The sequence below is a fragment of the Morganella psychrotolerans genome (assembly GCF_965118875.1).
Taxonomy (GTDB): domain Bacteria; phylum Pseudomonadota; class Gammaproteobacteria; order Enterobacterales; family Enterobacteriaceae; genus Morganella; species Morganella psychrotolerans_C.
This window is the reverse complement of sequence record NZ_CBCPJD010000020.1, coordinates 1-57,671: the sequence shown is the minus strand read 5'-3', so window position 1 is coordinate 57,671 and position 57,671 is coordinate 1. Positions and strand designations below refer to the sequence as shown.

General features: G+C 47.9%; 53 protein-coding genes and 4 pseudogenes (1 of these 57 running past the window's edge). 9 read left to right on the top strand and 48 right to left on the bottom strand.

The window, feature by feature from the left end:
* The 13 genes from pbpC to trmJ all read right to left on the bottom strand — a co-directional run.
* Positions 1–1,824, bottom strand: partial view of a peptidoglycan glycosyltransferase PbpC gene (pbpC, locus tag ACMHKJ_RS17005; RefSeq protein ID WP_413495766.1) — the 5' portion only. 486 nt of this gene lie to the left of the window's left edge; the window shows 1,824 of its 2,310 coding nt (coding positions 1–1,824); it begins with the start codon at positions 1,822–1,824; its stop codon lies beyond the left edge, outside the window.
* 176 nt (positions 1,825–2,000) lie between these two features.
* Positions 2,001–7,031: an alpha-2-macroglobulin family protein gene (locus ACMHKJ_RS17000; protein WP_413495764.1), complete on the bottom strand. Its 5,031-nt coding sequence runs from the start codon at positions 7,029–7,031 to the stop codon at positions 2,001–2,003.
* A gap of 210 nt (positions 7,032–7,241) precedes the next feature.
* Complete coding sequence (locus ACMHKJ_RS16995; protein WP_413495762.1) at positions 7,242–7,673, bottom strand: enhanced serine sensitivity protein SseB C-terminal domain-containing protein; 432 nt, start codon at positions 7,671–7,673, stop codon at positions 7,242–7,244.
* A 111-nt stretch (positions 7,674–7,784) separates the two neighbouring features.
* A complete protein-coding gene (gene pepB / locus ACMHKJ_RS16990; RefSeq protein ID WP_413495760.1) occupies positions 7,785–9,080 on the bottom strand; it encodes an aminopeptidase PepB in 1,296 nt (431 codons plus the stop codon).
* Between the two features lie 153 nt (positions 9,081–9,233).
* The gene (gene iscX, locus ACMHKJ_RS16985; RefSeq protein ID WP_067361268.1) at positions 9,234–9,434 is read right to left on the bottom strand and encodes a Fe-S cluster assembly protein IscX; all 201 of its coding nucleotides are present in this window, start codon (positions 9,432–9,434) and stop codon (positions 9,234–9,236) included.
* Between the two features lie 12 nt (positions 9,435–9,446).
* The gene (fdx, locus tag ACMHKJ_RS16980; RefSeq protein WP_413495758.1) at positions 9,447–9,785 is read right to left on the bottom strand and encodes an ISC system 2Fe-2S type ferredoxin; all 339 of its coding nucleotides are present in this window, start codon (positions 9,783–9,785) and stop codon (positions 9,447–9,449) included.
* A gap of 10 nt (positions 9,786–9,795) precedes the next feature.
* A complete protein-coding gene (gene hscA, locus ACMHKJ_RS16975) occupies positions 9,796–11,643 on the bottom strand; it encodes a Fe-S protein assembly chaperone HscA (RefSeq protein ID WP_413495756.1) in 1,848 nt (615 codons plus the stop codon).
* A gap of 9 nt (positions 11,644–11,652) precedes the next feature.
* Complete coding sequence (gene hscB, locus ACMHKJ_RS16970; RefSeq protein ID WP_413495808.1) at positions 11,653–12,171, bottom strand: co-chaperone HscB; 519 nt, start codon at positions 12,169–12,171, stop codon at positions 11,653–11,655.
* Between the two features lie 43 nt (positions 12,172–12,214).
* Positions 12,215–12,538, bottom strand: coding sequence for an iron-sulfur cluster assembly protein IscA (gene iscA / locus ACMHKJ_RS16965; protein ID WP_413495755.1), 324 nt, complete (start codon positions 12,536–12,538; stop codon positions 12,215–12,217).
* 132 nt (positions 12,539–12,670) lie between these two features.
* Entirely contained in the window at positions 12,671–13,057 is a 387-nt protein-coding gene (iscU, locus tag ACMHKJ_RS16960) for a Fe-S cluster assembly scaffold IscU (protein ID WP_067361257.1), read from the bottom strand.
* A 25-nt stretch (positions 13,058–13,082) separates the two neighbouring features.
* Positions 13,083–14,297, bottom strand: coding sequence for an IscS subfamily cysteine desulfurase (locus tag ACMHKJ_RS16955; RefSeq protein ID WP_413495753.1), 1,215 nt, complete (start codon positions 14,295–14,297; stop codon positions 13,083–13,085).
* Between the two features lie 50 nt (positions 14,298–14,347).
* Positions 14,348–14,839: a Fe-S cluster assembly transcriptional regulator IscR gene (gene iscR / locus ACMHKJ_RS16950; protein WP_067361252.1), complete on the bottom strand. Its 492-nt coding sequence runs from the start codon at positions 14,837–14,839 to the stop codon at positions 14,348–14,350.
* A gap of 84 nt (positions 14,840–14,923) precedes the next feature.
* Positions 14,924–15,661, bottom strand: coding sequence for a tRNA (cytosine(32)/uridine(32)-2'-O)-methyltransferase TrmJ (gene trmJ / locus ACMHKJ_RS16945; protein ID WP_413495751.1), 738 nt, complete (start codon positions 15,659–15,661; stop codon positions 14,924–14,926).
* A gap of 120 nt (positions 15,662–15,781) precedes the next feature.
* On the opposite strand from trmJ, the gene suhB reads away from it, so the two are divergent.
* Both suhB and ACMHKJ_RS16935 read left to right on the top strand, forming a co-directional pair.
* Positions 15,782–16,585, top strand: coding sequence for an inositol-1-monophosphatase (gene suhB / locus ACMHKJ_RS16940; protein ID WP_413495749.1), 804 nt, complete (start codon positions 15,782–15,784; stop codon positions 16,583–16,585).
* A gap of 320 nt (positions 16,586–16,905) precedes the next feature.
* Complete coding sequence (locus ACMHKJ_RS16935) at positions 16,906–17,475, top strand: hypothetical protein (protein WP_413495747.1); 570 nt, start codon at positions 16,906–16,908, stop codon at positions 17,473–17,475.
* A gap of 82 nt (positions 17,476–17,557) precedes the next feature.
* Here ACMHKJ_RS16935 and ACMHKJ_RS16930 read toward each other — a convergent pair whose 3' ends face one another.
* Together ACMHKJ_RS16930 and glyA are read right to left on the bottom strand one after the other, a co-directional pair.
* Positions 17,558–18,697, bottom strand: coding sequence for a 3-phenylpropionate MFS transporter (locus ACMHKJ_RS16930; protein WP_413495745.1), 1,140 nt, complete (start codon positions 18,695–18,697; stop codon positions 17,558–17,560).
* 270 nt (positions 18,698–18,967) lie between these two features.
* Positions 18,968–20,221, bottom strand: a complete 1,254-nt coding sequence (gene glyA / locus ACMHKJ_RS16925; RefSeq protein ID WP_067361240.1) for a serine hydroxymethyltransferase — start codon at positions 20,219–20,221, stop codon at positions 18,968–18,970.
* Between the two features lie 369 nt (positions 20,222–20,590).
* Here glyA and hmpA point away from each other — a divergent pair, with 369 nt between their 5' ends.
* Entirely contained in the window at positions 20,591–21,772 is a 1,182-nt protein-coding gene (gene hmpA / locus ACMHKJ_RS16920; RefSeq protein ID WP_413495743.1) for an NO-inducible flavohemoprotein, read from the top strand.
* A 289-nt stretch (positions 21,773–22,061) separates the two neighbouring features.
* Here the strand turns inward: hmpA and ACMHKJ_RS16915 are convergent, their stop codons facing one another.
* From ACMHKJ_RS16915 to purL, 7 genes are all read right to left on the bottom strand, one after another.
* Complete coding sequence (locus ACMHKJ_RS16915) at positions 22,062–22,316, bottom strand: hypothetical protein (RefSeq protein ID WP_413495741.1); 255 nt, start codon at positions 22,314–22,316, stop codon at positions 22,062–22,064.
* Between the two features lie 94 nt (positions 22,317–22,410).
* Positions 22,411–22,749: a nitrogen regulatory protein P-II gene (glnB, locus tag ACMHKJ_RS16910; RefSeq protein WP_413495739.1), complete on the bottom strand. Its 339-nt coding sequence runs from the start codon at positions 22,747–22,749 to the stop codon at positions 22,411–22,413.
* 12 nt (positions 22,750–22,761) lie between these two features.
* On the bottom strand, positions 22,762–24,384 hold the full coding sequence (locus ACMHKJ_RS16905; RefSeq protein WP_413495737.1) for an NAD+ synthase: 1,623 nt from the start codon (positions 24,382–24,384) through the stop codon (positions 22,762–22,764).
* A gap of 157 nt (positions 24,385–24,541) precedes the next feature.
* Positions 24,542–25,882, bottom strand: a complete 1,341-nt coding sequence (gene glrR / locus ACMHKJ_RS16900) for a two-component system response regulator GlrR (protein WP_067361228.1) — start codon at positions 25,880–25,882, stop codon at positions 24,542–24,544.
* Between the two features lie 7 nt (positions 25,883–25,889).
* Positions 25,890–26,657 carry a two-component system QseEF-associated lipoprotein QseG gene (gene qseG / locus ACMHKJ_RS16895; RefSeq protein ID WP_413495735.1) on the bottom strand — a complete coding sequence of 256 codons (768 nt, stop codon included), beginning with the start codon at positions 26,655–26,657 and terminating at the stop codon, positions 25,890–25,892.
* 22 nt (positions 26,658–26,679) lie between these two features.
* The gene (locus tag ACMHKJ_RS16890) at positions 26,680–28,119 is read right to left on the bottom strand and encodes a sensor histidine kinase (RefSeq protein WP_067361223.1); all 1,440 of its coding nucleotides are present in this window, start codon (positions 28,117–28,119) and stop codon (positions 26,680–26,682) included.
* Positions 28,120–28,813: 694 nt separating this feature from the next.
* Entirely contained in the window at positions 28,814–32,701 is a 3,888-nt protein-coding gene (gene purL, locus ACMHKJ_RS16885; protein WP_413495806.1) for a phosphoribosylformylglycinamidine synthase, read from the bottom strand.
* A gap of 260 nt (positions 32,702–32,961) precedes the next feature.
* Here purL and mltF point away from each other — a divergent pair, with 260 nt between their 5' ends.
* Positions 32,962–34,407, top strand: coding sequence for a membrane-bound lytic murein transglycosylase MltF (mltF, locus tag ACMHKJ_RS16880; protein ID WP_413495732.1), 1,446 nt, complete (start codon positions 32,962–32,964; stop codon positions 34,405–34,407).
* Here mltF and tadA read toward each other — a convergent pair whose 3' ends face one another.
* The 3 genes from tadA to ACMHKJ_RS16865 all read right to left on the bottom strand — a co-directional run bounded on the left by tadA (position 34,408) and on the right by ACMHKJ_RS16865 (position 37,465).
* On the bottom strand, positions 34,408–34,941 hold the full coding sequence (gene tadA / locus ACMHKJ_RS16875) for a tRNA adenosine(34) deaminase TadA (RefSeq protein WP_413495730.1): 534 nt from the start codon (positions 34,939–34,941) through the stop codon (positions 34,408–34,410). It lies immediately after the preceding gene.
* 289 nt (positions 34,942–35,230) lie between these two features.
* Complete coding sequence (gene leuE, locus ACMHKJ_RS16870) at positions 35,231–35,869, bottom strand: leucine efflux protein LeuE (protein ID WP_413495728.1); 639 nt, start codon at positions 35,867–35,869, stop codon at positions 35,231–35,233.
* Positions 35,870–35,986: 117 nt separating this feature from the next.
* Positions 35,987–37,465: an MFS transporter gene (locus ACMHKJ_RS16865; RefSeq protein WP_413495727.1), complete on the bottom strand. Its 1,479-nt coding sequence runs from the start codon at positions 37,463–37,465 to the stop codon at positions 35,987–35,989.
* 144 nt (positions 37,466–37,609) lie between these two features.
* Between ACMHKJ_RS16865 and ACMHKJ_RS16860 the strand changes: the two genes are divergently transcribed.
* On the top strand, positions 37,610–38,203 hold the full coding sequence (locus ACMHKJ_RS16860; protein ID WP_413495725.1) for a TetR/AcrR family transcriptional regulator: 594 nt from the start codon (positions 37,610–37,612) through the stop codon (positions 38,201–38,203).
* 139 nt (positions 38,204–38,342) lie between these two features.
* Here the strand turns inward: ACMHKJ_RS16860 and map are convergent, their stop codons facing one another.
* The 7 genes from map to ACMHKJ_RS16825 all read right to left on the bottom strand — a co-directional run bounded on the left by map (position 38,343) and on the right by ACMHKJ_RS16825 (position 45,252).
* A complete protein-coding gene (gene map, locus ACMHKJ_RS16855) occupies positions 38,343–39,119 on the bottom strand; it encodes a type I methionyl aminopeptidase (RefSeq protein ID WP_413495723.1) in 777 nt (258 codons plus the stop codon).
* Positions 39,112–39,318, bottom strand: coding sequence for a ParD-like family protein (locus tag ACMHKJ_RS16850; protein ID WP_413495721.1), 207 nt, complete (start codon positions 39,316–39,318; stop codon positions 39,112–39,114). The genes map and ACMHKJ_RS16850 overlap by 8 nt, the downstream gene beginning before the upstream one ends.
* A 108-nt stretch (positions 39,319–39,426) precedes the next feature.
* Entirely contained in the window at positions 39,427–40,440 is a 1,014-nt protein-coding gene (gene trpS, locus ACMHKJ_RS16845; RefSeq protein ID WP_413495719.1) for a tryptophan--tRNA ligase, read from the bottom strand.
* A 1,169-nt stretch (positions 40,441–41,609) separates the two neighbouring features.
* Positions 41,610–41,855 (bottom strand): GDCCVxC domain-containing (seleno)protein, encoded by a 246-nt coding sequence (locus ACMHKJ_RS16840; RefSeq protein ID WP_413495717.1) that lies wholly within the window; start codon positions 41,853–41,855, stop codon positions 41,610–41,612.
* 314 nt (positions 41,856–42,169) lie between these two features.
* Positions 42,170–42,391, bottom strand: coding sequence for a hypothetical protein (locus ACMHKJ_RS16835; RefSeq protein WP_067361208.1), 222 nt, complete (start codon positions 42,389–42,391; stop codon positions 42,170–42,172).
* Between the two features lie 584 nt (positions 42,392–42,975).
* Entirely contained in the window at positions 42,976–44,145 is a 1,170-nt protein-coding gene (locus tag ACMHKJ_RS16830) for an iron-containing alcohol dehydrogenase (protein ID WP_413495715.1), read from the bottom strand.
* 213 nt (positions 44,146–44,358) lie between these two features.
* Complete coding sequence (locus ACMHKJ_RS16825; RefSeq protein WP_413495713.1) at positions 44,359–45,252, bottom strand: AraC family transcriptional regulator; 894 nt, start codon at positions 45,250–45,252, stop codon at positions 44,359–44,361.
* 343 nt (positions 45,253–45,595) lie between these two features.
* Between ACMHKJ_RS16825 and ACMHKJ_RS16820 the strand changes: the two genes are divergently transcribed.
* Complete coding sequence (locus tag ACMHKJ_RS16820) at positions 45,596–46,042, top strand: cupin domain-containing protein (protein WP_413495711.1); 447 nt, start codon at positions 45,596–45,598, stop codon at positions 46,040–46,042.
* A 146-nt stretch (positions 46,043–46,188) separates the two neighbouring features.
* Here ACMHKJ_RS16820 and ACMHKJ_RS16815 read toward each other — a convergent pair whose 3' ends face one another.
* The 5 genes and pseudogenes from ACMHKJ_RS16815 to ACMHKJ_RS16795 all read right to left on the bottom strand — a co-directional run bounded on the left by ACMHKJ_RS16815 (position 46,189) and on the right by ACMHKJ_RS16795 (position 50,705).
* Complete coding sequence (locus ACMHKJ_RS16815) at positions 46,189–46,743, bottom strand: TetR/AcrR family transcriptional regulator (protein WP_413495710.1); 555 nt, start codon at positions 46,741–46,743, stop codon at positions 46,189–46,191.
* Positions 46,744–46,764: 21 nt separating this feature from the next.
* Positions 46,765–47,970, bottom strand: a complete 1,206-nt coding sequence (locus ACMHKJ_RS16810) for a multidrug effflux MFS transporter (RefSeq protein ID WP_413495708.1) — start codon at positions 47,968–47,970, stop codon at positions 46,765–46,767.
* Between the two features lie 199 nt (positions 47,971–48,169).
* Positions 48,170–48,706: a GNAT family N-acetyltransferase gene (locus tag ACMHKJ_RS16805; RefSeq protein WP_413495706.1), complete on the bottom strand. Its 537-nt coding sequence runs from the start codon at positions 48,704–48,706 to the stop codon at positions 48,170–48,172.
* A 628-nt stretch (positions 48,707–49,334) separates the two neighbouring features.
* Positions 49,335–50,309: pseudogene (locus ACMHKJ_RS16800) on the bottom strand (terminase large subunit); the annotation flags it as partial.
* A gap of 45 nt (positions 50,310–50,354) precedes the next feature.
* Entirely contained in the window at positions 50,355–50,705 is a 351-nt protein-coding gene (locus ACMHKJ_RS16795; protein ID WP_413495704.1) for an HNH endonuclease, read from the bottom strand.
* Positions 50,706–50,821: 116 nt separating this feature from the next.
* On the opposite strand from ACMHKJ_RS16795, the gene ACMHKJ_RS16790 reads away from it, so the two are divergent.
* Positions 50,822–51,250, top strand: coding sequence for a hypothetical protein (locus tag ACMHKJ_RS16790; protein WP_413495702.1), 429 nt, complete (start codon positions 50,822–50,824; stop codon positions 51,248–51,250).
* Positions 51,251–51,254: 4 nt separating this feature from the next.
* Here ACMHKJ_RS16790 and ACMHKJ_RS16785 read toward each other — a convergent pair whose 3' ends face one another.
* From ACMHKJ_RS16785 to ACMHKJ_RS16770, 4 genes are read right to left on the bottom strand one after another with little or no spacing between them, the layout of a single operon-like run.
* Positions 51,255–51,707 carry a lysis protein gene (locus ACMHKJ_RS16785; protein WP_413495700.1) on the bottom strand — a complete coding sequence of 151 codons (453 nt, stop codon included), beginning with the start codon at positions 51,705–51,707 and terminating at the stop codon, positions 51,255–51,257.
* Entirely contained in the window at positions 51,704–51,862 is a 159-nt protein-coding gene (locus ACMHKJ_RS16780) for a hypothetical protein (RefSeq protein ID WP_413495698.1), read from the bottom strand. The genes ACMHKJ_RS16785 and ACMHKJ_RS16780 overlap by 4 nt, the downstream gene beginning before the upstream one ends.
* Positions 51,844–52,320 carry a lysozyme gene (locus ACMHKJ_RS16775; RefSeq protein ID WP_461435657.1) on the bottom strand — a complete coding sequence of 159 codons (477 nt, stop codon included), beginning with the start codon at positions 52,318–52,320 and terminating at the stop codon, positions 51,844–51,846. Before ACMHKJ_RS16775 ends, ACMHKJ_RS16780 begins: the two co-directional genes overlap by 19 nt.
* Positions 52,310–52,504: a phage holin family protein gene (locus tag ACMHKJ_RS16770; protein WP_413495696.1), complete on the bottom strand. Its 195-nt coding sequence runs from the start codon at positions 52,502–52,504 to the stop codon at positions 52,310–52,312. The genes ACMHKJ_RS16775 and ACMHKJ_RS16770 overlap by 11 nt, the downstream gene beginning before the upstream one ends.
* Before the next feature lie 541 nt (positions 52,505–53,045).
* On the opposite strand from ACMHKJ_RS16770, the gene ACMHKJ_RS16765 reads away from it, so the two are divergent.
* The gene (locus ACMHKJ_RS16765; RefSeq protein ID WP_413495694.1) at positions 53,046–53,318 is read left to right on the top strand and encodes a hypothetical protein; all 273 of its coding nucleotides are present in this window, start codon (positions 53,046–53,048) and stop codon (positions 53,316–53,318) included.
* Here ACMHKJ_RS16765 and ACMHKJ_RS16760 read toward each other — a convergent pair.
* The 6 genes and pseudogenes from ACMHKJ_RS16760 to ACMHKJ_RS16735 form a co-directional block, all read right to left on the bottom strand.
* The gene (locus tag ACMHKJ_RS16760) at positions 53,310–53,819 is read right to left on the bottom strand and encodes a hypothetical protein (RefSeq protein ID WP_413495693.1); all 510 of its coding nucleotides are present in this window, start codon (positions 53,817–53,819) and stop codon (positions 53,310–53,312) included. The two genes, ACMHKJ_RS16765 and ACMHKJ_RS16760, sit on opposite strands and share 9 nt — an antisense overlap.
* A gap of 331 nt (positions 53,820–54,150) precedes the next feature.
* Entirely contained in the window at positions 54,151–54,474 is a 324-nt protein-coding gene (locus tag ACMHKJ_RS16755) for a MoaF-related domain-containing protein (RefSeq protein ID WP_413495692.1), read from the bottom strand.
* Positions 54,475–54,760: 286 nt separating this feature from the next.
* Positions 54,761–55,202, bottom strand: a pseudogene (locus ACMHKJ_RS16750) (DNA methyltransferase); the annotation flags it as partial.
* Between the two features lie 234 nt (positions 55,203–55,436).
* Positions 55,437–55,574, bottom strand: coding sequence for a cold shock small protein YmcF (ymcF, locus tag ACMHKJ_RS16745; RefSeq protein WP_413495690.1), 138 nt, complete (start codon positions 55,572–55,574; stop codon positions 55,437–55,439).
* Entirely contained in the window at positions 55,574–55,786 is a 213-nt protein-coding gene (cspE, locus tag ACMHKJ_RS16740) for a transcription antiterminator/RNA stability regulator CspE (RefSeq protein ID WP_413495689.1), read from the bottom strand. The genes ymcF and cspE overlap by 1 nt, the downstream gene beginning before the upstream one ends.
* Before the next feature lie 374 nt (positions 55,787–56,160).
* Positions 56,161–56,757, bottom strand: coding sequence for a bacteriophage antitermination protein Q (locus ACMHKJ_RS16735; RefSeq protein WP_413495687.1), 597 nt, complete (start codon positions 56,755–56,757; stop codon positions 56,161–56,163).
* On the opposite strand from ACMHKJ_RS16735, the pseudogene ACMHKJ_RS16730 reads away from it, so the two are divergent.
* Positions 56,713–57,153: pseudogene (locus tag ACMHKJ_RS16730) on the top strand (tyrosine-type recombinase/integrase); the annotation flags it as partial. The gene ACMHKJ_RS16735 and the pseudogene ACMHKJ_RS16730 overlap by 45 nt on opposite strands.
* 122 nt (positions 57,154–57,275) lie before the next feature.
* On the opposite strand, the pseudogene ACMHKJ_RS16725 reads toward ACMHKJ_RS16730, so the two are convergent.
* Positions 57,276–57,443 (bottom strand): annotated as a pseudogene (locus ACMHKJ_RS16725) (isocitrate/isopropylmalate family dehydrogenase); the annotation flags it as partial.
* Between the last annotated feature and the right edge of the window lie 228 nt (positions 57,444–57,671).

Below are 57,671 nucleotides of genomic sequence, written 5' to 3'. Positions count from 1 at the left end.
ATCCAGGATCCGCGCTATGCGCTGCTGACGACAGTTCGGATCCTGTTTATCCGCAGCCAGCCCTGACGGCCAGCAAATCATTTTGCTGCTGACACTGAGCGGTTTCGGATCGGGGATTTTTTTACCGCCCCGTGCTCGCAGGTAACTGTCAATCTGATAAAGGATCGGGATTGCTGTAGCAAACCCGACCTGCCCCGCTACCGGTGTGCCGTCCGGGCGTCCGACCCAGACACCGATGGTGTAACGGTTATTCAGCCCCAGCGCCCAGGCATCACGGTAGCCGTAACTGGTGCCGGTTTTCCACGCCAGCGGGACATCCTGTGTCAGCCTGTCATCTGCCAGCGGACGGGTTTCTCCTGCCATAATGCGACGGGTTATCCAGGCAGCACCCGGTGACATCAGTTTGCGCTCTGCCAGCGGATCCTGCGGACGAAAACGTACCGGTGCCACTTTGCCCTGACGACCAAACGCACTGTATGCAGAGATTAGCTGATCCATCCGCGCGCCGGTTCCGCCGAGGATCAGAGAGAGGTTAGGATCACTGCCGAGCGGGAAGCGCAGCTCCACCCCCGCATTTCGCAGATTGGCACTGAACCGTTTTGGTCCGTAAACATCCAGTAACTGAACAACCGGCAGATTCAGCGAGCGCCGCAGCGCCTCACTGACACTCACCGGACCATTGAAACCGGTATCAAAGTTACCGGGGCGGTAGTCATTAAAACGGCGCGGCACATCCTGTAACAGCGATTCGCTGTGGATAAGACCATCGTCCAGCGCCAGCGCGTACAAAAAGGGTTTCAGGGTAGAGCCGGGGGAGCGCCAGGCGCTGTTCACATCCACATGACCAAAGCGTTTGTCATCAGAAAAATCTATCGAGCCGACATAGCCCTTCACACTCATATCGAGGTTATCCACTACCATAATGCCAAGTGAGGTTTTCTCCGGCAGCTGGTATTTCCAGTTACGTGCCATTTCCTCAAGCTGTCGCTGAATGCCCGGATTGATAGTGGTGCGTATAACCGGTTCTTTTACACCGAGTGCCACCCGGCGTGCCAGCAGTGGTGCGGAATGCGGCACCTGGCGCGGAGCCAGCCAGATACTTTCCTGTTTTAAATCATCCACTTTTGCCTGTGGCCACACCTGAAATTCAGCCAGTCTGTCCAGCACTTTATTACGTGCTGCTTCTGCCCGCTGCGGATAGCGATCCGGACGCAGGCGGCTCGGCGCCTGCGGAAGAACGGCCAGCATTGCCGATTCCCCCGACGTCAGTTCTGACGGCGGTTTGCCGAGATACATCCAGCTTGCCGCGCCAATCCCTTCCACCGTGCCGCCGTATGGCGCCCGGTTCAGATACATCTCCAGAATCTCATCTTTGGAATAGTGCCATTCCAGCTGAACAGTGCGGAAAACTTGTTTCAGTTTCCCGCTCAGCGTGCGGTCATGGGGATCAATCAGCCGGGCAACCTGCATGGAAAGCGTGCTGCCGCCGGAGACAATTTTTCCGGAGGAAAGATCCTGCAACGCCGCCCGCCCGATGGCGAGCGGATTAATACCAGGGTGCTGATAAAAATAGCGATCTTCGTATGTCAGAAGCGCTTCAATAAATTCCGGTGATACGTCTTTCAGTGTGACGGGATAGCGCCAGACGCCGTTACTGTCAGCAAAACGCCAGAGCGGCGAGCCGTCTTCTGCGGTCACTGTGCGCGCCATCACCAATTCTTCCAGCGGCAGCGGCCAGAGTTTATCCGCCAGCCAGAGCAATGGCGGGGTTATTACAATTATAATCAGGCCGGAGAGCGCAAGGCGCTTAAACCACACTTTCATCAATCAGTCCGCAATGAATCATCATCTGTCAGTATTGAAATGGCGGAAAAACACATTATTGGTTTCCGGCACAGAATGCAAAAGGGGGAAAAATATATTCCCCCTTTTATTTATTATTTCAGCCCCTGTATTTACCTATAAAATGGCATAAGGGGCTGAGGGTAACCATATGTTATTTAACGGACAACTTCCAGCATTGACGGTGTCGTACCGACTGCGCGCCAGGACGGAATATACATGGATTCCACATGTGGTGCAGGCACGCTGTATTTACCCGGCGTCACCGCACGTGCCAGATAGACCAGGGTTACCGGGCGGTACTCTTCAACCACCACCTGAGACACAAAGCGGTCATCACGATATTCTGTGTGACGGATTGTCGCCTGCTGCATATCCTGAATCGCTTCTGCCAGGTTTGGTGCGCTGTCACTCAGACTGGCGCTGCTTGCCGCCAGATTCTGATTTTCCAACTCCAGACCGGCCGGTAACAAGTCAACCACCAGCGCATCCGGCACATTGCGATCCGCCTGAATATCCAGACGTACCACGACCATATCACCGCTGCGCAAACGATCAATACTGATTGGATTACCATTAAGATCCAGATACGTCCGTTTAATCTTCAGCACTTCAGACTCCGGTTTTGGTGCCTGAACAGGATAACCCACAATATTGACGCGCCCGTACAGTTCACTGTCACCTCTGTTCGCTACACTGATCCCTTTCTGCAACTGACGTGCGGTCAGGTTTTCACGCAGCGCACTGTCGCGGCTGACGGCAGGAGCTTCACCGTTCAGTACGGCAGACCACGGCACTTCGCTCTGATTGAGATAATGACGACCGGCAAGATACAGAGCGTTGCTTTCCTGAGTGGAGAAATAGCGCTGGTTCTGTATCTCATTGGACAGCGACTGCAATTTCACAAAACGCTGCTCTGCATCGGAATCTGACTCACTGAGCAGCGCAATAATCATTGCATCATCACGGATATTGCTGCCGTAATCGCCGGTATAGGTGCTGTTGCGATTTTTCATCACGCCGAGACGGATAGCTTCATTACCACGGTCTGCATCACCCATTTTCTTCAGGGCGATACCGAGCTGAACCAATGCCAGTCCGCTGCTTGCATCATCACGGCGCTGATACACCTGACGAAGCGCACCCAGCGGAGCTTTCTGCTGTTGTGCCAGCACATAACCGGCATACGCCTGAACTGCAAAGCGCATCTGATCACTTGATCCGTAGTAGCTGCTGCTGATAACTGAGCGATCCTGCAAATAGCGCAGCAAACGGTTGTTGGCGTTAGTCAGTGCAGCAGCCGGAACATCAAACCCGCGCTGCCCGGCACGGAACAGGAAGTCTGTTGCGTACGCAGTCAGCCACGGCTCTTCCGACCCGGTGTTGTCCCACAGAGAGAAACTGCCGTCACTGCGCTGCATTCCCAGCAAATGCGGAATACCGGTCATAATAGCCTGGCGGCGCCCGGCATCGGTCTGGGTTTTGATTCCCAGTTTTTTCAGCTCGGCTTCCGACGAATAAAGCGACGGATACAGCCCGCTGACTGTCTGCTCCAGACAACCGTACGGATACGCATACAGTTCGCGGATAAAGCGCGAGATATCCAGTGGCGGACGGCTGGTCAGTAACAGTTCACCGGACACTGTCGAGCTTTCCAGACCACTGAGCTGATCAGCCGGTAATGCCCACTCAGCGGCGTTGCCGAGCGACATGGAATAAGAAACGGTTTCTGCCGGATACGCCGGACGTACACCGATTTTCCAGCTGTTTTTGTAGACGTCACTGCCGTTATCAGGCAGTTTCAGCCCTTTGACGGTCATAAAGACTTCGCCCTGACCAAAGCCGTTAACGGCTTCCACCGGGACATTGACGGATGTGCGCTGACCTTTGGTCAGTGTCACGTCCTTCACAGCAGCACCTTTCAGGTTGATCATGCCTTCTGCGCTGAAATTAACCGTCAGGTTCTGTGTTTCATCCGTCAGATTAGTCAGGTCTAATGTCAGCTGTGAATTATCACCGCCCGCCATAAAGCGCGGTAACGCCATCTGGCTGATAACCGGTGCCGCAACAATCACTTTGTTCTGTGCGTTACCAAAATCTTCATCTGTCCACGCCTGCGCCATCAGGCGCAATTCGCCGTTGAAATCAGGAATTGATAAAGTTACCGTGCCTTCACCCTGTTCATTAAGAACAACCGGCTCTGCCTGCTGTGCAATAATCTGCACATCATTGAGCGGCTTCAGACCACCGCGATCCAGTTCATCACCGCCATCACCCCCGAAACGCAGCGTACCGAGACGCCCTTCACCCTCAATCAACTGACCATAGACATCATACTGATCCACACTGTAGCGCTTGCGCCCGAAGAACGCGTCATACGGATCCGGCGTTTTGTAGTCAGTAATATTGAGCACGCCGGTATCCACGGCAGAGATAAGCACATTCACTTTCTGCGGCATGGCTTTGCCGTCCTGTGCATTCGCTTTGACTTTAACCGTCAGATCCTGATTAGGACGAATGCGGGACGGTGAATCCAGTGTGACGGCAATTTTACGACCCGGATCGGCCATCGGAATATGCAGAATACCGACCGCACGTTTGACGGTCGCCTGGCGGGAACTATCACCCGGACGGATGATTACCGCTGTCGCATACAGGTCATGGCGGGTCCACTCTTTGTTCAGCGGAATGTCGACATCCAACCCGCCTTCCGGCACATCCACTTCCTGCCACCACAACGGACCATCACTTGATTCAAGTAATACATAGCCTTTACCCGCCTGCGGCGCGGCGATATTAAGTTTTACTTTGTCGCCTGCGCGGTAATCCGGTTTGTCGAGTTTCAGTTTTACCTGATCCGGACGCACAGCACCGGTGCCGCCGGTGTTATCCTGCCAGGAATAACCAGCCCAGAAGCGCACGCTGCTGGTCAGCCCGGTAGACGGGTCCAGAATTTCCAGGCGATACGCGCCCCATGACACCGGAACCGTCACTTTTGCCGTACCGTCTTTCGCGATGGAAATCGGGTCACCGGTCATCACCAAATCTTTCTGGTCATAATTAGATGACCAGCCTTCAGAATCTGACCAGCGCCAGTAATAGTCGCGGCGCTCATAAATCAGACGGGCGGTCAGATTATCGGCTTTTAATTTATTACCCTGTTTGTCTGCATAAACAATTTCAAACTCCGCCAGGGAGTCCTGATCCAGACTGAACTGAGAAACATATTTGTCAGTACGGTAGTCGTAAATTTCTTTTTTCGCAAAAACCGGGCGGATCCCCGCCATTCTTTCTGCCGGCCAGACCGCAAGATCTGCGCGGCGGGTGACAGGACGACCACCGGTTTCCATCAGGCTTGCCTGAAGAATTAATTTGAACGGCGATTTCACTTCCTTCCAGTAATCATTACTGACAGTGAATGCTGCTTCGCCGTTATCACTCATGGTTTCATCGAATTCATCCAGGGTACGGGTCAGGTTACCCTCCTGAATGTCACCGAATTCAAAACCCGGCAATTTAGCGACAGCTTCGCGATCAGGGCGCATAAAGAGCTGCCCGGTCAGTTGATTACCGGCCGCCGGTGCGCCGTAAAGATAATGGCCTTCAAGTTCAAAATCTGCGGTTTGTCCTGCGGTGATTGGCTGCTTTTCGGTCTTGATTTCAAGCGCCATGCGCTCAGGCATGAAATCTTCCACATTGACACTGTAGAAGCGCGGCGTGTTATCACCGAGATCAAAACGCAGCGTCAGTTTGCCGGTTTCAATATTTTCAGGGATCGCATATTTATATTGATACAGCCCGTTTTCCGGCTGCCAGACAAAGGTGGATGCCACTTGTCCGTCATTTTTCAGCACATCGACTTTCACCGGCTGATCTTTCACCGGATGCCCGTCACCATCACGCAGCAAGCCGTTGATGATTAATGTTTCACCAGGGCGGTAAAGGTCACGCGGGCCGAAAACGAAAAATTGTTTTGCATAGCCCTGCGGACCGGCGATATCAAACTCAGCCAAATCCAGAGCCGGGTTTTTCAGATCAATCATACTGGTCTGCCCGTTATGGATAGCCAGTAACAGCGCCGCGTCATTGCCGCGATCCAGTTTTGCATGCCCGCTGCCGTCAGTTTCCCCTTTGCTGAGTAACTGACCTTTGCTGTCGAGCAGACGGATTTCCACGCCTTTGATTGCACTGCCTTTTGCCAGCGACTGGGTAAAGACATCCAGTTCATTGAGATAGCTGTGCATCGACACGCCGACATCACTCAGGGTAAAGAGCGTGGCGGGCATGGTGTAACTGTAGCGCCCGGCCTGCTGCATCACTGCCAGATACACACCTTCATCCTGCAACGGCTTGATGTCTTTAAGCGGGATAAGCATATTTTCACGGGTGTTTTTCTGCGGATTGAGATCAAAACGCCCGGTATAAACGAGATCCGTATTATTGAGGAGCTCATCAGAATTCCAGTACTGGAGATTGTTTCCGTATTGCCAGCTTGCGAGAAACGCCGCCAGGGAGTCCGGTTTGATGCGGTAGAAATTGACATCAATACTGTCTACATTCAGAGCGAAAACCGGCAGCCCTTTAATTACATCACCCGGGAACAGTGAACCACGGCTGGCAAAACCGATACTCGGCGTCACTTCAGCCGTGGTCAGTTTTGCGTCATAGCCGTTAACCAGTGTGCGTTCATTAATACCGCGCACACCGCGGTCAATGCTTAATTGCAACTCGCGGGAGGGCGGAAGATGGCGCATTCTCAGCTCCATCAGGTTATCGGACAGCTCCCACGCGCCTTCCAGTTTACCGTTTTTAACATCCACCAGACGGGCAAACTGACCGAAATCCTGATTCGGGTCCAACGGAATGGAGAATGTGACCACCATAGCATTCGCGCCATCAAGCTGAATTTCTGAGGTGTCAATAATCGTCACATCTTTACCGGCGTAGCGTTTCGCCATCTCTGCCAGAGACGCTGCATCGTGTGTTTTTTTAGTTTCTTTGGATGACGCGGAGGATGATGAAGATGATGAAGTGGTGCCACTTTTATTGGCAGATGCGGAATCATCTGCGCCCGCCGCCGTTGTTTTACTGCCGGTGTCATCACAACCCATGAGCGCCAGCGCTGAAGCAAGCAGCACTGCCAGGCAGCGCTTCTTACCGAGACCCTGTCCTGCTATCGGAAAACTCATAATCAATCCTTTCTGGTGGAGCCCGTAATCCGGGCGCATGTTGGGTATTATTCCACGAAGTGTAAACAAAGCCTAAATAAGCGTATAGCGTATTATTCCGAATATTAGCTCAGTGGGTATTCATCCGTAAAATATACCCAACGTCATTCAAGATGCAGGCTGAGCGTAGCCAACGAACCTGCAGTTTGAATGAATAAGGGTATAAATTGGTTATGGCATTTCCGTTACCGGAATCGCATTGCGCAACCAGCCACCAAGGCGGCGCTGATAAAATGCGCTGGTATGCTGTGTCAGAAAATGGGTCAGCCCGTCATTTTCATCCGGATTTAACAGACAAAAATCAATATGTTCGCCGTCTCCCAGGTGCGCCATCGCAGCCTGTGCCGCATCGCTGATAATTGCATCAATCCCGGATTCTTCACTGAATTCAAGGGCTATCAGCAATACCTGTCCGTCCGCGCTTTTATTTTCTTTTTCCTGTGCCATTACCCAGAATGCACGGCGTACCGGTTTATGCTGTTTAAAAACACCGGACAGTGCGCCAAGCACGTCTTCCGGTGTTTTATCCGGAACACTCAGGAGCAATGCCGTGCCCTGCTCAATCATTACTTCCTGAGGTTCAGCCGGGAGGGTATCTGTCATAATAAAGCTCCGTATTTCAGATTCAGTGTTTCAGGTTCAGACAGAAAAACGGTCACGAAAACCGTGACCGTCAGATTACTGATAAAGATAACTAAATTACCGTAATGCGTGTTACTTTCCGGCTTTTTTCAGCAGCAGTGTCGCTACAGAGCGGACACCGTAACCGGTCGCACCCGCCGCCCACATGTCTGACGGCGCTTTGCGGTAGGTCGCAGAGCAGTCAATATGCAGCCAGTTTTTGCGGTAGTTTTCCACAAAGTGTGACAGGAATGCCGCCGCAGTACTTGCACCCGCCGTATTCGGTGCACCGGTGTTGCTCAGATCCGCAAATGATGACGGCGTCTGCTGACGATGAAATTCTGCCAGCGGCAGACGCCAGAACAGCTCTTTTTCCTGATCGGCTGCTGCCATCAGGTCGTTATATAATGCATCATCGAAACTCATGACTGAGTGGTAATCATTACCGACGGCTGTTTTGGCCGCCCCGGTCAGCGTCGCTGCATCAATAATAAACCCGGCATTATCTTTACCGGCTTCGATCAGACCATCCGCCAATACCAGACGCCCTTCCGCATCGGTATTGAGGATCTCAACAGATTTACCATTGCTGTAACGGATAATATCGCCCAGTTTGAATGCGTTGCCGCTGATCAGGTTGTCCGCGATGCACAGATACAGTTTGACGCGTTTTTGCAGACCACGGCAGATTGCCATTGCCAGTGCGCCGGTCAGTGTTGCCGCACCACCCATATCCGATTTCATGGATTCCATGCCGGAGGACGGTTTCAGGCTGTAGCCGCCTGAATCAAAGGTGATCCCTTTACCGACCAGGCTGGCGAAGACCGGGGTGTTATCCTGCTTGCCCGGATTGTAATCCAGCGCTAACAGAACCGGCGAACGCGAAGATCCGCGACCCACAGTGTGGATACCCATATAGCCCTGCTCGCGTAAATCTTCACCTTTAATAATACGGTAGCCGACTGATCCGCAGGAAACGCTGCACAGTAAATCAACTGCGCGCTGTGCCAGTTGTTCCGGCCCGAGCTCTTCTGCGGGGGTATTGATGACATCACGCACCCAGTCAATGATACGGATACGGTGCTCTAATTCGGCTTTATCCGCTTCCGGTAACTCCGGCCACTCAATGGAGCGGGCACCTTTCGGCGCACGGAAACCCTGCCAGAATGCCCAGCTTGTTTCCAAATCCCAGTTACTGCCGCTCAGGATCACATTGCGGATACCCTGACCGTCAATTTTACGCCCGGCGCGCTGGACCGCACACAGCATCCCTTTCTGACTTAAATGAATAGTCATTCCGTTATCAGTGGCGCTGACAAGGGCTTTTTCTCCCCATGCCGGAGAGGCGGGTTCGTATGACAGGGTTACGGGCATGATTAATTGCGTCATTATATTCTCTCTTTTGATTTTATGATTGTGAGTCACAATCCGATTTTATCTGAGGAATGCACGGGGTGCCGGTCTGCACAAGAGGACAGCATACGCGCATCAGAGGCCGCACGGTAACATAATTGTGCGGCCTGACATGCGTAACAAAAGGTGTCATTCACATTCGTCGAGCCAGACTAACAAAATTGCCTCTAATACTTTTTCGTTAGATTTTTCAGGCTCATCATCAAAATCGTCCAGCGCACAGATCCATTGATGCATATCGGTAAAACGCACCGTTTTCGGATCGGTATCCGGATATAAATCATACAGTGCTTCGCCGATTTCCCGGGTGTCCTGCCATTTCAGTCCCATCGCTATGCTCCTTTATCCGTGCTCACGCGCATGGTTAACCGTGTACTTCGGCATTTCCACGACCAGGTCTTCATCCGCCACTTTTGCCTGGCAGCTCAGACGGCTTTCCGGCTCCAGTCCCCAGGCTTTGTCCAGCATATCATCTTCCAGCTCAGTGCTTTCGTCGAGGGAATCAAAGCCCTCGCGGACGATGCAGTGGCAGGTGGTGCAGGCACATGATTTCTCACAGGCATGTTCAATTTCGATACCATTACGCAAGGCAACATCCAGAATCGACTCACCTTCATTTGCGTCGAATACCGCGCCTTCAGGGCATAAATACTCATGCGGTAAAAAAACAATCTTAGGCATAATCTTCCCGTTATATCTCATCCACAGAGTGACCCGCGAGTGCCTTACGGACAGAATTGTCCATCCGGCGGGCTGCGAATACCTGTGTTTGCTTGTCCAGTTGTTTAATTGCGCGTTCAATCGCGACCGGTGAGTCGCCTTCCGCGCTTTGAATAAGAGCATCAACTGCCGCATCAATGGCGGCATTTTCGTCGGCACTCAGTAAATCGCCATCCTCTGACAGAGCCTGTGTCAGGCTCTCCAGCAGGCGGGCAGCGTCCACTTTTTGTTCCGCCAGGCGGCGGGTGGATACATCATTATCTGCGTTTTCGAGTGAATCTTTTATCATGCCGGCAATATCGGTATCGCTCAGACCATAAGACGGTTTGATCTGTACTGACGCCTGCACACCGGTGGATTTTTCCAGTGCGCTGACACTCAGCAGACCATCCGCATCCACCTGAAAGGTGACACGGATATGCGCGTTACCCGCTGCCATCGGCGGAATGCCGCGCAGTGTGAAACGCGCAAGCGAGCGGCAGTCACTGACCATTTCCCGCTCGCCCTGTAAGACATGAATGCTCATGGCCGTCTGACCATCTTTGAATGTGGTGAATTCCTGGGCGCGGGCAACCGGGATGGTCGTATTGCGTGGAATGACTTTCTCCACCAGTCCGCCCATGGTTTCCAGCCCGAGTGACAGCGGGATAACATCCAGCAGCAGCATGTCACTGTCCGGCTTGTTACCGGCAAGAATATCGGCCTGGATTGCAGCACCGAGTGCGACCACTTTGTCCGGGTCAATAGAGGTGAGCGGCTGACGGGCAAAGAATTCGCCGGCGGATTCGCGCACCAGCGGAACACGGGTGGAGCCGCCGACCATCACAACTTCACACACTTCATCCTGAGTGATGCCCGCATCTTTCAGTGCGCGGCGGCAGGTCATCAGTGTTTTTCTGACCAGCGGACGGATGAGTTCTTCAAATGTTTCGCGGGTCAGTACGCCCTGCCAGTCATCAACAGAAATGTGTGTTTCCTGTGTATCTGAGAGCGCAATTTTTGCAGCGGATGCCGCATTTAATATTATGCGGTGGTGTGAATGATCACGCGCCTGCATGCCGCTGCTCTGATAAATCCAGTCAGCTATCAGGGCGTCGAAATCATCACCACCGAGCGCAGTATCACCGCCGGTCGCCAGCACTTCAAACACACCACGGCTCAGGCGAAGAACTGAAATATCAAACGTGCCACCGCCAAGGTCATACACAGCGATAACGCCTTCCTGCCCGGAATCCAGCCCGTAGGCAATAGCCGCAGCTGTCGGTTCATTCAGCAGACGCAGCACATGCAATCCGGCAAGCCGTGCGGCATCTTTGGTACCCTGACGCTGTGCATCATCAAAATAGGCGGGAACGGTGATCACCACGCCGTCCAGTTCTCCGCCGAGGGTTTCCTGCGCACGCTGTGCCAGCACAGACAGGATATCGGCAGAAACACGGACGGGATCAACCAGACCGGCAGCCGTACGGATCAGTGGCAGTCCATTTTCACTTGCCTGTAGCTGGTACGGCAGCCCGGGATAGCGTTGGGTAATATCATTGAGAGATCGCCCCATCATCCGTTTAACGGAAATAATGGTATTTTGCGGGTCAGCAGCAGCATTTGCGAGGGCTTCGCGCCCGACAATACGGTTGTCAGCGCAATAGCGTACCACAGAGGGCAGCAGAAAGTGCCCGGCGCTATCTGCCAGCACATCAGCCTCTGCGCTGCGCACAGTGGCAACAAGTGAATGCGTGGTGCCTAAATCAATACCCGCAGCAAGGCGGCGCTGGTGAGGAGCCGGAGCCTGCCCCGGTTCGCTGATTTGTAACAGTGCCATATTTTTCCCTTAAAAACTGTCTGACAAACGTTCTTCAATATTGTCAATCTGTTGCGCCAATTTACTCAAAAACCGTAACTTGCGCACACTGTCTGCGGCGACCAGCCAGTCTTCATCATCAAGCTGCCGGATCATCTCTGCCATGCGGGTTTTTGTCATTTTATCCGTTTTGGCAGCAAAACCGGCCAGTGCATCGCTGTCCTGATTTTGCTCAATAATATCAAGAGACTCACGCAGATCCATCTGTTCCATCAGAAACGCCGTATCATGCATAGTGTGCTGTTCATTATTGATATCAATATCATGTAACAGCAGCATATATTCTGCGCGTTTCAGGGGATGTTTCAGTGAGTGGTAAGCTTCATTGATGGTCGCGGCCATAGTCAGCGCCTGCGCCTGTTCCCGCTCGTCATGGCTGGCGAAGCGGTCGGGATGATACTGACGCTGTAAATCCTGGTAACGTCCGGCAAGAACCTGAGTGTCCAGCTCGTAACTCTCAGTCAGGCTGAACAGGGAAAAATAGTTCATATCGTACTCTTTACGGCGCACATTGCGCGGATAGATGGAAAGATTAAACGTGAAAACTTTCGCCGCAGCCGCATTCGCTGTCAACATTCGGGTTATTGAATTTAAACCCTTCGTTTAACCCTTCCTTCACGAAATCCACTTCCGTGCCGTCAAGATACACAATACTTTTGCCATCAATAATGACTTTAACGCCTTTGTCTTCAAACACGATATCATCATCATTGAGAACATCAGCAAACTCCAGCACATAGGCCATACCAGAGCAACCAGAGGTTCTTACACCTAACCGCAGGCCTAATCCTTTACCCCGGTTTTCCAAAAAACCGGAGACCCGGTTTGCCGCACTTTCTGTAAGGGAAATGGACATTACACACCTCGCTCTATAAACCAGTATGGCGGATCACTGAAATGCTCAGTATCCGCCATTAATTTTTTTATTACTCGTTCCCATCTGAACAGCAGGAATTTACATCCCTTAGCTCAGTGATAACGGGGGCTATTATTTGCCCTGGCGCTTACTTTTGTAATCCGCAATCGCTGCTTTAATCGCATCTTCAGCCAGAATTGAGCAGTGAATTTTCACCGGCGGCAACTCTAACTCTTCTGCAATAGCAGTATTTTTGATGGACTCAGCTTCATCCAGGGTTTTCCCTTTCATCCACTCTGTCACCAGCGAGCTGGAGGCAATCGCAGAACCGCAGCCGTAGGTTTTGAAGCGCGCATCTTCAATTACGCCGTTATCATCAACTTTGATCTGCAGTTTCATGACGTCACCACAGGCTGGTGCACCCACCATGCCGCTGCCGACTGTCGGATCTTCGTTATCAAAAGAGCCCACGTTGCGCGGATTTTCGTAGTGATCGATTACTTTTTCGCTATAAGCCATTGTTTATGCTCCTGAAACCGTCTGATTAATGGTGTGACCATTCAATACTGTTAATATCAACACCTTGCTTGTGCATATCCCACAGAGGGGAAAGATCGCGCAGGCGGCCAATTGCGTTATGGATAAGCGTGATTGCGTAGTCAATCTCTTCTTCAGTGGTAAAACGCCCCATTGAGAAACGGATTGAGCTGTGCGCCAGTTCATCAGTCATACCCAGTGCGCGCAGAACGTAAGAAGGCTCCAGGCTGGCAGACGTACAGGCAGAGCCGGATGAGACAGCCAGGTCTTTCAGCGCCATCATCAGTGATTCACCTTCAACATAGTTGAAACTGACGTTAAGAATATTCGGTGCCGTATGTTCCGGGCAGCCGTTAAGGTAGGTTTCTTCGATATCTTTGATACCGTTCCACAGACGCAGACGCAGTGCAGACAGGCGCTCAGATTCCGCCGCCATTTCTTCTTTTGCAATGCGGTACGCTTCGCCCATGCCGACAATCTGGTGTACAGGCAATGTACCTGAACGCATACCGCGCTCATGACCACCGCCGTGCATCTGTGCTTCGATACGGATGCGTGGTTTACGGCGGACATAGAGTGCCCCGATCCCCATCGGCCCGTAAATTTTGTGACCTGAGAAAGACATCAGATCTACTTTCAGTTTGCTTAAATCCACCGGGATTTTACCGACGCTCTGAGTCGCATCCACATGGAAAATAATACCTTTGCTGCGACACAGTTCACCGATAGCTTCGATATCCTGAATCACACCAATTTCGTTATTCACATGCATGATTGACACCAGGATGGTGTCTTCACGCATTGCCGCTTCTAATTGCTCAAGGGTGATAATCCCGTTGCGCTGTGGCGCTAACGTGGTAACTTCAAACCCTTCACGCTCTAACTGACGGCAGGTATCCAGCACCGCTTTATGCTCGGTTTTACTGGTAATAATGTGCTTGCCTTTTTTGCCGTAGAAATTCGCGGCACCTTTAATAGCAAGGTTGTCTGACTCAGTTGCACCCGATGTGAACACAATTTCACGCGGGTCCGCACCGACCAGTTCTGCTATCTGGTTACGGGCGATATCAACCGCCTCTTCAGCCTGCCAGCCAAAGCGGTGTGAACGTGACGCCGGGTTGCCGAAAACGCCGTCCATTGTCATGTATTGCATCATTTTTTCAGCAACACGCGGATCAACCGGTGTCGTTGCTGAATAATCTAAGTAGATCGGTAATTTCATCGCTCAATTGCTCCATGAACTACGGTTGCGTTGTTAACGCAGGTTTCTGCTTATGCTTGCAGATTGATAATCGTTTCGTTAATAGCTAAACTATGTGCCCGGCGTTTATCATCCTGGCGATCAGCAACATCAATCACTTCTTTATGATTTACCAGCTCTTCAAGGCTGATACTGCTTAAAAAATCAGTAATACGGTCACTCAGGTCACGCCATAATGCGTGGGTCAGACAGCGGTCACCGCCCTGACAGCCTTCCTGAGTTCCCTGGCAACGCGTTGCATCAACGGACTCATCAACAGCTGAGATGACCTGAGCAATAAAAATTTCTCCCGGCGCACGTGCCAGACGATAACCACCGCCCGGACCACGGACGCTGGAAACCAGTTCGTTTTTACGCAAACGCGAAAAGAGTTGCTCAAGATAGGAGAGGGAAATACCCTGGCGCTCGGAAATTTCAGCCAGCGGTACAGGCCCCCCTTGGGAGTGCAGTGCTACGTCGAGCATAGCTGTCACTGCATAGCGCCCTTTTGATGTCAGTCTCATAACCGGATCCCCGTGATAAATGGTGACGAAATTGTGTCATTCCTGAGTAATTTAGTCAACTATTTAACCCAGTAAATTACTCAACTATTTTTTTGCCCATTTTTCAACAGAAGTCAGTATACCGCGCAGGATATTAAGCTCCTGCACTTCCGGGTGCGCGCGGGTAAATAAGCGGCGCAGGCGGTTCATAATCTGACCGGGATGTGCTTTGCGGATGAAACCGGATTCATTTAATACCGATTCAAGATGCGTATAAAACCGCTCCATATCATCAGCCGGCGGATAGTGTACCTCATCCTCTTCTTCATGATGTGCCGGTTGGCTCTCATTCTGAGAGGCCAGAAATGCCATACGGATCTCATAACTGACCAGCTGTACCGCCATCGCCAGATTCAGTGAACCGTACTCCGGATTAGTCGGAATATAAAGATGATAATTACATTTTTGCAGTTCATCGTTGGTCAGCCCGACACGCTCGCGACCAAAAATAATGGCGACGGGCGCGGTCAGTGCAGCTTTGACACTTTTTTCACCGCATTCACGCGGTTCAACCATCGGCCAGGGCAATGTGCGGGAGCGCGCACTGGTGCCAATCACCAGTTCACATCCTGCGATTGCTTCATCCAGCGAGCTGACAATTTTTGCATTGCCGATAACATCGCTGGCACCCGCTGAGAGTGCAATGGAGTGGGAATCAGGCTGAACCTGCGGATTAACCAGATAAAGGTTAGATAACCCCATAGTTTTCATGGCCCGCGCAGCGGAGCCCATGTTGCCGGTGTGGGAGGTTTCGACCAGAACAATTCGGATGTTTTCAGACATAACAAGCTATATTTGAGAAATTATCGCATTATCTTAACACAAGAATAGTCAGAAAGACGATCACCTGTTATAATCCGCGGCGATTATTTTCGTTCTTTAACATCCCGGTGGACAACCCCCATGCATCCGATGCTTACCATCGCCATACGTGCTGCACGTAAGGCCGGCAACCTGATTGCCAAACACTATGAAATGCCTGACAGCGTTGAGACTTCTCAGAAAGGCGCTAATGACTTTGTCACTAACGTTGATCGTGAAGCTGAACAGATGATTATTGAAATCATCCGTAAGTCATATCCTAAGCACACCATTATCTCTGAAGAGTGCGGTGAATTAATCGGCGAAGAACATGATATGCAATGGGTTGTTGATCCCCTGGATGGCACAACCAACTTCGTTAAACGTCTCCCGCATTTTGCTGTATCCATCGCTTTTCGTATCAAAGGCCGCACTGAAGTGGCTGTGGTATACGATCCTATGCGTAACGAATTATTCTCCGCCGTCCGTGGTCAGGGCGCACAGTTAAACGGCTACCGCCTGCGCGGTGCATCCGGTCGTGAACTTGACGGTGCAATTCTGGCGACCGGTTTCCCGTTCAAAGCCAAACACCACGCTGATACTTATATCAAAATCCTGGGTAAACTGTTCAACCGTTGCGCGGACTTCCGTCGTAGTGGTTCTGCTGCACTGGATCTGGCGTATCTGGCTGCCGGTCGTGTTGATGGTTTCTTTGAAATCGGTCTGAAACCGTGGGATTTCCTCGGCGGCGAGCTGCTGGTCCGTGAAGCGGGCGGCATTGTCTCTGACTTCACCGGCGATCATAACTATATGACCAGTGGTAACATTGTGGCAGGCAGCCCGCGCGTTGTGCGCGAACTTCTGTCAGAAATGCGTGACGAACTGACTGAATCACTGAAACGCTGATTCTGTTTTATCTGCCGGATAATCAGTACTCTGCTGTTTATCCGGCAAGTTTGTTTACCGGCGATCAGCCACAAATTATAGTTCCCTCTCCTATATAATTATCAATCCCTTTATTTTTTATAATATTGTCCTTCTTTTATATTTAAATAGTATATGCACTGTTCCTGCCACAAAAAATACTATTTTATTATAAAGGAAACTATATGGTTCAGGCTGAAATTATAAAATACTCAGATTTAGTTTCATTATCCGTCGAGATAAATAACGACCATAAAAATATCACTGAAATACCCTTTTCCGAGCAGTACAGTAGTATATCCGTGCACTTTTCACGGGTTCTTAACGCACTCGATATGGAAATAGAACTTATTGATTCATACCAGCATTACCTGGATTCAGATAATAACGTCACCTATCTTAACGATATCAAAAATGACATCAACAATCTGAGCACTACTGTTCATGGTTATACTGATATGATGAACACATCAGAACTCATAGATAAAGCTGAAAAACACGGACATAATTTATCTGAATTAGTTAATAGCTATTATGACCATGTTGAACAACTGAAAAAAATAAAATTCCCTAATCTGCCTGTTAAATTTGATTTTCCACAGAAAGATACACTGATTCTCAGTATTGATGACCTGATAAAAAAACTCTGTGAAGAAATTAAATATCTGAAACTGCAAATAGAGGATACCGTTAAATTCTCGGCACTTCTGCAAAAAATAAACTGGCTGACAGATATGTCTCTGGCTGTTATCCGCTTCTGGGTGATGAATGTTTCCCGCTATGATGCGTATTTTGCAGAAGGGGCTTCTGTGGAAGGGCTTAATGACATAGTCAGCGGTCACATTAACGCGCTGAAGTATTACAAAAGTTAACTCTCCGCCGATTGCGTATACTACCGGCAGTTGTCAGACATGAGCGGCGGATATTACCGCCGCTCTCACCTGTTACTTTATTTTATATCTGAGCACGGACTTTCGGGCGCAGGAACAGCGCAGGAATTGCCGTCAGCGCCATCAGATAAAAAATACCACCGTGGATATCTTCATAGAGATAACCGGCCACCAATGTCATTACCGCAATAGCCCCGCCCATCGCCAGTGCCGAATAAGCGGCCTGCAACGGAATAATTTCAGCCGATTTTCGTGCCCCGATAAATTTCATGGCAGCAAGATGGCACACTGTATAGGTTCCGCTGTGCAGGATTTGAGCTATAATCAGAACCGGCAACGCAGCAGACATTCCCATCAGTGACCAGCGCAGAATACCGCAGATACCGGAAAGTAATAACAGGTTTGCCGCACTCCAGCGGCGGAATAATTTATTACTGAAGCTAAACACAATTACCTCAGCAACAACCCCCAGCGACCATAAATAGCCAATGGTCGCATCGGAATATCCCACCAACTGCCAGTAAATCACACTGAATCCGTAATATGCCGCGTGCGCGCCCTGCAAAAGGCTGACACAAATCAGGAAGCGGACAACGGCGTTATCTTTCAGTAAGGTACGGAACGCCACCTGTGGTCCGCGCTGTTTTTGCTCACCAACAGGCATAATGCGAGGGCGCAAGAAGGAGGTCAGCAAAAGGGATGCCGTACTGACAATTAACGCGACTAAAATAACATCATGTTTCCAGACATCCATCAGCAGCCCGGTCACGGAGGTCGCGATAATAAAAGCAACCGAGCCCCAGACACGGATAGTGCCGTAATCCATCGGGAACTGTTTCTGCCAGGTGGCAGCGAGAGAATCCCCCAGCGGGATCATCGGGGAGAAAAAGAGATTAAACCCGGCCATCACAAAAAACAGCCAAATCCAGTGCGATCCAAACCAGAATGCCACTGCAAAGATAAATGAACACAGTGCCATCAGTCGTAATGCAAAAATCAGACGGGAAGGATCTTTAAACAGTGGAGTGATAAACAGACTGCCGATAAACCGGGCCACCAGCCCCACACTCAGTAACAACCCGACGGTCGCCACATCATGCCCCTCACCTTTCAGCCAGGCTCCCCAATAGGGAAGAAATATCCCGTAAGAAAAGAAATACGTGAAATAATCAAGCGCCAGCCAAAGCGATGATGGAACAAACATCTGTTTCTCCTTTAATACCCTTATTCATTCCAATTACAGGTTCGTTGGCTGCATCCTGAATGACGTTGGGTATACATGAAAATAAAAAACCCGCTCGTACGGAGTTACGAAGCGGGTTCATAAATATATACCCTTATTCATTCAAACTACAGGTTCGTTGGCCGCACTCAGCTAGCCGGGTCACATACTAATGTATGCTCCCCGCCTATCTTCCCTTGCCGCCTGCCTGAATCTTGAATGACGTTGGGTATACTCAAACAGTATAACGGACTATGCGTAAACAGGGTATTTCGCGCAGATAGCCAGAACTTTTTGTTTCACAGCTTCAATGGTCGCTTCATCATTGAGGTTATCTAACACGTCACACATCCAGCCTGCCAGCTCACGCGCTTCGGCTTCTTTAAAGCCACGGCGGGTAATTGCAGGTGACCCGAGACGGATACCGGATGTGACAAACGGGCTTTTCGGATCGTTCGGCACACTGTTTTTGTTCACAGTGATATTCGCACGACCGAGTGCTGCATCCGCTTCTTTACCGGTGATGTCTTTATCAACCAGGTCCACCAGGAACAGATGGTTTTCAGTTCCGCCGGACACTACTTTATAACCACGGTTTAAGAAGACTTCAACCATTGCTTTGGCATTTTTCACAACAAGAACCTGATTTGCTTTAAATTCAGGCTCCATTGCTTCTTTTAATGCCACGGCTTTACCGGCAATGACATGCATCAGCGGGCCGCCCTGGTTGCCCGGGAATACGGACGAATTCAGTTTCTTGTACAGCTCTTCACTGCCGCCATTCGCCAGGATCATTCCGCCGCGCGGACCTGCGAGAGTTTTATGCGTGGTGGTGGTCACAACGTGCGCATGAGGAACCGGGTTCGGATAAACACCAGCAGCAACCAGACCGGCAACGTGTGCCATGTCAACGAACAGGTAAGCGCCGATGCTGTCTGCGATTTCGCGCAGTTTTGCCCAGTCAACCACACCTGAGTAGGCAGAGAAGCCACCGATGATCATTTTTGGCTGATGTTTTTTAGCTTGTTCAGCAACATCGTTATAATCAATTTTACCTGCGGCATCAATACCATAAGGAACGATGTTATACAGTTTACCGGAGAAGTTTACCGGAGAGCCGTGAGTCAGGTGACCGCCTTCCGCTAAGTTCATCCCTAAAACAGTGTCACCCGGCGATAACAGCGCGGAATACACCGCTACGTTAGCCTGTGAACCGGAGTGCGGCTGTACGTTGGCGTAATCTGCACCAAACAGCTCTTTTGCACGGTCAATCGCTAACTGTTCAACGATATCCACATACTCACAACCGCCGTAATAGCGCTTACCCGGATAGCCTTCAGCATATTTATTAGTAAGCTGTGAGCCTTGGGCTTCCATAACGCGCGGGCTGGTATAGTTTTCTGAAGCAATTAATTCAATGTGCTCTTCCTGACGACGATCTTCATCTTTCATTGCCTGCCAAAGTTGAGGGTCGTAATCTGCAATATTCATTTCACGCTTTAACATTCGCTTCTCCTGACTCACTGACGCCGATAAAAAACCACCCCCTTCAGGGGACGAATGGCATACAGTGTAAACTCTTTTTCAGGATTGAGATAGCCCCGGAAATAAAAAATACGCAAACGATTGCATGCTGATAAAATCAGGTAGTTAGCGGTCTTAAAATTTCATCAGAATATCCTGTTCATCGGACTCAATGCCGGATTTGTGATCCCTCTCCTCCCCCTCTCATTGGTCAATTTCGCTATTTTTAGCCGATTTTCTGACACAGCACTAAAATTTACCCTTTACAAATTTTGCCCTATATTATAAGTTGCATTGAAAATACATGTTATAAAATTCACATTGAAGTGATGTTTTTTCAGGAGCCCTGCCATGCCCGATGCTCAAACTATCGCCATTATAAAATCTACCGCACCGCTGATCGCTGCGACCGGACCAAAACTTACCGCTCACTTTTATGACCGCATGTTTCGTCAGCATCCGGAGTTAAAAGATATCTTCACCATGAGCCACCAGCAGAGCGGCGCACAACGTGAAGCCTTATTTAATGCAATCTGCGCGTATGCGATGAATATTGATAATCCCGGCATACTGAGCGCTGCGATTGAAAAAATAGCCAATAAGCATGTTAGTTTGCTGATTAAACCGGAGCATTACCCGATTGTTGGTGAAAATTTACTGGCAACCATTGAAGAGTTGCTCAATCCGGGTGAGGAAGTCCTGGCGGCCTGGGGGAAAGCATATGCTGTGCTGGCAGATATCTTTATTCAGCACGAAGCCGGATTATATAAAGAGAGAGCCTCATCTGCCGGTGGCTGGGAAGGGTTAAGAGATTTTCGTATTACCCGCAAACTGGCGCAGAGTGAATTTATTACCAGTTTTGAACTGACGCCGGTTGATGCCCGGCCGGTAGCGGATTTCCGTCCGGGGCAATATATCAGCCTCTATATTAATGATCAGTCACTTGAAAATCAGGAAATTCGTCAGTATTCACTGACACAGGCACCGAACGGTAAAACATACCGGATTGCCGTAAAACGGGAAAATAAGGGAATGATTTCCGGCTGGCTGCACACCAATATTGAGGAAGGAGACATTGTTAAGCTGACGCCGCCTTCCGGTGACTTTTTCCTGAATACCGGAACTGAGACACCGGTTGTACTGATTTCCGCCGGTGTCGGGCTGACACCGATGATGGCGATGCTGCAAACCCTGTCAGAGCAGCAACATGCGGGGGATGTTACCTGGCTGCATGCCGCAGATCACGGTGGCGTTCATGCATTTGCAGAGGATGTTGATGCTTTTGGTGCTGTGCTGCCCGTATTCAGCCGGACAGTGTGGTATCGCGAACCGCGCGCCGGGGAGGCATATCCGCACCTGACCGGACTGATGGATTTACATCCGCAACAACATGTCCTGCTCAGTAAAATACGCCACTATTATCTCTGCGGCCCGATTATTTTTATGCAGCACGTAGCACGTCAATTGACAGAAATGGGAGTGAATACAGACCAGATCCATTATGAATGTTTTGGTCCGCACAAAATTTTATAATCACGACAGAATAACAATAAGACACATGCGGATCACTTCAGTCCGCAATGCGCTAAATCATTCAGTTCACAGGAAGGCGGCAAGCGAAGACCGGCGGGGAGCAGACACTAGTATGTGACCCGCCGGGACGAGTGAAGCCAACGTACCTGCGGGCTGAAGGATGACGCGCGTTTGAGTAACAACAAAAAAACCTCCGGATAATCTATCCCATCCTTTCGCTGGTTTGTTGTTACTCTTTTTTTTGCCTGTCAGATAACTCTTTCAATAGCCGCATCCGACAGGAATAAGATCAATTTTTATATCTGGCGCGGTTAACACATTTTTTTACGGCCTGTGAGAAATACATCACTTTTGCCGAATTAATGCATGATTCCAGCTCTTCACTTTCTTCTTTATTTAAATTCATTCCGGACACCTGTGCAAAAAGCGCCGGTAATTCAGTCTGAGCGGGATCTTTCAATGCTGATTGCAACATAATAAAACCGGCCATGACCAGGATGATCACCACCGCACAGACAGGGAATATCCATTTTTTTATCTGCACGGTATTCTCCTTTGACTTACAGATAAAACAATCCGGCAGTGTCAGAAATAACAGCTGCCGGATAAGTAAGATTTACAGATATACTCAGAAAAAATCAGATAGCTTCTTCATCCTGCTCGCCGGTCCGGATACGGACAACCTGTACGACATCAAACACAAAGATTTTACCGTCACCGATTTTTCCGGTTTGTGCCGTTTTCATAATCGTTTCCACACAGCTTTCAAGAATGTCATCGGCGACAACAATCTCAATTCTCACCTTCGGGAGAAAATCCACCATATATTCTGCACCACGGTACAGTTCTGTATGACCTTTCTGACGCCCGAAACCTTTCACTTCAGTGACTGTCATACCTGTGATCCCGACCTCGGCCAATGCTTCACGGACATCATCGAGTTTAAACGGCTTAATAATTGCTTCAATTTTTTTCATTATCAGATCCTGCTACCAATTTTTATGGCCAAACCCGGATGTGATCGGGTAACGGCGATCTTTGCCAAAGTTGCGGGCCGTAATACGCGGCCCTACCGGTGACTGACGGCGTTTATATTCATTAATATCAACCAGCCGGATAACCTTACGGACAACCGCTTCATCAAAACCGGCGGCAATCAGCTCTTCCGGGGACAAGTCGCGTTCAACATAGCCTTCCAGCAACGCATCAAGAATGTCATACGGCGGCAGACTGTCCTGATCCAGTTGACCCGGCGCCAGCTCAGCTGACGGCGGACGGGTTATCACCCGCTCAGGGATCGCCGGTGACAAGGTGTTACGGTATCTTGCCAACTCAAAAACCATTGTTTTCGGCACATCTTTCAGTACATTAAACCCGCCGGCCATGTCACCGTACAGTGTGGAATAGCCCACGGCGGACTCACTTTTATTACTGGTGGTCAGTACAATGCGGCGGCGCTTATTTGACATCGCCATCAGGATCACTGCCCGGCAGCGCGCCTGTAAATTTTCTTCTGTGGTGTCCACTGCTGTACCGGCAAATTTCGGTGCCAGTTCGTGCATAAAAGCATCAAACATCGGCTCAATCGGAACAATATCAAACTCTACACCAAGCAGTTCTGCCTGCTCGCGGGCATCATGGATACTGATTTCTGCCGTGTAGCGAAACGGCATCATCACGGCCTGTACTTTGTCGTTACCCAGCGCATCTGCGGCAATAGCGACCGTCAGACCGGAATCAATACCGCCGGATAGGCCCAGTAATGCACCCTGAAAACCATTTTTAGTCACATAGTCACGGGTCGCCAGCACCAATCCCTGATACACCTGTGCCAGAACGGACAGTGTCGGTGCGGGAGAATCCATCGGCGTAATAGTCAGAGAGTCAAACCGGCACTGTACTGTCTGCTCAGAAAATGCGGCAAGACGATGCGTTATGTTGCCATCTGCACCGAAAACGGCTGAATCACCATCAAAAATAAGCTCATCCTGACCACCAACCTGATTGAGATAAATCAGCGGCAGCCCGGTACGGCGGCAGTGTGACTGAATAAGGACATCGCGCGTATCAATTTTATCGGTGGAATACGGTGAGGCATTCAGCGTCAGGATAATCTCAGCTCCGGCAGCTTTTAGTGCATCAACAGGTCCGTCAGTCCAGATATCTTCACAAATCAGCAGCCCCAGTCGGTAGCCTTTGAAATCAACAGCACAGGTTTGCGTTCCGGCGGTAAACCAGCGTTTTTCATCAAATACGCCATAATTCGGCAGCTGCTGTTTGAAATAACGGGCGCGGAGTTTGCCCTGTTCAAAGAAAGAGAGCGCATTATATATGTGCCCGTTTTCATGCCACGTATGACCCAGGAGGATCGCACAGTCATGGCTCGCCTGCTCAATCCTTGTTAATACCAGCTCTGTCCGCTGATGAAAATCAGGACGAAAAACCAAGTCTTCCGGCGAATATCCGGATAATGCCAGTTCAGAAAACATCACAAGATCAGCGCCTTTTTGCTGCTGCTCTGCGACCGTTTTCAGGATACGTTCACCATTGCCTTCAATGTCTCCGACCAGAAAGTTCAGCTGAGCTAAGGCGATATTGAGTGTACGACGCATAAAATCCGGGTCTCCGTCTCTCTCATGTATACCCGTATTCATTCAAACTGCAGGTTCGTTGGCGGCATCCTGAATGACGTTGGGTATATAAAATAATAATAAAACAGCTAATAATAAAGATGATAGCAAAATGTGCCTGCGACTGCGTATTCTTTATTTATTCTTTAAAGTCAGCCGCATCCAGCTCATGACGGGAGAGAAGTTTATAAAATTCCGTCCGGTTACGCCCCGCTAAACGGGCAGCATTGGTCACATTGCCTTTGGTCATCTGCAATAGTTTTCGTAAATAATTGAGTTCAAACTGATTTCTGGCTTCCACAAAGGTCGGCAGCGCCGTATTTTCGCCTTCCAGCGCCTGAGTCACCAGTGCTTCACTGATCACCGGTACCGTCGAAAGTGCCACGCACTGCTCAATAACATTGAGTAACTGGCGGACATTTCCCGGCCAGCTTGCGCCCATCAGACACTTCATGGCATCAGTGGAAAAGCTGCGGACAAAGGGTTTATGTTTTTTTGCCGCTTCGCGCAGGATATGGTTTGCCAGCAACGGAATATCTTCCGCGCGCTCATGCAGGGTCGGAATTTTCAAATTAACGACATTGAGGCGATAATAGAGATCTTCGCGGAATTCGTGTTTTTCCATCGCTTTGGGTAAATCGCGGTGGGTTGCGGAAATAATGCGGACATCAATATCAATATCGCGGTTACTGCCCAGCGGGCGGACTTTCCGCTCCTGCAATACCCGCAGAAGTTTGACCTGCAATGCTATCGGCATATCGCCGATTTCATCAAGGAAAAGTGTTCCGCTTCCCGCCGCCTGGAACAATCCTTCACGGCTGCTGACAGCCCCGGTAAATGCGCCTTTGGCGTGACCGAACAGCTCGGATTCCAGCAGTTGCTCCGGCAGTGCGCCACAGTTAATTGCAATAAACGGTTTTTTGGCGCGTGGGCTGGCTTTATGGATAGCCTGAGCCAGAACCTCTTTCCCGGTACCACTTTGTCCGTTGATAAGCACACTGACATCAGATTGTGCTACCATTTTTGCCTGCTCCAGCAGGCGGATCATCAGCGGGCTGCGGGTAACTATACCGTCACTCCAGGACTCATCACTGACGGTGGTGGTCGAGAGCGCCAGGGCATCATCAATAGCTTTATATAATGCATCGCGATCGACCGGTTTGGTCAGGAAGCTGAATACCCCCTGCTGGGTGGCGGCAACCGCATCCGGAATAGAGCCGTGAGCGGTCAGGATAATCACCGGCATTCCCTGATGGGTTTTCTGGATCTCGGCAAACAGTGCCATACCGTCCATTTCATCCATCCGCAAATCACTGACGACTAAATCAATTTTTTCTTTTCCGAGTACTTTCAGTGCTTCAGGGCCGCTTTCTGCTGTTGTGACCCGGAAGCCTTCACTGCTCAGGCGCATTCCCAGTAATTTTAATAATCCGGGATCGTCATCAACTAATAATAAATTTGCGCTGCGGCGTGCTGTCATGCCTGAGTTACTCCTTTTTATTCTGTGCCGGTTTACTTTCTGCCGGTGTTGACTCAGCAGCAGGTTTCGCTTTTACCGGCGGCGCTGCGGCTTCATCAGTAACGGCAGCCTCTTTTAATGCTTCGCTTCGCTCTTCCTGAGCACTTTCAGGCTCTGCATCGGCTTTTGCCGGCTGTTTACGTCCGGCAAGCTGGCGTTCGATATTACTCAGATTGTCCAGTTTGCGGGTCGTGGTCTGCAATTCGTATTGCAGGCGGGAATTCACTGCGCGTAACTGATCAATTTTCCCGTCGGTTTCACTCTGGAGACGGCGGTAGCGCTGGCGCTCGTCACTCAGCGTAATCGTCAGTTTTAATTGTTCGCGCCACAGTTTCATTAACGGGCGCAATGAAACCGGAAAGCCTGCACTGAAGGTATTGAGTGTATCGAGCACTTTGCGTTTGTCATTGGCAGAGCTGCCGGTGTTATCCAGCAAAATACTCTGACGGAATGCGGTATCCCAACTGTCCGCTGTGATTTTCCCCGCCATTATCCGTGCGGTATCACTGTTGAGCAAATCAGCGCAGTCCATCATCCGCAACCAGTAAAGTCCGTTTTCTGTTGCGGCCGCAGAATCAAGCTCCCAGAGCGTATGACAGTCCGCTATCCGGTAATCGACAGTGCGCTCATGTGGCAATACCGCAGCCGCCAGCGACGAAAGAACCGGCGGGGTTGACGTTTTTACACAGCCGGTCAGTAACAGCGGCACGACGGCAATCAGGGACTTAAATATCATGTTCAAATTAATAGCTGACCTGTTATTCCAGTAAAGTGTGGAACGGAAGCTGGATACGGAAGCAGACATCCGCACCTTCAGAACCGACTAATATCAGTTCGCCGCCCATCCGGTTAATACAATCCCGCGCTATACTCAGCCCCAGTCCGCTGCCTTTTACGGCACCTTTGCGCTGAAGTGAGCCCTGGTAGAAAGGTTCAAAGATCATTCCCTGCTCCTCTTCCGGGATTGGTGTACCGGTATTGGCGACATCAATCTGTATGTGCTGACCTGCCTTGTGGCTGGTTATCCGGATATTACCCGATTCAGCACCATAGTGTACCGCATTTGAGTATAGATTATCGAGTACACGCGTTAATAACACAGGCTCAGCCCAGACACTTGTCTCGTCCAGCTCTACTCCTGTGGTGATCCCTTTGCTTCTCGCCGGTAAACTGTGCGCGCTGACAACCTCCTGCACTACCGTATCCAGGTTAACCCATTTGGCTTCTGTCGGGCTGTCCACCAGTGTCCGGTTGTACTCCAGCAGCTGTTCAATCAGTGTTTGTAAATGACGGCTGCAATCACTGAGAATAGTCACCACTTCTTTCTGATCCGCAGTCAGCGGACCGGCAACTTCATCTGCCAGCAATTCAGTTCCTTCGCGCATGCTCGCCAGCGGTGTTTTCAGTTCATGGGAGATGTGGCGTAAAAATTCATGCCGCTGGGATTCCAGCCAGGCGAGGCGCTCACTCAGCCAGATAATCCGCTGCGCCAGTGAGCGCAGTTCGCGGGGACCTTTAAAGTGATCAAGACGCTGCACCAGATTGCGCCCTTCACCCAGGCGGTTAACCATCCGGTCAATCACTTTCACCGGACCGATAATCATCCGGGTAAACAGGATAATCAGCCCGGTGCTAAGAACAAAAACCAGCAGGCTCTGCCAGCCGAAAGATTGTCCTTTCTGTGCAATGGCATTTTGCAGCTCTTCGCCGCGCCGGAAATTAATTTCACGGACAGCCTGAACCAAATCAGCATTACCTTTGGCAAACGCTTCCAGGTGGGTTGTCATTGCCGCAACCGGTTCGCCGTTTTCACATTTCAGTACAGATAATTGCCCGAGGCTGGCGGAGATAACATCAGTATAGCGCGGATCCTGATCAGACTGCTTCCGGCGGCTGAGATATTCTTCATAGCGGGCATATTGTTTGTTCCAGACATTTTTCAGTGTTTCGTTACCCAGCACACAATACTGACGGTAACTGCGCTCCATTTCCAGCGCAAGACCCGACATCTCTTCACTTTGCCGGGCATCCTGAACTGTCGCAATACTGATTTGTGCCGCCTGATTACTCAGATCATCAAAACTCTGATACGCCTGCCAGGCCAGCCCCAGCAAGGGCAGCAGTACCAGACAGAATGCAACCACCACGAGTTGGCGCAAAGAGCGCGGAAATAATCGCCATTTTTTCAAGATTGTCATCTCTTAACCTGTTGTCATGTGCTGATGCTAACTGAGTCTGCGCTAAGAGAAAAGGATCAGAGAGTATCTGTGCGCAGAATGCTGTATTTTTAGCCGGAAAGGCAGAGGTAACGGGGGATAATGCAGGGGAAGGTGAGATAAAATGATGACGGGACGACAGTTTTCCTGCCGTCCCGTCAGTGAGATTATGGTGGTGCCTCACTCAACGTGTCGCCCTGTGTTTGATAAAGCTTACGCAATTATCGGTGTTAGCGGACGGTAGGCACCTTACTCTGGCATCATTCCCGGTATTATGTGGCATATCTCCACTTGTTCTGCGGGCCGACATAAAGAATTGAATGAGCAACTGAACAAACTACTGCAACCGTCGTGCCAACTTATAAATAAATTTTATAACTCATTATTATATAACAAATAATATATTTTAATTCGTCCTGAATTGCCTTTAGCACTTATCTGTACATCAATAATCCGCGGTTTTCCGGCAATTTTCGTTAAAAACGTCGCTGATATGCGACAATCTTTATCCCTCATTTTTGCTTCTTTATAATTCAGTGTGTTACGTGTCTCTTTTTCGCGACAGACAAACCCCACTATGTCGCTATTCTGTGACACCTATCTGTTTTTACACCTGCCAGGCAAAAAAAATGCGGCAGGGATAACCCCGCCGCATAGAGTATAATTTTATGGTTAATCAGCCTAACTGCTTGCGTGCATTACGGAAAATCCGCATCCACGGACCATCTTCGCCCCAATTTTCCGGATGCCAGGAGTTACTGACCGTACGGAATACCCGCTCAGGGTGCGGCATCATAATAGTGGCGCGTCCGTCATCTGTTGTGACAGCAGTGATCCCGTCCGGTGAACCGTTCGGGTTCGCCGGATAGCGCTCTGTCACCTGACCGTAGTTATCCACATACTGTAACGCCACCAGACCGCGCTGCATCAGCGCCTGCTGATGTGCCGCATCACGGAACTCCGCCAGCCCTTCGCCGTGGGAAACTGCAATCGGAATACGTGAGCCTGCCATGCCATCCAGCAGCAATGACGGACTTTGTGCGACCTCAACCAGGCTGAAACGTGCTTCAAAGCGCTCTGAACGGTTACGGGTAAAACGCGGCCATAAATCTGCGCCCGGGATAAGATCCCGCAGGTTTGACATCATCTGACAACCGTTACACACGCCGAGAGATAATGTGTCCGGACGTGCAAAGAATTGTGCAAATTCATCGCGCACCTGATTATTGAACAGTACCGATTTCGCCCAGCCCTCTCCGGCACCCAGCACATCGCCGTAAGAGAACCCGCCGCATGCTACCAGTGACTGAAAACCACTCAGGGAAAGATTGCCACTCAGTAAATCACTCATGTGAACATCAATGGCATCAAACCCTGCGCGATGAAACGCCGCCGCCATTTCCACATGGGAATTCACACCCTGCTCACGCAGCACTGCAATACGCGGGCGCACCTGCCGGGCAATATATGGCGCGGCAATATCATCATTCTGATCAAAGGTCAGCACCACATTCAGACCGGGATCGGCGATGTCCTGTTTTGCTTCGTGCTCTTCATCAGCACAGGCCGGGTTATCCCGCTGACGCTGCATCTGCCAGGTCGTTTCCGCCCACCACAAACGTAATTCACGGCATGAATTATGATACACCTCCGTATTATGGCTGCGGATGATAAAATCATCCCCCGGAGCGGCTTCGCCCAGGACGTGCAGAGCATCTGCCAACCCGGCATCCGTAAAGCACTGCACAACCGCATCCAGATCCGCTTCACGGATTTGCAGCACCGCGCCCAGTTCTTCTGTAAACAGTGCGCCGGGGATATCCTGATCAAACGCGCTGATATCCGCACTCACCCCACAGTGACCGGCAAACGCCATTTCAGCCAGGGTGACAAGCAACCCGCCATCTGAACGGTCGTGATACGCCAGCAGTTTTTCATCACGTACAAGTGTCTGCATGGCGTCAAAAAAGGCGCGTAATGCCTGCGGATTGCGGACATCGGCGGCTTTATTACCGAGCTGACGGTACACCTGAGCCAGCGCAGTCGCACCCAGTGTTGTGTGCCCTTCTCCCAGATCCACCAGCAGCAGACGGTTCGGCACATCACTGCGCAGTTGCGGTGTAACTGTCCTGCGGACATCATCCACGCGCGCAAACGCCGTGATCACCAGCGAAAGCGGCGAGGTCATTTCGCGCTCTTCACCCTGCTCATTCCAGCAGGTTTTCATCGACATAGAATCTTTACCGACAGGGATTGTCAGACCGAGCGCAGGACATAACTCCTCGCCCACGGCTTTCACCGCTGCATAGAGCCCGGCATCTTCTCCCGGGTGTCCGGCTGCCGCCATCCAATTTGCGGATAATTTAATATTTTTTAAATCACCGATCTGCACACCGGCAATATTAAGCAGTGCTTCACCGACCGCCATCCGCGCAGACGCGGCGTAATCCAGCAGAGCAACCGGCGCGCGCTCGCCGAGAGACATCGCTTCACCGTAATAGCTGTCAAGAGTCGCGGTAGTCACCGCGCAGTCAGCCACAGGTATCTGCCACGGACCGACCATCTGGTCACGGGCAACCATACCCGTCACCGAGCGATCGCCGATAGTAATAAGAAAGGTTTTTTCAGCGACTGCCGGTAAATGCAGCACGCGTTTTACCGCTTCCTGCAAATCAATATCACGGCGATCAATCGGCGTACCTTCTGCGGTCAAAGTAGTGACATCGCGGCGCATTTTCGGGGTTTTACCCAGTAAAATATCCAGCGGCATATCAATCGGCTGATTATCAAAGTGGCGATCGTTAAGGATAAGTTCCCGCGCCTCTGTTGCTTCACCAATCACCGCATACGGTGCGCGCTCCCGCTGACAAATCGCTTCAAACAGCGCAAGCTGCTCCGGTTCGATCGCCATCACATAGCGCTCCTGAGATTCATTACACCAGATCTCAAGCGGACTCATACCCGGCTCGTCATTGAGAATATCGCGCAGTTCAAAACGCCCGCCGCGCCCGCCGTCACTCACCAGCTCCGGCATCGCATTAGACAAACCACCCGCGCCCACATCATGAATAAACAGAATCGGGTTGTTATCGCCCAGTTGCCAGCAGGCGTCGATCACTTCCTGGCAACGGCGCTCCATTTCCGGGTTATCGCGCTGTACTGAGGCAAAATCCAGATCCGCATCAGACTGCCCGGAGGTCATGGACGACGCAGCCCCTCCGCCAAGTCCGATATTCATTGACGGGCCGCCCAGTACAACCAGTTTTGCCCCGACGACAATTTCATCTTTTTGTACATGGTCAGCCCGGATATTCCCGATACCGCCCGCCAGCATAATGGGCTTATGATAACCACGTAATTCATTACCATTGTGGCTGCTGACCTGCTCTTCATAAGTCCGGAAGTAACCAAGCAGCGCCGGACGTCCGAATTCATTATTAAATGCCGCGCCGCCCAGCGGACCGTCCATCATGATGTCATAGGCGCTGACGATGCGATCCGGCTTGCCGAAATCCTGCTCCCACGGCTGGACAAAGCCCGGGATGCGCAGGTTTGAAACCGAAAACCCGGTCAGCCCGGCTTTCGGCTTGGCACCACGCCCGGTAGCACCCTCATCACGGATCTCACCACCGGAGCCGGTTGCCGCTCCCGGCCACGGCGAAATCGCCGTCGGGTGGTTATGGGTTTCCACTTTCATCAGAATATGCACCGGTTCCTGATGATACTGATAGCTGCGCGTATCTCCCTGCGGGAAAAAGCGCCCGGCAGACGAGCCTTCCATCACTGCGGCATTGTCTTTATAAGCGGATAAAACATGATCCGGTGTTTTTTCAAACGTATTTTTAATCATTTTAAACAGGGATTTCGGCTGCTCTTCGCCGTCAATAACCCAGTCTGCATTAAAAATCTTGTGGCGGCAGTGCTCTGAGTTTGCCTGAGCAAACATGTACAGTTCCACATCTGACGGATTTCGTTTCAGAGAGGTAAATGCCTGTGCCAGATAATCAATTTCATCTTCTGCCAGTGCCAGCCCCAGCTCTGTATTCGCCGTTTCCAGCGCGCCGCGTCCCTGCCCCAGCAGGTCAATCATCGTCAGCGGAGCAGGCTCCTGATGCGTAAACAGCGCCTGCGCCTGTGATATATCACTGAAAACCGTTTCCATCATACGGTCATGCAACAGCGCACTCAGTTGCTGATGTTCATTCTCTGTCAGTCCTGTGGTAGAAATATAGTAGGCGATTCCCCGCTCAAGCCGGGTGATTTTGGACAGACCGCAGTTATGTGCGATATCCGTGGCCTTTGATGACCAGGGCGATAATGTTCCCGGACGCGGTGTGACAAGCAACAGAACCCCTTCCGGCGCATGTTCCGCCAGTGACGGACCGTAACAGAGCAATTGTTGTAATTTAGTGTGCTCGTCATCGGTCAGGGGCGCAGAAATATCAGCGAAATGCACATATTCTGCATAAATGTTGGTCACCGGCAGGTGGTGTTCAGTGAACGCGCTGATAAATTTTGTTACGCGAAACGCAGATAACACAGGTGAGCCACGCAAAATTTCCATAGTTGTCAGTTCTCTCATTTTAACACGCTGAGCCATCGGCCCGGAGGGGAAACGGGCACAGTATAGAGCAATACTGACGCCGACGAAACCGTTTGCGTGACGTTTTTTCATCCCGTTATTTTTTCTTAATCTCAGCCCCCGGGAGCGGAATAAAGTTGCACACTGACAAAATCTTGAGCAAAATGTCCGATTACTGGAAATATAACCATGGTAATTTATGCACGTATATACCCGTTTTGTGTAACCGGTGAGAAACGCCTTTGGTACATAAAAAAATAAACTATGTTGTTATCGTCATCGTCGCGCTCTTTTCTGCGGCGCTGATTGCCATCAATATCAGCTGGCCGACGCAGCAGCAGCAGCTCAACCGGATACTTGCCCGGGGAGAACTGCGGGTCAGCGCGGTCGCCTCACCGCTTATTACCTTTAATAAGCAGGGACAGCCCAGCGGGTTTGATTATGAACTGGCACAGCGCTTTGCGGACTATCTCGGCGTAAAGCTGGTGATTCAGGAACGCGATGGCGTCAATGATCTGTTTGATGACCTGAATAACAATGATGCGGATCTGCTGGCGGCAGGTCTGATTTACAATGAAGATCGCCTGAGTTCCGCCATGAGCGGCCCGGCGTATTACACCGTCGCACAGCAACTCCTGTACCGCATGGGAAATAAGCGCCCGCGTGATTTGGGGGATCTCGGCTCGCCGGTCTATGTCACAACCGGCAGCGCGCACGCACGGCTGTTGCAAAAGCTGAAAAATGAAAAATATCCTGATCTGGATATCCGCGAAGTTGATGACATAAACAGCAACCGCCTGCTGCAACAGCTGGCGAAAGGCGATATTGATTATGTGGTCAGTGACTCAGTCAGTGTGGCGCAGGAGCAGCATATTCATCCGAATGTGGCGGTCGCTTTTGAAGTCACCGAAAATCAGCCAATGACCTGGTATCTTAAACGCAGTGAGGACAGCAGTCTGAATGCCGCCCTGCTTGATTTTTTCAATCAGACCAGCGAAGGCGATACCCTGGCGCGTCTGGAAGAAAAATATTTCAGCCACATGAACCAGTTCAATTATGTGGATACCAAAACCTTTATCACCGCGATCAACACACAGTTAGCCACATACCGCCCGCTGTTTGAGAAATACGCCGGAAAGATGGACTGGCAGGTGCTCGCGGCTATCGCATGGCAGGAATCTCACTGGAACCCGACTGCCACTTCCCCGACCGGTGTGCGCGGTATTATGATGCTGACACGCCCGACTGCCTCTTTTTTTGGTATTGAGGATCGCCTTGATCCTGAGCAGAGCATCAAAGGCGGCGGCACTTATATTAATTATCTGATGGATAAATTACCGGACTCCATCGCCGAAGATGAAAAAATCTGGTTTGCCCTGGCGGCATATAATATGGGATACGGGCACATGCTGGATGTGCGCAGGCTGACAGAAATGCAGGGTGCTGACCCGGACAGTTGGCTGGATGTGAAATCCCGCCTGCCGCTGCTGAGCAAAAAAGCCTATTATCAGAATCTGCCTTATGGCTACGCGCGGGGACACGAAGCTTACCGCTATGTGGAAGGCGTGCGCCGTTATCAGCTCAGTTTGCAGGGTTATCTGGATTTACATAATGAAGAGTTGTTGTTAAATCAAAATCCTGAAGATGAACCGGCAAAAACCACGCTGACCTCTGCCGGTAATCCCTGATCAGGACACACTGCCACTCTCTGCACTCTGACGTTTCAGGGCTTTTTTTTCTGCGCGGCGGCGGCGGAAAAAATCGCTCAGCAATGCAGAGCACTCTTCCCCGAGCACCCCGCCGGTAACATCCATATAGTGATTAAGGCGCGGAAGTGTCAGTAAATCAATAAACGACCCGGCGGCGCCTGTTTTCGGCTCCGCTGCGCCGAAGACCAGCCTTTTTATCCGGCTGTGGATCAGCGCACCGGCACACATCATGCACGGCTCAAGGGTGACATACAGTGTGGTATCAATCAGACGGTAATTGCCCAGCGCAGCACCGGCTTCGCGCAGTGTGAGAATTTCAGCGTGTGCGGCGGGGTCGTGACTGCGGATCGGCTGGTTAAAACCGCCGCCAACCTGCTGATTATCTTTTACCAGCACGGCACCGACCGGGATCTCCCCCGCCTCACCGGCTTCTTTTGCCAGTGCAAGCGCCCGGCGCATCCAATATTCGTCGTTATTATATTGCGTTGAACTATCAGTTACGTTATCAGTCACATTAACACCTGGTTGCTTACTATCGCGCCGTATACTTGTTATCGCGCTGCATACTTGTTATCGCGCTGCATACTTGTTATCGCGCATAGTATAGCGGGATTTTCTGCAAAGTTCCGGGTCTGCTGATAACGGGCAAAACGAAAAGACGCTGTAAACACATCCGTATGCGCCCGGAAAGCGCCTTCCGTGGCGCTTACGTTTTCGTTCGACTGCCCGTTATCACGCCTGTACCTGACCTTAAATCAACACCATCCGTACTTTGTTACCTGTATTATCTGTTATCTTTATCTCACGCCGTAAATAACGCCAGTTTGGCGGCAAATCCCATAAAAAATAGCCCGATAGTACTGTTACCGGCTTTCGCCACCTGTTTTTTATGGCGGAAAAATTGGGATAATTTGGCACCGCTGTAAATTAAAAAGGAGAGATAAATAAAGCTTATTGCTTCCAGAAGCAGTGCCAGAACCGCATAACTTATCCCGGGATGGGCATAGTTAAAATCGATAAACTGTATAAAAAAAGAGACATAAAACAGAATGGCTTTCGGATTTGTCAGGCTCAGTATCAGCGCTTTATTAAAGGCATTCTCAGCCCGCAGGGGCTTATCGTCATGATCGCCCTGTTTTTGAATAAAGGTGGCATAGAGAATTTTTAATCCCAGATAAAGCAGATATGCCGCTCCGAGATAACGCACTGCCGTAAATAATACCGGTGATGCTTTAATAACCGACGCCACGCCCAGGAATGACAAAAACACCAGAACTGCGTCCCCGACAAATACACCGAATGCGGCCTGATAGCCTTTTTTATAACCGAATGTTGCGCTGGATTTCAGGACATACAGTGAATTCGGACCGGGGACCAGGATAATAAAAATGGCGCCGATTAAATATGTCCCGATATTCAGTATGCCCAGTTGTTCGAACATGATTTCTCCGAGTGTCAGCACGATACCGGCTTTACCCGCACGCTATCTGCTTTGTAATGTTATTTTGATTACTGACTAATTAATCACAAAACAACCGTCCCGGATAGCCCTTCTCTGTTATGAGGTTATTTTCCCGTTTTCCTGCCGGATTTTGTGGTGACGGGGATAAAAAATCAGGATAAATACCCATGCCGCCGACAATGCTGCGCCCGCCATCGCCAGACTGAAGCCCCCGGCAAATGCCTCATAAATACTATTTTGTACCGTCGCCGTCAGCCCCTGCCCCTGAGTACCGGTAATAAGCTGTTCCGCATCCGCCAGATTACTTCCCCGGGCAAGTGTTACCGCGCGCTGTGTCATCAGTGTGCCGAGAAGCGCTATCCCCAGCGTCATCCCGGTCTGACGCATCATATTCAGCGTGGCAGAGGCAACACCTGAACGTGCAGGATCGGCCGTATGCATAATCAGCGCACCCACCGCCGGAATCGACAGTCCCATCCCTGTGCCGAGCATAAACAGCATCAGACCTGTTGCAACATAAAGTGTGTGCGGTGTCAGCGTAGTCATCAGGGCACATGCGCCCGCCATCAGCACCAGACCGGTGCCGAGGATCTGCTTAATACTGAATGTACGGGAGATCTGACCAAACGAAAATGAAAACAGTGCCATCGCAATAAATTCCGGCGACATACGCAATCCCGCTTCCAACGCATTCCAGCCCTGTGCTTTTTGTAAAAACAGCGCAATAAAAAAGACATTGGTATAGGCGGAAAAACCAATCACAAATGAAGCCAGGTTGTAATGACGATAGTCCCGCTGTTTAAAATCTGCCAGCGGCAAAAGCGGACGCGCCACCCGGCTTTCCGTCACTAAAAAGACTAAAAATAAAATAATACCGCCGATAACTGCTGATAATGTCACCGGATGCAGCCAGCCCGCACTTCCCGCTTCAATCAGCCCGTAAGTCACCGCACCAAGTGCGGCAATACTCAGCAGTTGTCCTGCCGGGTCAAACGCGGCTTTCTCAGGATCTGAACTTTCACTGATACCATACAGACCCAGCAGAAAAGTGATAATGCCTATCGGGATATTGATAAGAAAAATACCTTCCCGGCCGGTGGTGTGCACCAGCACCCCACCGAGTATCGGCCCCACAATCAGTGACAACGCACTGACAGATGACCAGACACCTATCACGCGGATCCGCTGCTGACTATCTGCAAAGGTGTGAGTTATCAGCGACAGCGCCCCGGGGATAAGTAATGCCGCCGCTATCCCCTGCACAATCCGCCCCGCCAGTAATAATGTCAGTGATCCGGCGAGTGCGCAGAGTAATGAGCCGAGAGTGAAAATCACCACTCCGGTCAGCCACATTTTTTTCCGCCCCCACCGGTCACTGAGCGGTCCCGCAGAGAGAATAAGGGCAGATAAACACAACGCATAAGCATCGATCAACCATTGTAATGACACCATTGACGTATTCAGCTCGTGCTGAATAGCAGGGAGTGCCACATTGACAATACTGATGTCCAGGGTTGCCATGAACGTACCCAGACAGATAGCCGTAATGACGGCGAAATAACGCATTCGGTTCATATTGTTCTCCTTTCTCTGATGCAGAATATACATCGACCGACCGACGGTCAATCGAAATGAGAACGATTTTTATTTGTCTGTTTTTTTCGCGTTAGTCTGCCGGGAATGGCATAATCCCTGTTTTCCGTTATATAAGGCGCGTTTATGACTCAGTCAGCGGAATACAAACCCCGCTTTAAGCCTGCCGACGTCCGGATCAATGAACTGATGGGTGCCGCCGAAGCACTGTTCCTGGAAAAAGGGTTTGATGCGACTACTGTCAGCGATATTGTGGCGCGCGCCGGTGTTGCCAAAGGTACGTATTATCATTACTTTGCCGCCAAGCCGGATATTTATGAGGCGCTGCGTCAGCGCTATATGGCGTGGTTTTTATCACAAACTCAGCAGGCAACAGATTCCTGTGCTGCCGGTGATGTGAATGCAAAACTGGCTGCCTGGTGTCAACGCTCCGTCACGGCGTATGCCGAAAAGCAGACGCTGCATGATGTTTTGTTTCATCAGGGCTTTCATCAGCAGGGAAATGAGCATGAAAATGCAATACTGAAGCAATTAATTACGCTGATTGCCGAAGGTGAGCAACTCGGGGTATGGCAGGTCGCACATCCGGATATCACTGCCATGATTATTTATCACGGCATGCATGCCGCCGTCGACACTCTGCCGCACTCCTGCAATTATGATGTGAATACTCTCGGACCGGTATTATACGAACAGTTTCTGCGTTTTTTACGCGCCTGACATTAAATATAAAAAAACCCGGTCGCAGCCGGGTCTTCTCACTAACACTCTCTATACCCTTATTCATTCAAACTACAGGTTCGTTGGCTGCATCCTGAATGACGTTGGGTATATAGTGGATAATCTGCCTGAATTAGGATCAGCGCAGTGTTTCATCCGCACGCAGCGTCAGCACTTCATAACCGGTTGCCGTCACCACAATCGTGTGCTCGGATTGCGCAGATAATTTTTTATCCCGCGTAACAACTGTCCAGCCATCTTTTTTGGTTTTGATCTTCGCGCCGCCCTGGTTGATCATCGGTTCAATCGTGAAGGTCATCCCCTCTTTGAGTTCAGTACCCTGACCACGGACACCATAGTGCAGCACCTGCGGTGATTCATGCATTTCACGTCCGATCCCGTGTCCGCAATACTCGCGCACCACACTGTAGCCGCGTGACTCAGCATAGTGCTGAATAGCAGAGCCGATATCACCGAGTGTCGCGCCCGGTTTTACCTGCTGAATACCTTCCCACATAGCGTCATAGGTCGCTTTCACCAGTTTTTTTGCCAGCGGAGAAGCATCCGGCATCACATACATTTTACTGGAATCAGCAATAAAGCCGTTTTTTTCCAGGGTGATGTCCACATTGATAATATCTTTGTCTTTTACCAGCTCATCGGCTTTCGGCACACCGTGGCACACCACTTCATTCAGTGAGGTATTCAGCACATACTCAAACCCGTACTGACCTTTACTGGCAGGACGGGACTCAAGTGTATTAACAATATAATCTTCAACTTTGTCATTGATCGCCAGAGTGGACACACCCGGCTTAATGAAATCATCCAGCATGGCAAAAACCTGTGCCAGCAAACGACCTGACTCCCGCATCAGTTCGATTTCCGCGGCTGTTTTAATAACGATACTACTCATGCTGCTCTCCTTTCCGGCTCAGTGACTCTTTTTCCAGCATCTCACTGATAAGCATTGTGAAGGTTTTATCGGGATTCATTTCAGCCTGCATGCCGATTTTTATCCAGAATTCTGCCTGTGCATTAATTGAGCGCGACATTACATTGCTCGCACGGCGCAGATATTCATGTAATTCATCGGAGATTTTAACAATACCCACGTGAAATCCTTTACTGATAAACCATATATGAAACAGATATGGTTCATATAGTAAACCTCCCGGAAACGGGAATCAATCGCATCCGGTTAAATCCGCATGATCCGTCAATCAGATAACAAACAGCCCCATCCCCCGCTTTACCTGATCCAGCGTTTGTTGTGTCACTTCCCGCGCTTTTTCCGTGCCGCTGCGGATAACGGAAAGCAGATAGGGTTTATCCGCCATCAGACGAGCCCGCGCCTCACGAACCGGTGCCAGTAATGACTGCAAGCAGTCATTCAATACGACTTTACACTGCCGGTCACCCAATCCGCCGGTCTGATACTGTACTTTCATGTCAGAAATCAGGGCAGTATCCGGATGAAACGCATCAAGATACGTAAACACGACATTCCCTTCAATCTGTCCCGGATCAGACACTCTAAGGTGCTGCGGATCAGTAAACATCGCATTCACCGCGCGGGTTAACGCATCCTCACTGACCGAAAGATTGATCACATTTCCGAGGGATTTCGACATTTTTCCGTTGCCGTCAATGCCGGGCAACCGCCCTGCTTTACCGACCTGCGCGCGGCAATGCACCAGCAGCGGCTCACCGGTAATGCTGTTTACTTTACTGACGATTTCATTGGTTTGTTCAATCATCGGCAACTGGTCTTCCCCGACAGGCACCAGTTCTGCTTTGAATGCTGAAATATCAGCCGCCTGGCTTACCGGATAGATAAGAAACCCTGCGGGTAATGCGCGGGTAAATTGCTTCTGAATGATTTCATGCTTAACTGTCGGATTGCGCTCAAGGCGGGAAACCGTCACCAGATTGAGATACAGCAGTGTCAGTTCCGCCAGCGCAGGCAGCGCGGATTGCAGACAAATCACAGAGCGGGCGGGGTCGATTCCGACCGCCAGATAATCCGCAACCACATCATACAGATAGCGGTTAACTTTTTCCGGATGCGCGCCGTTATCAGTCAGACCTTGTAAATCTGCCATTAACACATATTGAGTGGATGAATGTTGCAATAAAACGCGCTGTTGCAGGGAGCCGATATAATGACCAAGATGCAATGGCCCGGTAATACGGTCGCCGGTCAGGATAATCGGGTTGGTTTGATGAGCAGGCATATTATTTCCTCTTGAATACTATCAGAGGCCGCCAGAGTGAAGATATATCTTAAATGAAATCGCCGCACTCCGGCGGCGATTTGTTAAAATTAAAATGACATAACAAAACCGGCGCCGCACGTTGTGCGCCACCAAAAAACATTGAGTGATAACTGAGCTGTAATTTTATTATTCATCATTCAATCAATTTACAACTTTTTTAATTTATTGCCACTACTTTCTCAGGCGGTAAGAAAAGACAGACAGGGAGCATACACAAGTATGTGACTGGCGGGACTCATGCCGCCAACGAACTCACAGTTTGAATAAATAAGATATATTTACATTTATTATTCTTTGTCAGTACAACATCATCAACAATGACAAATCATGACAATAAAATACCTTACTTTCATTGTGTTACGCCATTACTCAGGTAAGATTAATTACTGACAGCACATCAGGTTTATATATTCAGCGGAGTATTTTTATCAGGCTAACTTAACGCAGTATTGAGGAGAGTATATGTTTTTACTGACACTGGGGTTAATTATCACATCCTGTCTGTTTGCTACAATAATGAGCCCTAAATGGGATGATTAAATGAACGCAGGTATATTATCTGATTAAACGCCTTTCAGTTTCCGCCATAAACTGAAAGGCGTTTTCGTTTATCCGGCTGATTAAATACTATTTCGCCATAAAACAGCGATAAAAAACACATATTCTGACAAATCATTTTTTGACTGATTCATATATCTTAACTATATTTAAATTGTTACCAAGCTGAAAGTAACACCTGATGCCTCTGAACTTGTTTTGTTTGTTCAGAGGCTTTTTTTGACACCCATACAAAAAAATACATTTAATATAATAATTAATTAGTTACAGCCAGCACCAAACACCTGTCCGGAATAAATTCAAAATACCATCAAAATAAGTATAAATACCAAAAACCGGAAATGATCTTTTTCTGACCTGTACATCTCCGACATACCGGCTATATTGATAAGTGTTTTTAATTAATTGATATTCGCTTTATTTCACGGATTGTATGCCCAACGTCATTCAGGATGCAGACTGACCACAACCAGCGAACCTGCAGTTTGAATGAATCAGAGTATATAATGATCCGGTTTTATTACTGATGTACTCTGCCCGCATTATTATTCTGCGGGCATTTTTTATCTTTATTTTTCGTCCTGTGACGGGCAGCAACATCCCGGTTTGCCCGTAAGTGCCGCTTCCTGTATTGGCGGGCAGGCAAGCGTACCAAAAGAACAAAATACACAGCAATCACCCGGCAATGGTTTTAATAATGTATGGCAATGTTCACACTCATAAAACCACTGGCACGCATCCTCCGGCATTGTCTCTGTTTTTTTATAACCACAAACCGGACAGGTTAATTCAGACTGTAATTCAATATTATTCATGCTCATTCTGCTCCTGTAAAACCACTGATAATCAAAATATTATCTGAATACTATCAGCTCAGAGACATTACAGATAATGATGCACTGCATACTAATTTTAAATTTTGACCAACTTTGTTGGTGCTTTATTTAAGTTAAACCCATTACCATGCGTGCATGAACTGTTTATATCTGCCGTTCATGATTTTCATACCTATATCTTTTTCTGCCCGGTGCCCATAACACCGGGCATTTTTTTATCCGGAAAACAGAACGTAAAAAGGCCACCTAAGTGACCTTGATATGATTCATACTCTGAAAGCACTTACCACATATTACAAATTAAATGATCTGATAAAACCAATCATTGGTCCGATAAAGAACGGAAAAATACCAATCCCAAACCCGATCCCGCCACCAATAATTAATTTACCGCCACCAGTACATTCAGTTGGCGGTGTTACAGGAGGAGAAACATTTCCTGTGCCTGGTCTCAGAAAATCAAATAATCCACTTCCGCTGACAATTTCACGCTCACTAACAGATAATTCTTTCATAATGATTTCCTTATCAACAAGTAAATAATGCAACCATACATGTTATATGTTTATAATTTTAAAAATAAAAAAATAATTACATGCACTTATTCCATGATCGGTTTTTTTTAAAGTTAAATCAAGACATTATTGCGTTGTTAATTAAAAATAAGACATTATCAAATTCACCATGATATTAATATTTATTCCCCACATAATATCATGCCGAAACAAAATTCATCACGAGTGTATTGTGAAATTGCCATAGTAAAAAGTACCATGGTAAACATTATTACTACAATAGCAAGGTAGCATAATGTATTCCGACCATCTTGTTATTGTATTCCCGCATAATTAGTACGTGATTCGGTAAAAAATATTCCCGGGAAAATAAAGAGATTAGTTGTATTATAAAATACAACATGAATACGGCTGTACCAGCAGTGCTAATTCGCTCAGCTTTAATGAAATGACTATACTCTGAATAATTCAGGATGCAGGCAGGTGGCTAGCTCCGCCCGTCGGGAATCATAGATAAACTATGTGCCCAGACAGGGCTTTGCGTAGTCAGGACCCGGACATCCTGAAGTATGACGGGTATATAATCAGAAACACGTTTCCAAAATATTAAGAATCTCTTCCGATGTTAATTTTTTATAGCCTTTACCTATAATAGTGGTTGATTCTGCAATTTTTGGCAGCATCTCTTTTGTTGCACCCAACTCTTTGAGTGATGTCACGATGCCACATTCTTTAGTAAAATGCGCCAGTGCATCAATTCCTTCGAGTGCGATTTGGTCCTGAGTTTTACCCTCACAGGAAATACCCCATACCTGAGTTGCAAAACGCACAAATTTCTCAATACCAAATTTATAAATCAGACGATAATAAGGCAACGATATTGCGGCCAATCCCATTCCATGAGCGCAATCAGTATAAGCACCCAATTGATGTTCAATCATATGGACTTGCCAGTCTTGTGTTTTTGATAAACCCGTAATGGTATTTAGTGCCAATGTTGCATTCCACATCAAATTACTTCTGGCTTCGTAATCATCCGGATTTTTCAACGCAACACGCAGGTTATCAATGGAAGACTTCAACAAACTTTCTATCAAATAATCACTGGTATTCGCACCCTGATCAGAAAAATACTGTTCCATCAGGTGAGACATCGTATCAAATACACCGCTGACCATCTGATATTGAGAAACCGTGAATGTATACTCCGGATTTAGAATTGAAAATCCAGGGTAAACATTCGCCGGAAAAACCCGCCCTGCTTTATATTTTGTGGCTTCATGTGTTATTACTGAACCACCATTCATTTCAGAACCGGTTCCGACCATAGTAAGAACTGACGCGACAGGAACAACTTTATTATCGACTTCACTGAATTCAATCCAATATTTCTGAAATGGATCTTCATTTTCACAATAGGCTGATACGGATATGCCTTTTGCACAATCTATGACTGAACCGCCACCAACTGCCAGAATAAGACTGACATTATGTTCCCGGACCAGCGCGGCACCTTCCATCATTTTGTTATATGTCGGATTCGGCATTACGCCGGACAACTCAATAACTTTTTTCCCCGCAGCGGCAAGAATTGTCATGATATCATCATAAAGCCCATTAGATTTAATCGCATTACGACCATATACTAGCATCACAGTATCACCATACTGTGTTAATTCATCATTTAATTTAGTGAGAGAATTTTTACCAAAATGGATTTTTGTCGGATTGTAATAAGTAAAGTCCAGTTGCATTTTTCTATCCTTATTATGAATTAACCTTGACACAGGGCTGCTGTACAATTTTTGTATAGCCGGGGATGAATAGGGTAACGCTGTGATATCAGGATAAACACTACTGCTTTATATCCCGGAAATGAATGTCTGATACTCTCTGTCTATTGCCTGTTTTTCCGGAATATAAAAATAAAGAAAAAATAATCGTACGCATATTTACCTGTACCGGTGTCAGACTGACCTCGTTTCTCTCAGCGCTTTAATATCGGTTAAAGGTGGTGCGCCAAACAAGCGGCTGTATTCCCGGCTAAATTGTGACGGGCTTTCGTAACCCACCCTGAATGTGGTGGTAGCCGCATCCAGATGTTCAGTCAGCATTAAACGGCGGGCTTCACTCAGACGAAGTTTTTTCTGAAATTGCAGCGGGGTCATTGATGTCATTATACGAAAATGTGTATAAAACGCAGATTTACTCATGCCGGTATAGGCAGCAAGTTCATTAATACTTAACGACCTCACAAAGTTATTTTTCAGCCAGTCGATGGCCTTAGATATTTGGTGGCTATGACTACCGGCAGTCACTATCTGATTTAAACGGGCACCCTGTCCGGTAGCCAGCATACGGTAAAAAATTTCACGTTTAATAACCGGTGCGAGGATTTTAATACTTTCAGGATGTTCAAGCAGCGCCATCAGACGAATAAAAGCATCCAGTAACGGCTCTGATAACTCACCGACCGCAATTCCTTTTTGTGCGCCGGTGCTCTGATTAAATGATAAGCCACTTTCTGCAATCAATTGTGATATTTCATGCAGATCTAACTCCAGGGTAAGTGCCAGATAGGGTTTATCTTCGCTGGCTTCAATAATATTAGCAATAATGGGCAGATCAACGGATGAAATAAGAAAGTGATTCGCATCATAAGTAAAACTGTCTTCGCCGAGCAAAACACGTTTCTTTCCCTGAGCAATCAAACAAATACTCGATATATGTGTATAACCTGCAGGTGATGTCGGAGATACCCAATGGCTGAGACTCAACCCGGGAATATCAGTATCAGACTGATTCGTATTATGTGTCAGTTTTTCAATTTGTCCGGCGAGTTTTTTTGTTGCTCTATCCATGTGTTCCTGGCTGTTCATGTCGCCTCCATCGGTAACCGGGGAATTATTCTTCCAGCTTTGATGCTATATTCCAGTATAACGGTGGCTTCACTGATGTAAAGAATATCAGGCAATAATTCTGTTTGTTTATTTTTAACCAGTGAGTAACATAATTTTCTGAATATATATTTTTGGAAGATTGAGCAAGTATCAGAACGGAACAGGATACCGATGACCACCTGAGTACGTATAGATTACAGGTATCGTTTAACAAACGATCTGGTAACACAAAGCAATATGTATTAATACCAACATACTTACCCTGTTCACCCGTCAATTAAACCAGCATTTACCGGAGATTATTATGCATAAAGAATCAAATACATTGATCCCTGAAGAATTGAAAGCAGGTATATTTAATGGAAAAGGTATTTTCCCTTTTGGTGAAAAAAACGTAGCGTATGCCGATTATTTTACCGGAACCAGCTATCTGTCATTACTAAATAAAGAAAACCCGGTTATCGCTAACGTTACCTTTGAACCGGGCTGTCGTAACTTCTGGCATATTCACCATAAGAGCGGACAAATTTTGTTAGTCACCGGCGGCCGGGGCTGGTATCAGGAAGCAGGAAAACCCGCTCAGACATTAAATCCGGGTGATGTCGTTCATATTGCTCCGGGTATAAAACACTGGCATGGTGCAGCCGCAGATAGCTGGTTTGCTCATGTCGCAGTCGAAATACCGGCAGAAGGTGCTACCAACGAATGGTTAGAACCTGTTTCAGATAAAGAGTATAAGCATCTGGAATAATTTTATCACCTTATTATGCATTATGATTTTATATATATATTGTGAAATATGTGACTTATCAGCAGTGTTATTTTCGGATACTGATATCCGGTATCCGAAAAATAATTAATATGACCTTTTAATACGTGTATATCCCGGAGTACGGGTCACTGTTGCATGGCACTGACTAAAAGTTGCCACAGTGCTTTACGACGTTTATCCGCGGCCTCCGGCGTTGCATACAATAACTCAACGTGAACACTGTCAATAATACCCAGATAAGCATCGCCCAGCGCAATCTCACCGGTCGTCAACAAATGATTAAACCCGTCATTGAAGCGTGATTTAATTCCTGCAAGAAAAAACTCATATCCTTTCGCAACCTGTGGTTGTAATCCTGCGGGCGGAATAAACGCTGTGCGTATCAGCAGCCGGAGATAAGCAGACTGCTGATAACGCCCGGATACACATGCAAGATAGCATTCACCGCAGGTTGTATCTGAATCAAAACATTCATTCACAAAAGCACTTTCACTTGTTATTGCTTCATTGAAAACGTGTATAAAGAGTTCTTCTTTATTCTTGAAATGGGAATAAATTGTTGCCTTTTTAATCCCCGCTGCTTCAGCCACGGTATTTAATGAGCCCGCATCAAATCCTTTATCTGCAAAATGCTGCACCGCAGCATCGGATATTTTTTGCGCGGCAGGTGAAATAGCCATAAATAAAAGTGCCCCATGAATTTAATGAACGGAAACGTATTCTACATCATTTCTGGTCCGCCGAATGCTGAGAACGGTGAGCAATACAACAACAATCCCGAAGAAAACAAGAAAACCAAGCCAGTAACCTGTTCCACGGCCGGATAAGTACCCTGCCACCGGCGTTGCTGCAGCAGAGAGAACCAGTTGCAGAGCACCCAAAACAGCAGCAGCCGAACCCAGTGCCGTTTTCTGCGTAGACATCGTCATCGACATCAGCGTAGCTTCTGCAATACCCAGACCAAACATAGCCAGGAACATTCCTGCAACAACACCCGGTAAACCGATACCTCCCGCTCCCGATAAACCTGCGATTACCGCACCCGCAGCCATTGCCATGACGCCCCGCAATGCAACAGATGGCACGCTGAGGTGCGTAACCCAACGACCTGCACTGACTGCGCCAATTAACACCGCAATACCGGTACCACCGAATACCAGACCAAACGAATCAGGCGAAAGTGCATAATACGTCTGATAAACAAACGATGCGCCACCGATGTAAATAAACAGGAAAAAGAAAGCAGCGGAGAGCGACATAGCAGGCAACATAAAATCGCGATCAGTGATCAGTCGGTAATATGTTTTGAGTATGAGAGTTGGTTTGAGAGGCTGGCGCAGTTGTGCCGGTAAACTCTCGGGAAGTAAAAACCAACTGTTGATAAAAGCGATAAGCCCCATCAGTGCCAGCATGAGCATAACCGCTTTCCAGCCTGCATACGCGTCAATATATCCCCCCAGAGCCGGTGCAAGTACCGGGGCCAGACCTTCAATCGTCATCAGAAGAGCAAACAGTTTTGCCGCCTCAGTACCTGACGCGAGATCACGTACCATGCTGATTGCTACCACAAGAGTCATTGACGCCGCCAGTCCCTGAAAGAACCGGGCATAAAGCAAGGTGTTAAAAGTGTCAGCCCGCGATGCCCAGAGAGAGCAAATTATAAATAGCAGAACAGCTGATAACAGTGGCTTACGCCGGCCGATTGCATCAATAACAGGACCGGCGACCAATTGACCCAGCCCCATAGCCATAAGAAATACGGTAAGGGTAAGTTGAATTTGAGTAGCCGAGGCTTCCAGCTCTTTTGCCATATCCGGTAACGAGGCCAGATACATATCGATCGCTGAAGGTCCCAGTACAGTGATCATGGCAAGCGATACCGAAAGCCGGAAAAATGAATGTTGCATAATGATTTCCACAATAATAAAAACGCGATATTACTACTACCTACCGGTCGGTAGCAAGAGGAGATCATATACTCTTACCGGTGTTAGTTCTGTTTGAGCTAATACCTATAAAGCATATGCATTTTTGGAAAAACATTTGCTGGTCAATAAAAAAGCCCTGCTATTCAGCATGGCTGATTACCGTTTGTAACGACTTACATTAAAAGGACCATTCGTTCTTCAGGACAGCAAAAATTAAAGTATTCTCAAACTGTTTACTGCCATCAGTTTGCATAAATTCAACGTGTTCTTTAAGACACCCCTCGGCACGCATCCCTAAACGGTTACATAAATTTTTAGAAGGCTGATTATAATCAGCGACATACGCATAAATTCGTCTGGCACACTTTTGATTAAAGAGGTATTCGATAAAGGCTTTGGCAGCCTCTGTCGCATATCCGTTTCCCCCGTATTTTTTATTCAGATGCCAACCAATACACCAGGTTTCACTATCCGGCTCATTTTTGTTATCTGCAAACACATTCCCGATTATGGAATCAGACCCCTTTAAACAGATAGCCAACTGAGTTGGATCCTGACTTCTCTTTTTTATTTCATGCTGTGCATCAGTCAGTGAATTTAATTTTTCATCTGCAAAACATGGCGCCCCGGGCTCGGCTAAATAGTCAAAAAGGCCTTCGGCATCAGCATCACAAAAAGGTCTGATAATCAAACGGCTGGTCATTATGATATTCATCTGCACTCTCATGTAGTTAACTGTTTGTTATTCTGTTTCATAACACTATGGTAATTCACTAATTTTAAACCCTGTTTTTCAGTGAAATGATGTCAGACGGGTACGTTCTGTATTAACGTTATACCATCTGAACCCGATCCGGACGCCGGTAATTATAGTGCCACAACTATTTTTTACGACTTCCGTCGATTCACAAATATGGCTTAATCACGATTAAAATCATCAATCCGACCGTAAACTTCACGACAATATCCGGAAGAATGTACGTATCGGTTAAGAACCTGATGCTTCAGTATCTGCGTCCGGAGGTAAAAAACGGGGATAACAAAAAATGAAGTAAATATTGGCTACATTGTTTTTCAATCACATAGCTTTACCCTTTTATTGTTATTTTTACTATTTCATTGAATTAGTGATATTAATCATAATATTTATTGTTTATTTTCAAACAATTAAAAATTCAGGCAGAGCGACTGGCTGATGATGATATAAAGCAGAACACCTTTAAACAAAAACAGAAACCGGTTGCACTGATGCGTCATGCGCTGTCACAAAAACCACTGCCGGCTGTCGATGCCAGAGATATTGCCGATATTCTGGATCCGTATAAAACCAGCGGACAGCACCGGATGGCGCAAGTTATCTGCTCTTTGGCTTTTTTCGCCAGGCGGCGCATATCATCAAACCGTTTACAGATGCCCAATCCGGGATTGGCTTTTATCCAGATGCTTTCATCAAAAGGATCATCATCTTTGTCCGGTGTATAAACAGCGGCGAAAAACGTGTCATCCTCGACAACACCGCGCAGCACCTTGATCGCGTAATCCCGCAGCTCGTAACAAATCCCTTCCCGGTTAAAACCGGCGGTCGTAATGGCAAATAACAGTGACTGAAGACGCGCACCTGTCGCAGTTTCCAGCACATCCCATACATCGCGGGTTCGGTGTGCGTGAAGCTCATCCACAATGCCGCAGTGAATATTCAGACCATCGAGGTTATTCGCATCACTGGAAAGTGGCTCAAACTTGGATGCTGATCGCTCCTGGTAAATCGCCAGTTTATTGAATTCAAACAGGCGTCCGAGTGATGATTTCGCCTTTTTGACCATGTTTTTAGCATCTTCAAAGACGATCCGCGCCTGGTCGCGGGTTGTGGCGGCGGAGTAAACCTCTGCGCCGCCCTCACCATCAGCACCGGTCATGTACAGCCCGATACCGGAAGAGAGTGTGGATTTCGCATTTTTACGCGCGACTTCGTTATATGCTGTACGGAACCGGCGAACCATGATGGGATCGCCGTCATCATCACATTTTTGCTCACCGCTGAGCTCGTCAATCAGCGGGATAACAAAGCCGAAAATGTTAATCAGGATAAAAACGTGCCATGGCATTAAATCAATCGGCTTGCCTGCCAGCGCCCCTTTTACGTGCGGAACAAACTGATAAAAATCCAGAATATGCTGGGCGCGTTCTTCCATGAAATAGATGCCGCGCTCAGGGCCGAGCTCTATATCATCAAGAAACCGCTGACACGCCAGGTGGATCAATTCGCCCGCAACTATTTCCCCGGCAATCACCTGTTCGGCGTAGCGGATACCCAACAAATCGCCCGCCCTTAAACAGTCTGGATAACTTAACCTGTTTCTCTTTCATCGCGTTCTCTCCGTTGCTGTCTTGCGGTAGTGACAAGGCCAGCAGAGGCTTTGCAGGTTGCTCTCTGCATCAGTTCCCCCATGTGCTTTCGGGGTGATGTGGTCCACAGTCCTGGCTTCAGTCGCACGGCTGTTACGCAGGCACTCTTGGCACAGATGTTTATCTCTGCTCAGTATCACCGCACGCAGCCTGTCCCACTTGGTACCGTACCCGCGTTCATGGCGGCTCTTGCCCTGTTGGTGGTTCTCCCACCCTGTATTGATATGATCATCGCAGTAACCACTGCGATCAGTTGTTGTCTTTGCGCAGCCACGTTTACGGCAGGCGCGGGGTATGCGTGGTGGCATATCTGTCTCCTTAACCAATTAAAAAAACAACTTTCAGTTATCTACTGAACCTGTAGTTAATGAGCTTTGCGATGAGTTATATTAGTTTCTTTGAAATTTAAGAATAGGATATATAAATGGAAGTTCGAAAAATACTTACAGCATTAAATACACTCACTAATAACCTAGGTAAACTCACTAATGAACTGCCATCTGTAAGTAAAAAAGTCAGTGCTATTGCATCTAATTTAGCAGGGTATTCCGTAGTAAATGGTTTGATTTGTCTTATAGCGGTAAAGGCATCATGTAAATACCCAGAGTTCTATAACCTTTTCTACAATAGTAGTGGCGTTTTCATCGCTATATTATTTTTCTTCTTTATTAATGATGTCTTTAATAACTACTTTACAATAAAATCAATAAAGAATAAAAAACTGAACGCTATGACATTCGTTATATATATCTGTATTATTTTTGGCTCTATATTTATAACATGGCTATATGTAGCTGCAATTTATCTGCCGTTATTTACAATGCCTAGTATTATTCTTGAATGTAAACTATAACCCTTTATTGGGAATAACACTCTATTCTCACATAATCCTGCAACCCCTTAATCATCTGCTTTGACTCTGCAATTCGCTCTCTGAGTAACCAATAATTTCGGATAGCGGAGTCATCAGGTCGGGCGGTGGCTGCATCATCCATGCCGGTGGCGGTATTGTTGCCGGTCTTTGGACAACTGGCTTTGATGTACACCCGCTCAGGATTACGGTCAGCAGCAATACGCAGCCGCCCAATTTCAGTTTTTGCATTTGCCAACTCCTGTGTATGTCTGGTATCCAGTTCGTGAAGTTTCCGCGCACGTTCCTGATAGTCTTTATTGATTTCGACCTGCTCTGCGAGCTGACTACTCAGTACCGTATTATCTGATTTCAGTCGTTGATTATCATGATAAGTGTCATATACCCACCAGATAGCGGTAAGGATCAGTACGACAATCACCGCTTCTTTCCAGTTCATGGCGCTTCACACTGATAATGAATCACAGCCGCCTGCGGATATCCCGGCTGCGGTTTACAGTAATTAGGGAGTGAATACAGATAACAGCCAGCCAGCAGGCAAGCCGTCAGTAAGATGATGGCGAGGATAATCAGTGCTACGGGGTTCCGAGGCATACCGCATTCTCCGTTTCCCCCCGGTTAATCAGACCCTGCCATTTTTTACCGCCGGCAAATGTCCAGCGCTTCATTTCGTCACAGGCTCCGGCAATATCACCGGTATTCAGTTTGCGCAGCATCGTGGAGCGGGAAAAAGCACCGGGCCCGACGTTGTATACAAATGAATAGATAGCTGCGCGGGTGTTGCTGTCTATCGAAACCTTAATCATCGGGTCAACGGCGCGCCGAACTTTACTTAGATCGTCATGCAACAGCACCTTACATTCCGCATCGGTATAAATTTTTCCGGGCTGAATATCGCTACCTGTATGGCCATAACAAACGGTAAGAACATCGCCAACATCCGGATAAGGTTCGTATCTCACACCCTCATAGGCAGGGATTAGCACCAGCGCAGCCGCAATCGCACCACCGGCACAGGCTGCCATTACCTTTTTAATCAGATTATTGTTCACTCTGCCCTCCGGATTTAAGCTGGAATTCTTTTCGTTTGTAGTGCCAATTCACGGCGAATGTCCCGATGGTGCAGATGATGCCGATAAAGACAGCCCACTGATCGAGTGACATGACACCGAAAATGGTAGCAATAAGCCCCCACGCATAAGCAAAGGGGCTGGAGTATTTTTCAGGCATACGCATATCCCCCCCTGCGGAGTGTTCCGTTATTGATTGAATGGGAAACGCCGCAACCGGTTTATACGTTCCAAACAGATTAATGTGAGGTGGTTGCGGCATTATTCGGGTAATCCCACCAGCGGCGGGAAAGCAATAAAAAGAGCGTTGAGGCTGAATACGAGCCGGGGAATGAGCCTGTTATATTCCAGCGCTCTTATTGTTGCTGTAGTGGTGGGCGCAACTCCACCTTATGCGCGCCACTGGTTTCTCTGTATGAGGATTTACGGCAATTTAACGAAATATGGCATACCAGTATGCTTTTGGCTTTGACCTGGTGATGAAATAATAAAATGCACACGCTAATGCTAATTGCGCCTGCGTATTACCCGATATTTTCATACACAGCTTGATGAACAGGTTTTTCATAACGTCTCCATTAAAAAAGGTCGCCGGAGCGACCTGTGATTCAGTTAAACGTAATTAATGCTTGTCCGGGGTACGGTGATCGGTTCAGCCCAGTGAGATTAACCGGAGTGATGGCTGATTAGCTTCGGGTGGAATTTTTATGCACGACGATAAAGATCAAATAAACGAAGTGTTGAATGACTATCAGGTAATGCTCAAGGGGGATTTAACAGCCCTGATATTAATCAAAGAAATACTATCCACTTTAGATGTCATACATAAGGATCATGTGGTTTCAACACATGTAGCCAATCAGCTACGAATTGTGCTTGATAATATTCAGGAAACAAATTTCCATCACGACCCAAGCATTGTTGGCGCGTATAAAGATGCCTTGAAGTTAGCTGATTCAGTCCGCAAAAAATCACGGTAGTTTCGATAATTCAGCTTCAACTGAAACCAAAACGGAGTAAGCATCTTTTTTATCTCCAATGCCACAGCTTGTTGATTTCATCATATCTGCAAGCTGTTTTTCCAGATCAGAAATACGTTGCTCTGTTGTTTTTGGTGTCACACCATCAAGCCATGCTTTGTCGATAAACACCTCACGCATGAAAATTTGGTTACCTTTGATATCTAATATCCCTTTAAATACAGCAGAATTAAATACAGCGAAATCGTTGGTGTCTGTCATTTCAGCATCAGACAGTTCTGCACTCACACCAACAGAGCACCCCTCCGGCGCGTTACTCTCGATGCGTAGTGGCTCACCCTGGATATAATCGACATCATACTCACGATGGAATACACCGGAATGTTTGCCTGTCATTTGATCGCTGAGCAACAGGTGCTTACCCTGCCAGATATTAAAGCTGACATAATCTGCGGCTCCTGCATTTCCCAGATTACCGGTGGATACAGTTATTTTTCTCATCTCGATACCTTTCTGCGGATACGAAAAAGGTCGCACATGGCGACCTATAGGAACAAATTATTGAACATCAGATGCTTTACATAAGCCGAATTACTCTTTATATTTGTAATTGACATAACTTAGTATGTCATATACTTGATATTCACAATATTTCGCCGGTTACTTCAACCGGCTTTTTTGTGCCTGTAGTTTGAGTTGTTCGGAATAACCGAACATGTGAGCTGTCAACTATGAATTGACTACTGAATGTGAACCATCCGGAAATTCAGGAAAGTTGAAATAGAAAAGCCCCGCACTTGGCGAGGCTCATTAATCTGGTTAATTATTTGAATTATACTTGGATAGAGGTAATAGTACCTTCCATTACAAAAAAATCTCCATCCATAGTTGTATAGTAAGCATATGATTTTTTATTTTCAAAATTATCACAATGAACGACAGTGGCTTTAGTTGATTCTTGCCAGCTGATTAAGAAGTTATTGTCTGGTAATTGTCTCCATGTAAAAGGTACTTCCATTGTGGTACCTTTTAAATCACCATTTAAAAATTCAATCTCTATGGTTTTACCATCATTAGAATAATTATTAATAATAGATAATGAATTATCCATCGTTAGTTTGAATTTTCTTCCTGAATAAGGGAATTTAAGTGACATAAAATTATCCTTTTTTTAATTAATTGCCCACTAGTTATGCATCGTTCATCTGATATTTTTCAAAAAAATTAACTCAAATGGTAATAAATTTAACCAGCGCCATGCATTAAATAATGATTTGTATTGGATTATTATATATCACAAATAATGCTTTCATGTGACTTACCTCACATAAATTATTTTATAGCAGTTATCGAGGCAGGTGCTATTTTTAACAAATATTTTAGTTCTATTAGATTAGCAATACTCGGTGATAATAAGGCGGAACCCATCTCCCTGCGCTGATGATATTCGCTGCCTTTACCTTTTACCGGACCCCGGTAATGTTCAGCGAACAAAATTCTTTTCGTTGCAGGATGAAAACTACGCAAGCCTTCTTTATTTTGCCGCCACCACAGACCGAAGGGCTTTGCCCATACAATATGGCTCAGGATACTGAACCTCTCCCGCATCAGTATTTCTGTATCTGATGCCAGACGTGACCCGCAAAATAGATACAGGCTGCCGTTCGGCTTTAATACCCGCCAGAACTCAGCCAGTATTTCATCCAGCCATGATAAATATGCGCCGACATTTTCCCACTGGTTATCCCAGCTACAGCTCTTAACCTGAAAATATGGCGGGTCAGTTGCAATCAGGTCAATGCAATTGTCCGGAAGGGTTTTAATATAGCGGAGCGAGTCGTCATTGACTAAACTAATACTGTTTAAATTAACAGTGCTTTTCATAGATCCGGGTAACCTTTTTTGTTAAGCTCCCTTTGCTTTGTCGACACAAGCAGTGGGCCTTGGTTTATCCGTGATCATCACAACGGGTGAATAGCTGGAACGGTGCTACCAACACTCACCAGCCGCCCATTTCACAGCATGAAAATAGTTAAAGGGGAGAAATCCCCCCTTTACATTTCAGGCATAAAAAAACCCCGCCGATGGCGAGGTCTAAAATAATTGGCTACTTAATATCTAACTTGCTTCAACTTTCATCGCGCTTTTGCAAAAAATACATTTCGCTCCACGCGGGTTACTCAATGAGATATCAAATTGCGATGTTCGGTATTGTGAACCACTGCAACAAGGACACTTAAAACAGAAGTTAATCATTATAGCACTACTACATTGCCAGCGGCAGGACCTTTCATCCCATCTTCAATGGTGAATGATACTTCCTGACCTTCGGCTAAAGACTTGAAGTTATCGCTCTGAATTGCAGAGAAATGAACAAACACATCTTTGCTGCCATCTTTAGGAGAGATAAAACCAAAACCTTTATCATCGTTAAACCATTTTACTGAACCAGTCATTGTATTAGACATAGAATTTCCTTTAATTTTTTTTGATTGCCATAAGGCATATGAGGTTTGTTTTTTTATTTTTACTTATGGGAATTAATTAGAAGGAATTCGCAACGAAGAGGTATCAGTGATAACGCTAAATGGTGAACGACTTTAAACTGACTAGCATAAATAGGCCTGTACTTCCAAACCAGTGGCGCTATTAAGTCACAGGATAATTTAGATAGCAAGCTTTATTATTTAATATGTTTTATCTGTTGTGTGTAATCGCACACGTGAACTTATCCGCCTTAGCAGTGATTATTATCAATATCCTGGCAATAAAAAACCCCGCATTCACGAGACTTATATACAATTATGACAACATATCAAATTACCATCAGATATGGCTAAAATTATTCACTTTTGCAAGTTTTAGCTGCATTTTTGCGCCATATTTCTGCTCTATTGTTTCTCATTTTTCGTAATGACCCGCAGTCCAGTGTTTTGCAAATCAGCAGCAGCTCCTGCCAGTGCTTTTCATAGTGCATATTCCAGTTATTGCGCTCTACCCCAACCAGCTCAGCCAGTTCAGACTGATAATAATATCCGTCTTTGTTCAGGGTGTAATCCTGCACAGCCAGCCATACCAGCGCTTTTATACGCTCTTTCACTTTCTTTGATACCCGGCGCCCTTCAATCCGTTTCTGAATTTCATTCCATACATAGCCGGTGATGTTAGTCTGATGTGAGAACTTCAGTTCTTTGCCGTAGCAATATAACAGCCAGGACTGCTCTGCCTCTTCCAGTTCCATAATAGCCCGCCGCCATGAACAGTTTTGATAATCCACCCGATCAATAGGCGGCATCGGTAATACTGAGTAGTGTGTTGACCAGCAGGACACAGCCTCTGTTTCCCGGCTAACCTTTCTTCCGTTGACCGTAATATCACGCGGCTTTCTGCGTGGGTATCTGAAATGAAATTTAGTGATGTGTGGGATGACCACCTTCATGTGTCACAGGAAAAGACAGGGGTACGATTAGCGATCACCCTCGCCCTCCGGTGTGATGCACTGAATATAAGCCTGCGGGAAACTATTTCCCGGTGTCGTGATCTGGTTGTCAGTAAATATCTGATCCACTACACACGAAATTCATCACAGTCACAGCCGGGCGGACAAGTAACCGCAAATACGCTGACAACAAATTTTAAAAAAGCCAGGGATAAGACTGATATTAACTGGGGAGAAGGAACACCGGCGACATTCCATGAAATGCGATCGCTGTCCGAACGGTTATACCGGGAACAGGGAATAAATACTAAAAATCTGCTTGGTCATAAAAACCAGCAACAGACCGATAAATATCATGATGACAGGGGTAAAGACTGGATAAAAGTGGTGATATAAATCGTATACATTTTGACAGGTTTTGATAATTCGTTTTGATAATGTTTTGATAACCGTTTCAAACTGAATAATAAAAAACGGGAACCAATCAGTTCCCGTTAACTGTTTCACAGCATGCTTAATTACATATGCTTGATAATGGCATCACCAAACTCTGAGCATTTCAGCAGTTTAGCACCGTCCATCAGGCGTTCAAAATCATAAGTAACGGTCTTGGCAGCAATCGCGCCCTCAGTTCCTTTAATGATTAAGTCAGCCGCCTCGGACCAGCCCATGTGACGCAGCAGCATGTGATCTTAAATGACGTAACTAACTGAAAAACAAATGATAAATATGTATTATTCCGGTGCTTTTCATGCAAATAACACCCATCGTAAGTTACTGATGCATATAGAGTAACGCCATAGTTTTGGGGAATAGTAATAACACAATCTCAACCGGCGCGGCTTTATTTTATTCCTCTGCCTCCCCCGACTTCTCCGCAGCCTCTTGTGCTTCACGCTCTGCCTGCTCACGCT

Bases quoted from the DNA above. Each gene is read 5' to 3' on its own strand.
- iscX (WP_067361268.1), bottom strand. From the start codon at position 9,434: ATGGGACTGAAATGGCAGGACACCCGGGAAATCGGCGAAGCACTGTAT.
- ACMHKJ_RS16890 (WP_067361223.1), bottom strand. From the start codon at position 28,119: ATGACAATCTTGAAAAAATGGCGATTATTTCCGCGCTCTTTGCGCCAA.
- hscA (WP_413495756.1), bottom strand. From the start codon at position 11,643: ATGGCACTGTTACAAATCAGCGAACCGGGGCAGGCTCCGGCTCCTCAC.
- fdx (WP_413495758.1), bottom strand. From the start codon at position 9,785: ATGCCTAAGATTGTTTTTTTACCGCATGAGTATTTATGCCCTGAAGGC.
- qseG (WP_413495735.1), bottom strand. From the start codon at position 26,657: ATGATATTTAAGTCCCTGATTGCCGTCGTGCCGCTGTTACTGACCGGC.
- ACMHKJ_RS16755 (WP_413495692.1), bottom strand. From the start codon at position 54,474: ATGTCACTTAAATTCCCTTATTCAGGAAGAAAATTCAAACTAACGATG.
- map (WP_413495723.1), bottom strand. From the start codon at position 39,119: ATGAGTAGTATCGTTATTAAAACAGCCGCGGAAATCGAACTGATGCGG.
- glyA (WP_067361240.1), bottom strand. From the start codon at position 20,221: ATGTTAAAGCGTGAAATGAATATTGCAGATTACGACCCTCAACTTTGG.
- ACMHKJ_RS16770 (WP_413495696.1), bottom strand. From the start codon at position 52,504: ATGCGTATGCCTGAAAAATACTCCAGCCCCTTTGCTTATGCGTGGGGG.
- leuE (WP_413495728.1), bottom strand. From the start codon at position 35,869: ATGTTCGAACAACTGGGCATACTGAATATCGGGACATATTTAATCGGC.
- ACMHKJ_RS16785 (WP_413495700.1), bottom strand. From the start codon at position 51,707: ATGAACTGGAAAGAAGCGGTGATTGTCGTACTGATCCTTACCGCTATC.
- ACMHKJ_RS16810 (WP_413495708.1), bottom strand. From the start codon at position 47,970: ATGCAACATTCATTTTTCCGGCTTTCGGTATCGCTTGCCATGATCACT.
- ACMHKJ_RS16815 (WP_413495710.1), bottom strand. From the start codon at position 46,743: ATGGCTATTTCACCTGCCGCGCAAAAAATATCCGATGCTGCGGTGCAG.
- ACMHKJ_RS16780 (WP_413495698.1), bottom strand. From the start codon at position 51,862: ATGCCTCGGAACCCCGTAGCACTGATTATCCTCGCCATCATCTTACTG.
- ymcF (WP_413495690.1), bottom strand. From the start codon at position 55,574: ATGATTAACTTCTGTTTTAAGTGTCCTTGTTGCAGTGGTTCACAATAC.
- ACMHKJ_RS16835 (WP_067361208.1), bottom strand. From the start codon at position 42,391: ATGAAAGAATTATCTGTTAGTGAGCGTGAAATTGTCAGCGGAAGTGGA.
- ACMHKJ_RS16930 (WP_413495745.1), bottom strand. From the start codon at position 18,697: ATGTTTGTTCCATCATCGCTTTGGCTGGCGCTTGATTATTTCACGTAT.
- hscB (WP_413495808.1), bottom strand. From the start codon at position 12,171: ATGAACTATTTTTCCCTGTTCAGCCTGACTGAGAGTTACGAGCTGGAC.
- suhB (WP_413495749.1), top strand. From the start codon at position 15,782: ATGCATCCGATGCTTACCATCGCCATACGTGCTGCACGTAAGGCCGGC.
- ACMHKJ_RS16865 (WP_413495727.1), bottom strand. From the start codon at position 37,465: ATGAACCGAATGCGTTATTTCGCCGTCATTACGGCTATCTGTCTGGGT.
- pepB (WP_413495760.1), bottom strand. From the start codon at position 9,080: ATGACGCAATTAATCATGCCCGTAACCCTGTCATACGAACCCGCCTCT.
- ACMHKJ_RS16790 (WP_413495702.1), top strand. From the start codon at position 50,822: ATGGAAGTTCGAAAAATACTTACAGCATTAAATACACTCACTAATAAC.
- ACMHKJ_RS16820 (WP_413495711.1), top strand. From the start codon at position 45,596: ATGCATAAAGAATCAAATACATTGATCCCTGAAGAATTGAAAGCAGGT.
- ACMHKJ_RS16735 (WP_413495687.1), bottom strand. From the start codon at position 56,757: ATGAAGGTGGTCATCCCACACATCACTAAATTTCATTTCAGATACCCA.
- trmJ (WP_413495751.1), bottom strand. From the start codon at position 15,661: ATGTCTGAAAACATCCGAATTGTTCTGGTCGAAACCTCCCACACCGGC.
- purL (WP_413495806.1), bottom strand. From the start codon at position 32,701: ATGGAAATTTTGCGTGGCTCACCTGTGTTATCTGCGTTTCGCGTAACA.
- hmpA (WP_413495743.1), top strand. From the start codon at position 20,591: ATGCCCGATGCTCAAACTATCGCCATTATAAAATCTACCGCACCGCTG.
- trpS (WP_413495719.1), bottom strand. From the start codon at position 40,440: ATGCCTGCTCATCAAACCAACCCGATTATCCTGACCGGCGACCGTATT.
- glnB (WP_413495739.1), bottom strand. From the start codon at position 22,749: ATGAAAAAAATTGAAGCAATTATTAAGCCGTTTAAACTCGATGATGTC.
- ACMHKJ_RS16995 (WP_413495762.1), bottom strand. From the start codon at position 7,673: ATGACAGATACCCTCCCGGCTGAACCTCAGGAAGTAATGATTGAGCAG.
- iscU (WP_067361257.1), bottom strand. From the start codon at position 13,057: ATGGCTTATAGCGAAAAAGTAATCGATCACTACGAAAATCCGCGCAAC.
- ACMHKJ_RS16760 (WP_413495693.1), bottom strand. From the start codon at position 53,819: ATGAGAAAAATAACTGTATCCACCGGTAATCTGGGAAATGCAGGAGCC.
- ACMHKJ_RS16795 (WP_413495704.1), bottom strand. From the start codon at position 50,705: ATGCCACCACGCATACCCCGCGCCTGCCGTAAACGTGGCTGCGCAAAG.
- iscA (WP_413495755.1), bottom strand. From the start codon at position 12,538: ATGTCCATTTCCCTTACAGAAAGTGCGGCAAACCGGGTCTCCGGTTTT.
- ACMHKJ_RS16860 (WP_413495725.1), top strand. From the start codon at position 37,610: ATGACTCAGTCAGCGGAATACAAACCCCGCTTTAAGCCTGCCGACGTC.
- ACMHKJ_RS16825 (WP_413495713.1), bottom strand. From the start codon at position 45,252: ATGGATAGAGCAACAAAAAAACTCGCCGGACAAATTGAAAAACTGACA.
- ACMHKJ_RS16905 (WP_413495737.1), bottom strand. From the start codon at position 24,384: ATGCGTCGTACACTCAATATCGCCTTAGCTCAGCTGAACTTTCTGGTC.
- ACMHKJ_RS16955 (WP_413495753.1), bottom strand. From the start codon at position 14,297: ATGAAATTACCGATCTACTTAGATTATTCAGCAACGACACCGGTTGAT.
- cspE (WP_413495689.1), bottom strand. From the start codon at position 55,786: ATGTCTAATACAATGACTGGTTCAGTAAAATGGTTTAACGATGATAAA.
- glrR (WP_067361228.1), bottom strand. From the start codon at position 25,882: ATGACAGCACGCCGCAGCGCAAATTTATTATTAGTTGATGACGATCCC.
- ACMHKJ_RS16830 (WP_413495715.1), bottom strand. From the start codon at position 44,145: ATGCAACTGGACTTTACTTATTACAATCCGACAAAAATCCATTTTGGT.
- ACMHKJ_RS16805 (WP_413495706.1), bottom strand. From the start codon at position 48,706: ATGAATATCATAATGACCAGCCGTTTGATTATCAGACCTTTTTGTGAT.
- ACMHKJ_RS16840 (WP_413495717.1), bottom strand. From the start codon at position 41,855: ATGAATAATATTGAATTACAGTCTGAATTAACCTGTCCGGTTTGTGGT.
- ACMHKJ_RS16765 (WP_413495694.1), top strand. From the start codon at position 53,046: ATGCACGACGATAAAGATCAAATAAACGAAGTGTTGAATGACTATCAG.
- iscR (WP_067361252.1), bottom strand. From the start codon at position 14,839: ATGAGACTGACATCAAAAGGGCGCTATGCAGTGACAGCTATGCTCGAC.
- ACMHKJ_RS17000 (WP_413495764.1), bottom strand. From the start codon at position 7,031: ATGAGTTTTCCGATAGCAGGACAGGGTCTCGGTAAGAAGCGCTGCCTG.